Origin of the sequence: Catenulispora subtropica (assembly GCF_039531675.1) — a bacterium.
In the GTDB taxonomy this organism is placed as follows: Bacteria; Actinomycetota; Actinomycetes; order Streptomycetales; family Catenulisporaceae; genus Catenulispora; species Catenulispora subtropica.
The window spans coordinates 1-57,671 of the sequence record NZ_BAAAQM010000055.1; the positions used below are offsets into that span (position 1 = coordinate 1).

Here is a 57,671-nt window from a genome sequence, read left to right on the forward strand (position 1 = left end):
CCCCGCGGACTTTCACCACCATGGCCGAAGGTCGTATCAAGCCTTTCAACCACAGCCCAACCGCCACTGGAACAATGATTGAGGCCCCTGAGCGCGATCCCCAGGATTTTCAGGGGCCCCAATCAGCTCATGTGCCCTACTCGCAGTGGTCCGACGGCCAGCTCGGGTTGCGCGGGTCCACGACCCGGGGCAGGGCCTTGTCATGCGGCTTGATCAGGTACGCGATACCGCCGGAGCCGTATCCCGGGCTCCCGTTCGCCTTGGTGTAGGTGGTCCGCAGCCACACCGTCTCGAACATCCGTCGCGGGTACACCGTGTAGACGTTGGAGTCGCTGTTGCTCGCCGGGTCGTTCACGATCACGTCCCCGTTGGCGTCGAAGCCGATGACCGTCCACAGGTGGCCGTCGCTGGCGTAGTAGCCGTTCTCGGCCTTGGTGAACGACTGCGAGGTCACGACCGGGAAGCCGGCGGCGATGAGGACTTCGAGCTCGTGGAGCGAGTTGAGCCGGACGACCATCGCGTCCAGTCCGTAGGACGCGGCGTAGGCGCAGGTGAAGGGCCAGTTGCCGGTGCCCTCGTAGCCGTAGTCGTAGCTGTAGCGGGCGGCCTGGTCCACCGACGGGTCGGCGTACGCCGGGTCGACCCACGACAGCTGCTCGGTGGTCGGGCCCTTGCCCCAGAACTCGACGACCATCTCCGTCGACGTCGGGCTGCACCATGCCTCGCCGCCTCCGCCGTACTGCACGTACTGGCCCTTGTGGATGTTCTGCGCGTAGGGCTTGACGTCGAGGGTGATGCCGGTGGCCGGGCCGGGCGTCGTCGCCGGGACAGTCGTGCGGTTCGGCACCGCCGAGGCCGTGGCGCCGATCTGCCACACTCGCGGGCTGGCGTGGCTTCCGGAGCGGCGCAGCAGTGTCAGGCGCAGCTTGTAGGAGCGCATCGAGTGCCCGGTGCCGGCGTTCCAGGTGTCGGTGTCGATCTCGGCATAAGTGTTGGACTGTCCGTTGACCGACGTCCGATCGATGTCGTCGTCGCCCAGAGCCCAGACGCCCATCACCCATGTGTCCTGGTGGCCGTCCTCCATGGTCGCGAGCAGCTCGACCTTGATGAAGGTGCCCTTCGGGGTGTCGGCGTTCCAGTGCGCGGTCAGCTGCGTGGCGCCGAAGTCGAGGCGGCGGGACGGCGAGGTCCACGTGGCGTACTCGTACTCGGCGGTGGTGTTGAGATACGGGTCGGTGTACGACACCTTCCCCACCGGCTGTCCCATCACTATGCCCAGCCGGGGTCCGGGCAGCGGCAGTGCGCCCTCAGAGCGTCCCGACACGAAATCAGCCCACGTGGTCCAGCGGTCGAACCGCACCCGCGCGCCGTCCGACGCGCCTGGTGTCGTCACCGCTCCAGCCTCCTTCGCGGCCGCCGGCCCCGCGCCCGCGAATCCCGCGGCCACCGCCCCCGCGGCCGCGCCGCCGGCGAGGACCGCCCGCCGGCTCACTCCGCCGCCCGAAACCTGCCGATCCGCTGACATCAGTCCTCCCAGACCGCCCGTATCGCTGAAGACTCCATGTTGAATGCTGTTGAAGGTTAGCTCTGATCTGCCATGAGCGGAAGCAATCCCGCGCCACACAATGCCGGATCATGACTGATGTCGCGATGGCGGAAGGCTGAGATCCCTCAGGGCGATCCCGGGGGCCGGACCGGGGTGGCGCCACCCCGTCGTGGGTAAGCAGATGGCGGGGGACCAGCGGAAACGGCAAGGAGCGCCGGGTGACGTGGTACTAGAGCAGCTCTACTTCACCAGTAGCGAACGGGGACACGGCCCCGTCGCCGGCTATCGCTTCAACGCCCTGAGTCCCGGCGCCTCCGCCGAGGCTCAGCGCGACGTGCACGCGCTGGTCGGATACCGGCCGCCTCGCTCGCAGGCGTTCCCGGCCGGGCCCGACGAACTGCGGCAGTGCCCGGTGAACCTGTGTTTCCGGCCCGGGATCTCCGGATCGCCGGCGATCCTGGCCAACGTCGAGTACGTCGGCCGGGACTTCTCCGGCGGCTTCGGCAACTTCTTCGCGCACGCCTTCGCCGCCGGCACCGCCGCCGATCTGGCCGAAGGGCTCGGCGGACGGCTGCCCATCGAGACCTGGCGCTCGCCGGTGTGGGTGCGGAGCCAGTCCCCTGACTTGACGCTGCCGCCGTACTCCGGCCCGCTGCCGCGCGGCGGCGTCACCCCGGCCGCCGTCGAGGCCTTCCTCGCCGGGCATCCGCTGGCCGACCGGCTGCCGCTGCTCGTCACCGCCGTGGCCGCCGCGCAGGCCGGATGGGGACCGCCGGTGCTGCTCGTCGAGACCGACTCGGACCGGGTGGCGCTGTGGATCGGCGCGGTGTCCTACCTGCTGCCGCCCCGGGCGGCCGAGACCCTGGCGTTCGCGACCTACACCGCCGAGCCGCCGGCCCTGGCCGCCATGCACGTGATCGGCACGGTGCCGGAGACCGCGGCCGAGCTGCCGCTGGACCTCGTGCACGCCTTCGAGCTCTTCGACCTCCCGGCCGGCCGCGTCCCCGGCGGCCGCCCGCTCGCCGTGGCCGCCGTGGCCGCGCGGGTCGGGGTCGGCGCGGCCCGCGCGCTGTGGCAGACCGCTGCGACGCTCGCCGAGCCCGAGACGCCGTTCGACGCCTGGTACGGCCCGCTCTCCGCGGCCGCCGCCCTCAACGGCATCCAGCTCGCGCTGCCGGAGGACCGCGCCGTCGCCGAGTGGGCCGCGCGCAGCATCGAGCGGCTGGATCCGGCCGCGGCCGACGACCTCGCCCTGAAGCTGAACCAGCAACCGCAGTGGCGCGGCGAGGACTACCTGCCGATCCTGTTCAAGCTCGCCTGGCGCGGCCGCAACCAGGCCCTGTGCGACGAGATCCGGATCCGGCAGATCGACATCGAGCTCGCCCGGGTGCGGGACGGCGTGCCGGGGGCGAGCGCCGCGGCCCGGATCGAGTCGCCGCGGGTCCGCCTGCGCGTCGCATCCCGGATCCGCGACCTGCTGGAGTCCGCACCGGTGGGCTCCGCGCCCGGCGTGCTGCGGCTGCTGGACTGGGCCCGCCGGACCGGCCTGGAGCCGGAGCTGGAGACGGACTTCCTGGTCGAGCTCACCAGGTGGGTGTTCGTCCCGGAGGCCATGAGCGGCCGGTGGACCGACGACGCTGCCGATCCGCTGCGCGCGGCGCTGCGGAGCTGGCCCCCGGTGCGTCAGGGCTTTGTGATGTACCTGCGGGAGCTGGCCGAGCGGGGCGCCGCCGGCCTGGACGCGGCGCTCGACGGTCCGTTGGGGCCCTTCCTGCGCGGCACGGCCTCCTTCGAGGTCGAGCTGGCGGCGTATCCGGAGCTCCAGGAGGCGCTCTGGATCAGCCGGGCGCGGCAGGACCCGGCCCAGCAGGCGACGGTGCTGCACGCGGTGCTCCACCGGCGGGGTGTGCGGCTGCCGGACGCCGAGCTGCTCGGCCGTGTCTGGCCCCGCGGCTGGTCGGCTCAGGAGATGGCGCACGTGGCCACCGCGACGCCGTTGGAGGACCTCGACGACGACGCGGTCGCGGCCTGGTTCCTCGACACGCTCGCGACGGCCTCCACGCCCGAGGACATCCCCTGGTACGTCACGGTCGGCCGGCGTCTGCTGGCGTCGCCGTCCGCGCGCCGGCTCGAAGCACGCTGCGTGCCGTTGGCGAAGGCGGTCGAGCTGGACCGGCGGTGCCGCGCCGTGCGGGACTTCAAGGACCTGGAGTGGATCGCCCGGCAGGACAGCACCGCCACGACCATGATCGCGGTCATGGTGGCGGCCCTGCTGCCGGACCTGCTGACCGCGTCGAAGCTGGACCCGGACCAGGTCTGCTCGGTCCTGGAGCTGATGTATCCGGACGCGATGCGGGCGTTCCTGGCGAAGGTGCAGACGCCGCCGCTCGACGTGAGCGAGGCCGGACTCATGCGCATCGCCGGCGTGTACGTGCTCGCCGAGACCAGGTACCACCACGACTCGGTCCTGCGGGCCGAACTGATCGCCTGCGTCGACCAGGCCGCGGGCGAGATGACCGAGCAGGAGTGGGAGGAGTTGCGAGGGCTCATCCTGTCCAGCAGACGCCAGGTCGAGGACGAGTTCCTGACGTACGAGGAGAGCAGGCAGCCACCGCGGCCCCGGTTCCCGTTCGGGTTGCGCAAGCGGGGATGAGCCCCCGGATTGGGTCATCGATGCCGTCATATGTCTGATGCCACCGACGGGACCGGGTGGTGCGATGGCTCCATGACTCTCACCAGCACCGACACCCTGGCCTCCTTCGTCGGCACCTCCACCACCATCGACCTCGACCCCCGCCCCGAGAACACCGACCTCGAACGCGATCGCGCCAGGCGCTACGTCGCCGGCGCCGCCCACGACGCCGACGACGCCCTGGCGCTGCTGGCGGCGCTGGGGTTGGTGGAGGTGCCGAGGGTGCGGCGGCCGGGGCGGCATCGGCGATGAGCCATATGAACCTCGTCGATCAGCGTCTTGCAAACGGGTTACGAACGCTCCCACTCGATCATCGAGGCTTTCGACTCAACGCCGAAAGGATTTCCCTTAATACCGCCCCGGAGTGAGCCTGGAATCAGGGACGTCCGTTGGTGGCCCTGACGGCTACAGTCTTTGCGCGCCCCGGAGCCACCTCGCTTGACCGGGGCATAAGGAGGGAGCTCATGCCGATGGCCATGAGGAGATCCACGAGCTGGGGGATCGCCACGCTGCTCACCGCCGCCGGGCTGGCGGCCGGATGTTCGGGGGGCGGTAGTGCGAAGGCCGGATCCACCGGGAATCAGGGCACGGTCGCCACCGGCGGGCCGGCGTCCAGCGCGCCGGCTCCGACCACGAGTACTTCGACGGCGCCCCCGCCGTTGTCCGTCGACGACTTCAAGAAGCGGCTGGTCGACATCAACGGGGTGCTGGCGCCGGACTTCACCGCGGTCGGCAAGGCCAAGGGCGGCAAGGACATCTCGGCCGCCCTCGACAAGCTGGCGGACGACGCGAACAGCCAGCTGCAGCAGATACCGGACAACCCGCCGCGGAACGTGGCGTCGGCCAGCGGCGAGCTGTCCGACGCGCTGAAGGATCTGGGCAGCGCGGCTTCGGACGAGAAGGGGGACGCCGGGTCGAAGGTGTGCGCCGGGGGGTCGGCGGCCGCCGCGCTCAGCCGGTCGGACGGCGCCGGCAAAGTCCGCACCGCCGCGCAGCACCTGGCCGCGGCCGATCCGGCCTACGCCGACGTCCTGACCTTCCTGCCGGCGCCGATCCAGGACCAGAAGCGGCAGCTGGCCTCTGGGACCGTGCTGCGCAAGGGCTCCGGACCCGGCAAGCTGACGATCCACACCGCCGACGAGGACGCCGTCGTCACCCTCACGCGGGTCGGCAGCAAGACGCCGGTCGCCTCGGTCTACGTGCGGGCGAGCAGCACCACCGACCTGCACAACGTGCCCGGCGCCACCCTCGAGGCCTACATCTCGTACGGCACCGACTGGGACAACACCGCGAAGGCCTTCACCCGCGACTGCGCGTTCAGCAAGGCCGACTCGACGTTCGACTTCAGTGACTCCGACTGGGAGCTGACGCTCTACAAGGTGGCCAACGGGAACCTGACGGAGATCCCGGTGGACCCCAACAACGCGCCCCCGCCGTGATCGCCGCCGGGAACGACGGCTGAAGACGTCCTCACCGACCGCCGGCGCCCGCGGCCTCTAACGCGGGGTCGGCGTCATCGGAGTCCATCCCGTCGATCGGCAGGGTCAGCGCGACCTCGAACCCTCCGTCCGGTTTCCGCCCCGCGGACAGCTCCCCGCCGTACAACGCCGCGCGCTCGCGCATCCCCGTCAACCCCACCCCCGACCCGCTGTGCCGCGCCGCCTTCGTCACCGCCGCCGGGACGACCGGGCTCCGCGCCGCGAGCGCCCCGGTCAGCGAATGCGGACCGGTGTCGGCGACCGACACCCGCACCAGCTCGGCCTCGTACTCGAGCCGCACTTCGACCGACGAACCCGGCGCGTGTTTGAGCACGTTGGTCAGCGACTCCTGCACCACCCGGTACACGCACAGCTCGATACCCGCCGGCAACGGGCGCTGCCGCCCGGCCACCGTGTAGCGGGACGGCGTGCCCGACAGCCCGACCCGCTCGATCAGCACCGGCAGCTGGGCGACGCCGGGCGCCGGGGGATCGGTCTCGGGGGTGCCGACGGCCTCCTCGTCCTCGGGTCGCAGGAGGCTGATCAACCGCCGCAGTTCGGCGAGCCCCTCGCTGCCGACCTCCGAGATCGCCCGCAGCGCCTGGTCCGCGGTCTCCGGCTCCTTGTCCAGCACGAACCGCGCGACCCCCGCCTGCACCGCGATCACCGACAAGTGGTGCGCGGTGACGTCGTGCAGCTCCCGGGCGATGCGGATCCGCTCCATGAGCACCGCGCGCTGCTCCCGGTCCGCCTGTTTCCGTTGCAGATGCTCCTGGTACTCCGCCAGGAGCACGCGGCTCTCCCGCAACCTCCTCGCCCCGTCGCCGACGATCGCCACGGCGGCGACCCACACCGCGGAGCCGAGATATATCCAGAGCATCGAGCCGACCCATTCCTGGATTTCGCTGTAGACGAGTTCTGCGTAGACCACCGCGGCGAGGATGCCCGTCCGGAACCGGCCGTGCCGGATCGCGACCGTGAAGAGAGCCAGCAGCAGTCCGGCCTGATTCAGCTCCCACGGGTAGCCGTGGACGCCGCCCGCGGTGGCGACCGCCACCCAGGCCAGGGCGGCGCCGACGGCCAGATCGAGGGGATCGGCCGCCGGCGCTGAGCTCGACGCCCGGTCCAGCGCGGCGTCGCGTATGCGGAGCATCCCGCCAACCTAGGGAGCACATCCAGGCCTTGTCCCTGCTTGGCGCCCGTTTTCAGCCGAACGAGTGTAAACCTCCGCGGTAGGCGCCCTGCTGCGCTGGGTAGACCTCGGACCCTGATTGTCAACCTCAGGGGAACGCGGCGGACCGACCCCGCCTGGAACGCTGGACTCCGCGCGGACGCCGAGCGACGCGCCGGAACCGTGCGGAACAAAGCTGGGTGGCAATGGCGATGAGGTTCGTCCATCGGGACGCGGGCGTCGAACGCGACATGGAGCTGCGGCTCGGCCGCCCGGACGCGGTGGTCGCCGACCTGGCCTCCGCGCTCGGCTCCTACGGCGGCGGGCTGGTCGTGGACGGCCGCCCCACGCCTCCGGGCACCCCGCTGGACGGCTCCGGCCTGGTCATGGGCTCGGAGGTCGCCACCGTGGTGGCCGACGACTGGGATCCCGGCACCATGTCCACCGAGGGCTTCGTGCTGCGGGTCGTCGGCGGGCTGGACGCCGGCCTGTCCACCCCGCTGCCGCCCGGCCGCTTCCGCCTCGGCCGGGGCGACCAGGCCGACATCCGCGTCGAGTGCCCGGACATCTCCCGGCTGCACTGCGAGATCGACGTCACCCGCGACGGCCGGGTCACCGTCCGGGACCTCGGCTCGCGCAACGGCACCGACCTCAACGGCCGGCGGCTGAAGGGCCCGGCCGTCGTCGGCCCGGACGACGTGGTGTGCGCGGCCGGCCGGGTGCCGTTCCGGGTGCTGCCGGTCGCCGCGCTCGGCCCGGTGCAGTACGTGAACCCGGCGCGCGAGGCCGGACCCGGCGGCACCCTGCCGTTCAACCGGGCCCCGCGCCTGGCCCCGCCGCCCGAGCCGCCGCCGGTCCGGCTCCCGCAGCCGCCGCGCCGCGCCGAGGCCCAGCCGCTGCGGATCACCACCATCGTCGGCCCGATCGTCCTGGCCGGCGTCATGGTCGTGGTGCTCAAGAACTTCGCCTTCGCGTTGATCGCGCTGTTCAGCCCGCTGATCATGATCGGCACCCAGGTCGAGGACCGGGCCCGCGGCCGGGGCGGGATGCGCCGCGGCCGCCGCGACTACGCGGCCCGCCTGGACGAGGTCCGCGACGAGCTCCAGGACCGCCGCGCCGACCAGGAGGCCCGGCTGCACGCCGAGTACCCCGACCCGGCCGAAGTGCTCTACCGGGCCTGCGAGCCGGGCCTGCAGCTGTGGGAGCGGCGCAACGGCGCCGCCGACTTCCTCCGGCTCTCCGCCGGACTGGCCGACCAGCGCTGGTCCCCGCCGGTGGACGGCGGCCGCCGCCACGACCAGGAGCCGGACCAGGCGGTCGCCGACGCCGTCGCCGACGCGTCCCGGCTGAGCCAGGTGCCGGTGGCCGTGACGTTGGCCGACCGCGGCGTGCTCGGCCTGGAGGGCGACCGCGCGGCGGCGCTGGCCGCGGCCCGGTCGCTGCTGGGCCAGGCCGTCGCCGGGAGCGGACCGGCGGACCTCGCCGTCGCGGTGTTCGCCGACGAGGACCGGATCGCCGACTGGGACTGGACCAAGTGGCTGCCGCACGGCGCGGACCCCCGCACCGGCTCCTCGCGCTACGTCGCCGTCGGCGCGGAACGCTGCGAGACGCTCGCGCGCAGCCTGCTGACCGAGCTCGGCGAGGCCGGCGGCGCCCTCGGCGGACCCGGTGGATCCGGCGGGCTGGGCGGCACTCTCGCCGGCCGCCCCGGCGACTCCGCCGCCGGGATGCCCGCCCTGCTTGTCATCGTCGACGGCGCCACCCTGCTGGAGGGCCGCCCCTGCGCCCTGCGGGACCTGCTCGGCGGACAGGCCGGACCGGTCTCCGGCATCGTCCTGACCCGGCGGCTGCCCGCCCTGTGCACCGAGGTGCTGTCCGTGTCCTCCGACGGCTTCGGGCGCCTGCACCGGGTCGCCACCGGCGAGCGCGTCGACCGGGTCCTGATCGCCGGCGTCACCCGGCACCGCGCCCGCACCCTGGCCCGCGCGCTCGCCCGGTTCGAGGACCCGGAGGTGCGGGCCGTCGGCGCCGGCCTGCCGGACCACGTCGGGCTGCTGCCGCTGCTGCACCTGGCCGGTCCGCTCGACGCGGCGCTGGCCGGGCGCTGGCAGGCCTCGGTCGCGACGCTGCGGGCCCGGGCCGTGCTCGGCGTCACCGACCACGGCGCCTTCGAGATCGACCTCGACGACGACGGACCGCACGGCCTGATCGCCGGCACCACCGGCTCCGGCAAGAGCGAGCTGCTCAGGACCCTGATAGCGAGCCTGGCCGCCGGGGCCGACCCGGAGCACCTGACCTTCGCGCTCATCGACTACAAGGGCGGCGGCGCCCTCGACGAGTGCGCGCGGCTGCCGCACGTCGTCGGCCTGGTCACCGACCTCGACGAGCAGCTCGGGGAACGCGCCCTGCGCTGTCTGGAGGCCGAGCTGCGGCACCGCGAGCACGCGCTGCGCGGCGTCGGCCTCAGCCACGTCCGCGACTACCAGCGGCTGCGCGACTCCGGCCGGACCGGGCCCGGCGGCGGCGCCCTGGAGCCCATGCCCCGGCTCGTGGTGGTGATCGACGAGTTCGCCACCCTGGTCAAGGCGCTGCCGGAGTTCGTCGACGCCCTGGTCAGCATCGCCCAGCGCGGCCGCAGCCTGGGCATGCACCTGGTGATGGCCACCCAGCGCCCTTCCGGCTCGGTCAACGAGGCCATCAAGAACAACGTCAAACTGCGCCTCGCGCTGCGGCTGGAGAGCGTCGCCGACTCGCAGGACGTCATCGACTCCCCGGCCGCCGCCGCCATCGGCACCCGCCAGTGGGGCCGCGGCTTCTACCGGGTCGGCGCCGGGGAGGTGCTGCCCGTGCAGACCGCGCTGTCCACCGGCGTGACGCCGGTCGAGACCGCCGCCGGACCGCTGACGCTGCTGCCGTTCACGCTGGCGTCGGGGGAGCGGTCCGGCACCGTCGCGGGGACCGCCGCGGACCGGGGCTCCGCCGCCCCCGGCCAGCCGACCGACCTCGCCCGGCTGGTCGAGGCGGCGCAGCGCGCCGGCTACGCCGCCGGGTTCGCCCGCCCCCGGCGGCCGTGGCCGGACCCGCTGCCCGCGGTGGTGCCCCTGCACGAACTCGGCCCCGCCGCCCGCGGCCTCCAGACCGACGCCACCGGCCTCGCCGCGTACGCCCTCGCCGACGACCCCGACCGCCAGGCGCAGTACCCCGTGGGCTGGGACCCCGCCGTCGGCAACATGCTGATCTACGGCGTGGTCGGCTCGGGCACCACCACCGCGCTCGCCACCCTCGCCCTGTCGGTCGCCGCGACGAACCCGCCGGACCGCCAGCACCTGTACGTGCTCGACCTCGGCTCCGGCGACCTCGCCGGACTCGAGCGGCTCCCGCACACCGGCGCCTACATCGGCCCCGGCGACCGGGCCCGGCAGGTCCGGCTGATCAGAATGCTGCGAAGCGAGGTGAACGCGCGCAAGGCCGCAGGCGCCTCGCACGGCCCGCACCCCGCCGGCGCGCCGCGCGTCCTCGTGCTCGTCGACAACGTCGGCGCCCTCCGCTCCGAACTCGAGAAGGACTTCGCCGGGATGGGCGTCCTCGACGACCTGGAGCGGATCTTCGCCGACGGCCCCGCGGTCGGCCTGCACATCGCCGCCACCGGCGACCGCGCCGGCGCCATCCCGAGCGCCTGGAGCGCGCTCAGCCGGCAGAAGCTGCTGCTGCGCCTGGCCGACGCCGGCGACTACGCGAACTTCGACATCCCGCGCCGCGCCGTCCCCGCCGCCGTGCCGGGCCGCGCGGTCGTCGCGGCGACCCGGCAGGTGGTCCAGATCGGCCACCCCGGCCCCGATCTGGCCGCCTCCGCGGCCGCCGTCGCCCAGCGCTGGACCGGCGCGACGCGCACCGCGAACCCCGTCCGCCTGCTGCCCGAACGCATCCCCGTGGACCGCGTGAGCCGGGCCGGCGTCGTCGCGGCCACCGGCCCCGAACCCTGGTCCATCCCGATCGGCTTCACCGACAGCACGCTGGCCGCCGCGATGTTGCGCCTGCACGAACACGAACACGCCCTCATCGCCGGACCGCCCCGGTCCGGCCGCAGCAGTGCCCTGATGGCGGTCGCGCACTCCGTGCTCACCGGCATCGACCCGCCGGCCGTCGTCGCGTTCGCCCCCCGGCGCTCGCCGTTGCGCGACCTGCCCGCGCCCGTCCTGGGCTGTACCGAGTACGCCGATCTGGAACGCGTCCTGGAGTCCGCCGGCGAGCGGACTCTGCTCCTGGTTGACGACGCCGACACCGTCACCGACACCACGCAGGTCCTCGACCGCTTCATCGCCAAGGCCGGACCCGGCCGCCACGTCATCGCCGCCGGCCGCAACGACGGCGTCCGCCGCCAGTTCGGGCAGTGGACGCAGAAGGTGCGCGAAGCCCGCTGTGGCGTGCTGCTCGTCCCCGACCACGACCTCGACCACGATCTGCTCGGCACACCGCTGCCGCGGCAGCACCGGATGGGGGCCCTGCCCGGCCGCGGCTACCTCGTCGGGGACGGCCAGGCCGAGGGCGTACAACTGGTGTTGGCAACGTCCGCAGACTTCTACGACCTCTACAACGCACGCGGTAGCGCAGAGATACACCGCTCGTTAGACGACCGCCGGAGCCGCCCGGCATAGCGTTCTACCCGTAGCAGCCGCCGGACGACATCGGCGGGGGCGACCCCCACAAGCTCGCGGGCCCGCACAGGACGGCGGGCCCGCGGAACCACCCGAACCACCTCAACGAATACGGAGCACCATGATGAGCGACGGGACCGTCAAGGTCACTGCCGAGGCCCACCTGCACATCACGCAGCTGATGAACCTCCTCCAGGGCCCGCTGGGCGACGTGCTGTCCCAGGTGACCTCGCACGGCCTGGCCCTGACCGACCCCAACGTCTGGGCCGGCCCGGCGGCGTCCATCTTCAGCAACAGCGTGTGGCCGACCGCGCAGAACCAGCTGGACCAGGTCCGCGCCACCCTGACCGACCTGCAGCAGCAGGTCGCCGGGATACTCAGCAACATCACCTCGGCCGGCAGCGGCGGCCTCCCGGTCGTCGGCTCGCTGCCGGTGGTCGGCCCGCTGGTCGGCGGGCTCACCAGCGGTCTGTAGGGCCCCGCGAAGACGTGGGCGCCGTACGGAGCGATTGATCGGATCGAACTGAACAGCAAGCACCCACCCCCGGCGACGGCGGTGGCGTGGCGGCACGGAGCGGGCGTGCCGCCACGCCACCGCCTCGTCGTGTTTTGTCGTCGGAACGGACAGGAAACAAGCGATGACACGCCGTAGCGGATCGACGGACACCGCGCTCCCCGAAGCCGCGGCCCCGGGAACACCCCCCGGGCCGCCCGGACCGGCCCGGCCGCCCCGGAAACCGCCGAGGCCGCGCGGGGCCGCCCCGTCCGCCAACCCGGACGCCTTCCTGGCGGCGCCGGAACAAGTGCCCGGCTACCGGGACCTGGTGCAGATCGGCTACGGCGGCTTCAGCGTCGTCTACCGAGCCGTGCAGGAATCGGTCGACCGCGCCGTCGCCGTCAAGGTCCTGACGGTCGCCGGACCCGACGAGGACACTCGCCGCCGCTTCGACCGCGAAGTCCGGCTGGCCGGCAAGCTCAGCGGCCACCCGCACGTGGTCACCGTGCTCGACACCGGCACCACCGCCTCCGGACGGCCCTTCCTCGCCATGGACCTGTACGACGGCGGGTCGATGAAGGAGTGGCTCGGCCGGCGAGGCACACTCACCCCGGCCCAGGCGGCCGCCGTCGGAGCGAAGATCGCCGACGCGCTGGCCGCCGCGCACGAACTCGGGGTGCTGCACCGGGACGTGAAGCCGAACAACATCCTGGTGTCCCGCTACGGCGAACCGGCGCTCGCCGACTTCGGGGTGTCCTGCCTGCTGGACTCCAGCGCCTCCGGGTCCGTGCTCGACATCTTCTCGCCGCAGCACGCCGCCCCGGAACTGATGACACGCGGCGTGCCCAGCGTCGCGTCCGACATCTACGCGCTCGCCTCGTCGCTGTACGAACTGCTCATGGGCCGGCCCCCGTTCGGCGGCAACGGGCAGGACGTGCGGGCCACCATGTTCCGGACGGTCAGCGAGCCGGCGCCGCGCGCCGACTGCCCCGGGATACCCGGACTGGCCGACGCGATCGAGCGGGCCATGGCGAAGGAGCCGCACGACCGGTTCCCCGACGCCGCCGCGTTCGCGCGGGAACTGCGTGCCCTGATACCCGACGGCGGGTCGGCGGCACTGGCGATGGGCGACGTGCCGGGACCGCGCCGGGAAGGGACGACGCCCTCGGCGGGGCTTGGGGGACATCCCGCGGTGGTCGGGCCTTCGTCCGCCACGCACCGTTCGGCCGGGATGGCCGGGATGGCCGGGATAGCCGGGGCAGCCGGAACGGCCGGGGTAGCCGGTATCACCGACATAGCCGATGCGGCCGACATGACCGACGAGATGTACGTGTACTCGGCCTCCGAGCACTACCCGCCGCGACCTGACGACACGATGGTGCGCCCGGACCGGGAGGACAGTGCGGGGGCGGACCGGGCAGACCGGGCGGGCCGCGCGGCCGCAGGCGGCCGCCGCGGGGCGAACCGCAGCAGCAGTGGTGGCAACGGCGGCAGCGCCGGCGGCGGTGGCCGCGGCGAACGCGGCGCGCGCAGCGGCGAGTCACGAAGCCGGAAGCCGCTGATCATCGCGGCGGGGGTCGCCCTGGTCGCCGGCGCGGGATGGGCGGTGATCTCGTCCCAGGGTTCGGGCGCCCCGCGCGACGCCGCCGCCGCCAACCCGGCGCCGCCGACCAGCTCCGGCGCCGGCCCGGAGAGCACCTCGGCACCGCACGCCACGACCTCGACGTCGGCGACCCACGCGACGTCCAGCACCTCCTCGGCACACCACTCGTCCAGCTCCCCACCGTCGCACGCCCCGCTGTCCAGCACCAGCGCCCCCGCCAGCGTGTCGGCCCCACCACCCCCGGTCTCCACCGCGAGCTCCTCCGGGCCGCAGCTGCCGGGGACATACCATCGGTTCCGGAACGCCCAGAGCGGCGACTGCCTCGCGCAGCCGTCCGGCTCGGGCACGGCCGGCCACCAGAGCTGCGCCTCGGACCGCACGCAGGGATGGGAGTACACGGTGCCGCTGACCGGCATCCTCGGCGCCGTGACCGGCCAGTTCGAGCTCGTCAACGGCAGCACCGGCCAGTGCCTCACCGGCGGCGCGGGCGGCACCGTGAGCGTCCGCCCCTGCACCGGCTCCACCGCCCAGTTCTGGTCCAAGACCGGCGGCTCCGGCGCCTCCACCGAGTTTCAGAACGCCGCCGACGGGCAGTGCTTGAAGACGGCGGCGGGCACCGTCGGCGAAGGACCGTGCAGCTCCAGCGACAACACCACCCAGTGGACCGAGAACGGAACGGTCTGACCGGATTCAGACGCTTACCAACACCAGTACATGACAGTCCGGTAACGTGCGGACGGCGAGGCAGGCGGCGACACCGGTCGCCGAGGAACAGAAGGCGGCGGGACGCATGGTCAAGGTTCTGATCGTCGACGACCAGATACTCATCCGCGCCGGCATAGCGGCCATCCTCCGCGCCGCCCCCGGCTACGAGGTCGTCGGCGAAGCCGGCGACGGCGCCGAAGCCGTCGCCATGGCCGAACGCACCGAACCGGACGTCATCCTGATGGACATCCGCATGCCGGACATGGACGGCATAGCCGCCACCCGCCGCATCCTCGCCTCCGGCCGCGAGAAACCACCCCGCATCCTCATCCTGACGACCTTCGACCTGGACGAGTACGTGTACCAGGCCCTCCGCGCGGGAGCGGACGGATTCGTGCTGAAGGACACCCCACCTGAGCGCCTGCTGGCAGCGCTGAAGGCGGTCGCCGACGGCGACACCCTGTTCTCCCCGACGGTGACGCGGCGGCTGGTGCAGGCGTACGTCATGGGGATCGGCGCCGAGGCCGGCGCGGGGCGGGTGCCCGTGGGAGCCGGGGCCGGGGCCGGAGCAGGGGCGGGAGCCGGAGCGGCGGGGGCGCCGCTGGTGCCACGGTCGCGGCTGCCGGAAGGCGCGGCCGGCGCGCCGTCGTCTGCGGAGCGTGCGGCGCTCGCCGCGCTGACGGCTCGCGAGACCGACGTCCTGCGACTCGTCGCGGCGGGCCTGTCGAACGGCGAGATCGCCGAACGGCTGGTGGTCAGCGAGGGGACGGTGAAGACACACCTGAACCGGGCGATGGCGAAGCTGAACTTGTCGAGCCGGGCTCAGGCGGTGGTGCTGGCGTACGAGTCGGGGCTCGTCGTCGCCGGGCAGGCGCAGCCCCAGGGCTAGAAACGTCGAAATGGGGTCGCGCATCGCTGCGCGACCCCGAGGATCCCTTACGGGTACGTCACCACGTTCGCCGGCCCCCCGTTCCCGGAGTACACCGCCCCTCCGGTCCCGTTGACCACCGAGTCGATGCCTCCCGATCCGTTCAGGAACACGGTCAAGATGTCGTGGAGTTGCACCCCGGACGTGTTCGGCACCTGGAACGCCATCGCGTTATGGATGTCAATGCCCTGGTTGAAGTACGAGTAACTCCCCATCCCGTACCCCTGGAACGACGTCACCGAGTTCGGAATGTAGAAGCTCGGGTACCCCTTCTGCGTCGAGTCGGCCATCCACGCGGCCTGGCTCGGCACCTCGTACGGGTTCTCGTTCTGGAAGAACACCACTGTCCCGTGTCGCCCGTTCCACACGGTCTCGTCGCCCTGGAAGTGCTCCACGGCCAGGCCGTAAGCCGTCACGCGGTCGCCGTTGACGACCAGCCCGGTGGGGCTCTGGTCCGACGTCCACGAGCCGCCGCCGACGCCGTGGTCCGCGCGCCAGATCCACGTGTCGTCGAGGATGGTGTCGCTGCTGTCCACGATCAGCGGGGTCGTGACGGTGCCGGTGGTGGCGCCGCCGACGCGGAAGAAGACGTCGTCGATCGTCACGGGATCGGGCGCGTGGTTCGTCCCCGGGGTGGTGCCGACGTGGAGCAGTGACGGGGACGAAGTCGTGCCCGCGTCGAAGATCAGGCCGCTGACGGTCACGCCGTTCGTGTCGGCCACCGACATCGCCACGTTCCCGGCCGTCGGCACCAGCGTGGCGAAGCCGAGGCCGACGATCTGCGTGTCGGGCCGCGTCACCGTGATCGTCTTGTCGAGCTGGTACACACCCGGCGTGAACAGGAGGTTGTCGCCCGCGGCCAGGGCGGCGTCGATCGTGTCCACGCTCGACGACGGCTGCACCACGTAGAACGTGTCCAGCCCCAGCGACGAGCCTGGCGTCGCGCCGCTGGTCCACGTCGGCCCGCTGGAGTTCGTCCGAAGCGAGGGCACGAACACGCGGTAGTTCCCGCCGGAGTCCTGATACAGGTACGGCGCTTCCTTCGTCACCGGGCACGTCGCCAGCGTCGTGTACGGCGGCGGGCCGCCGCTGTGGCCGCTGTTCGTCGCGAAGCTCTGCGCGGGGGCGCCGGGGTCGCCGCAGAACACCTGGTTCCACACCCCGTTGCTCCAGCCGTCCAGGGCCGTGTCGCGGGTGAGGTACTGCTGCTGCGAGCCGTTGGTCACCGTGCCGCCGGTGAACTGGGAGTCGGCGATGAAGCCGCCGCTGGCGTAGCCGGGGCCGCCGACGCAGTAGTCCATCAGGCTGACGTCGCCGTTGAAGTGCACGCGGCGCATGGGGGCGGCCTGGGACGCGGCCCAGAAGTCGTTCCCGTTCTGGCAGCCGGACATGCCCATGACGTTGACCGTCAGGTTGGTCAGGGAGCGCCAGAAGTTGGTGGTGGCGTTGCAGGTGCCGCCGGAGCACTGGTTGTAGGTGTCGACGGTGCCGTTGATGACCACGTCGCCGGGGTTCTGGCCGAGGCCCGCGACCGCGGTGTAGAAGCCCACGGTGAAGATCAGCGGGTCGGCGGCCGAGCCGTAGGTACCCGGCTTGAACAGCAGCTCGTAGCGGCCGGTGCCGAACTCGCTCGGGACCTGCTGGTCGGAGATGGAGTTCAGGGTGGCCTGGATCGAGGACTGCGCCATCGTCGGGCTGAAGACGATCACGTTCGAGCCCAGGTCGCCGCCGGTGGGGGGCGGCGGCGGGCCGGTGGTGCCGCCGTAGACGGCGAACTCCCACAGGGAGTAGCCGTAGCCGGTGTTGCGGGCGGTGCCGTACATGCGGATGTAGCGGCCGCTGCCGGAGACGGCGAGGTTCTGGGTGCCGCCGGGGCCGGTGGTCGTGGAGTAGATGCTGGTCCAGGTGGCGGCGTCGTTCGAGATCTGGATCTGGAACGCCTTACCGGACGCGGTCTCCCAGGTGAGGACCACCTGGCAGATCGCTTGCGTGCTGCCCAGGTCGACCTGGATCCACTGCGGATCAGAGAACTGGGACGACCAGCGGGTGCCGGTGTCGCCGTCGACCGCCGCCGACGCCGGGAACGCGCCGCTCTCGGTGGAGGACGCCGTCGCCGGCCGGTTCGCGGCCAGGTTGGTGGTTCCGCACGTCGCCGCATGCGCCCGCGACGACATCGCGGGTGTCAGCAGCCCGGCCACCAATAGGACGAACGCGGCGAGCAACGCCGCGGGTCTTGTGCGGGGAACAGGAGTCATGGCTCTCCTAGCGAGGAATGTGGGGGTGGATCCATGCGCGGAGAGCGCTCTTCGGGGTGAACTGTTGCGCCCGCGTTGCCGCCTGTCAATACGGAACCGGTTCCGAAACCGGTCACGTCACCGGTTCCGGCGGGGGTCCCGGAGATCACCGCAGGTCAGGGCTCTGGCTTGTTCCGGAACCGGTTCCGAAACCAGTTCCGGAACCGGTTTCCCCTTGACACCGCATGTCACCGGTTCGACTATCGGGACTCGGAGAGCGCTCTCGACGCACAGACATGTCCGGGTAACCAGATGTTCGCGTCTTGTCTAGGAGAGCCATGGGTTCCGTCCGCCGTCGCAGTGCAACGGCTTTGTTAAGCGTTCTGGTCATACTGTTGGCCGGGTTGGTGGTACCAGGGGCGTCGTCGCGGGCCCGCGCGGCGGCCTGCGGCACGACGAACCTGGCGCTGGACAAGACCGCCACCGCGTCGTCGGTCGAGAGCGCGGCCTGGCCCGCCGCGTCCGCCGTGGACGGCGACGCCACGACGACCCGCTGGTCCTCGCAGTTCGCCGATCCGCAGTGGATCCAGATCGACCTCGGCAGCACGCAGTCGATCTGCCAGGTCGTCCTGACCTGGGAGACCGCCTCGGCCAAGGCCTACCAGATCCAGACGTCCGCGGACGCGAACACCTGGACCTCCGTCTACTCGACCACGACCGGCCCCGGCGGCACCGAGACCCTGAACGTCACCGGATCCGGTCGCTACGTCCGCATGTACGGCACCGCCCGCAACACCGGCTACGGCTACTCGCTCTTCGAGTTCGCCGTCTACGGCGGCACCGGCGGCGGAGGCGGCGGCAGTTGCGCCGATCCCGACATCGGCGCGTACCAGACCGTGACCGCCTCCTCCTACACCGGTGCCAACGCACCAGCGGCCGCCCTCGACCAGCGCACGACGACACGCTGGGAGAGCCAGTACAGCGACCCGCAGTGGCTCCAGGTCGACCTCGGCGGCGCGGGGACGATCTCGTGCATCGTCCTCAACTGGGAGACCGCCTCGGCCACCGCCTACCAGATCCAGACCTCGAACGATCTGGCCACCTGGACGACCATCTACAGCACCACCACCGGCAAGGGCGGCGTCGAGACCCTGAACGTCTCCGGCACCGGCCGCTACGTCCGGTTCTACGGCACGGCCCGCGCCACCGGCTACGGCTACTCCCTCTGGGAGTTCGAAGTCCACGGCTCGGTCGACACCTCCTCGAACACGCCGCCGCTGCTTTCCGGGCCCACCAAGCCGCCGGCGACGACGGGACAGTTCGCCCTGACCGCGCCGGGTGACAACGCGATGGTGACGTCCACCAAGCGCCCGACGTTCTCCTGGGCCGGGGTAGCGGGGACGAGCCGTTACCAGCTCTGGCTGAACGTCAGCCGCAACGACTACGACTACACCCAGTCCGGCAGCATGCTCGACCTTTACACGAAGGTCGCCGAGACCACTGCGACCAGCTACACGCCGACCTGGGACATCAGTGATCGCTGGACATACAAGTGGTATGTCACGGCGGTCTCCGGAACGGGCGCGATCACGACGTCCTCGATCAACACCTTCAGCGAGTACCTGCCGAACATCCAGCCGGCGAACGACGGCGTGGCGATCGTCAACGGCTCGCGCGACCTCAACAAGGACGGCGCGGTCGAGCCCTACGAGGACTGGCACAATCCCGTCGCCGTACGCGTCAACGATCTCCTCTCGCGGATGACTCCGCAGGAGAAGGCGTACCAGATGTTCTACAACGCCCAGGCCTACCCGCTGTCCGGATGGCTGTTCGGGCCGGCCTCGCCGTCGGATCTGAGCACCTTCCAGATCGCGGCCTCCAAGACCCGGCTGGGCATTCCGTTCATCGCCGCCGGCGACACCATCACCGGCTATCAGACCACGTATCCGAACCAGAGCGCGCTCGCCGCGGGACGCGACTACGCCCTGGACAACAAGCTCGGCGACATGCAGCGCAAGGAGGAACTCGGCGTCGGGGCCCGCGGCACGCTGGGGCCGCTGGCCGAGGTCGGGACCAAGGTGATCTATCCGCGGATCCAGGAGGGCGACGGCGAGAACGCGGACGTCGCGGCCGCCCAGGTCCGGGCCTTGGTGACCGGGCTGCAGGGCGGTCCGGAGCTCAATCCGTCCTCCGTGCTCGTGACCGTGAAGCACTGGCCGGGGGAGGGCGCCGGCGGCGAGGCCGGGATCGTGTACGACGGGACGACGATCAAGTACCACCTGATCCCGTGGTACGCGGCGCTGGACGCCGGCACCGGGCAGATCATGACCGGATACGCGGGAGCCACCTACCTGGACCCGACCGGGACCGGGGCGGGCAACAGCGCTCCGATCATCGACTATCTGCGCCAGAACCTCGGCTACAAGAACGTCGTCACGACCGACTGGCTGCCCTCCGGCGCCTGGATCAGCGCGGCGAACGCCGGAGCCGACGTCATGGGCGGCGCGGACCCGGGTGCGGCCGGCTTCTCGATGGACACCTTCATCGCGAGCGTGCCGTCCTCCCGGATCGACGACGCGGTCCGCAAGATCCTGACGGTGAAGTTCACGATGGGCCTGTTCGACACCCCGTACGGCGACTCCGTCAACGGCCCGTACCGGTTCCACCAGCCCTCGTACGCGGCGCTGGCGAACCAGGCCTCGCGCGAGTCCATGACGCTGCTGAAGAACGACGGCGTGCTGCCGATGAAGCTGAACGCCGGCGACGACATCGTCGTCACCGGGCCGCGCGCGACCGACGGCAACTCGTGCTGTGTGTGGACCAGCTACTTCCACCCCGAGTACGGATCCCTCGACTTCCTCGACGCGATCAAGGCGCGAGCCGCCGAGTCCGGAGTCAACGTGTACCAGGATTCCGGACCGAATCCGAAGCTGGCGGTGGTGGCCGTCGGTGAGCCCTCTTACACGCACGCCACGGCGTGGCCGAACACCCAGCCGTACCTGCCACCGGACGAGGTCTCGCTGATCCAGAACTTCCACAACCAGGGCATCCCGGTGGTGGTCCTGCTGGTGATGCCGCGGCCGTACGTGATCAGCGACTGGAGCGGCATCGCCGACGCGATCGTGGTCACGTACCGCGGCGGCGAGGAGATGGGCCCGGCGGCGGCGAGCCTGCTGTTCGGCGACTACGCGCCGCGCGGGAAGCTGCCGTGGCAGCTGCCGCGCAGCCTGGACCAGGTGCTGACGGCCGGCGGCGGGGACACCCAGGCCGCCGCGGTCGAGCACTGGGACCTGCCGTACGACCTCGGAGCCACCGCGGCCGAGGTCGACGACATCCGGGCGCACATCGCGGCCGGACAGACCGTGCCGACGACGTACGGGAACCCGCTGTATCCCTACGGCGCCGGCTTGCAGGGCTGGCGATAGGAAGGGAATGGAGTCATGACCAGAACGAGAAGAAGAACCGGAATCGGGCGCTTCCGGGTCGTGGTGATGCTGTTCGCCATGCTGGCGAGCGTGGTGGCCGCCGGGCCGTTGCGGGCGCCGCGGGCGCACGCCGCCACGGGTGTGCTGCTCTCGCAGGGCATGCCGGCCACGGCCTCGTCGGTGGAGAACACGACGTTCTCGGCGGGCGACGCCGTCGACGGGAACACCGGGACCCGGTGGTCGTCGCAGTTCTCCGATCCGCAGTGGATCCAGGTGGACCTCGGGGCTTCGGCCACCATCACCCAGGTGGTCCTGAACTGGGAGGCGGCGTCGGGCAAGGCGTACCAGGTCCAGACGTCGGCCGACGGCGCCACCTGGACGTCGATCTACTCCACGACGACCGGTCCCGGTGGTACGGAGACCCTGAACGTCTCCGGCACCGGCCGCTACGTCCGGATGTACGGGACCGCGAGGAACACCGCCTACGGCTACTCCCTGTGGGAGTTCCAGGTCTACGGCACCTCGGGCTCCGGCCCGGGTCCTTGTGCCAACAATGCCGCCCTGAACCGGCCTGCCACGGCCTCGTCGGTGGAGAACGGGACCCTGGCGGCGAGCGACGCGGTGGACGGGAACACCGCGACGCGGTGGTCGTCGCAGTTCTCCGACCCGCAGTGGATCCAGGTGGACCTGGGGACGTCGCAGGCGATCTGCGGCGTGCAGCTGAACTGGGAGGCCGCGTACGGCAAGGCGTACCAGATCCAGACCTCGGACGACGGCTCCACCTGGAGCACCGTCTACTCCACGACGACCGGGGCCGGCGGCGTCGAGAACCTGGCGGTGACCGGCACCGGGCGCTACGTCCGGATGTACGGCACCCAGCGCGCCACGGCCTACGGCTACTCGCTCTGGGAGTTCGGGGTCCTGACCGCGGGGTCCTCGCAGCCGCCGCCCGACACCTTCTGGGGCGACACCAGCTCCATCCCGCCGGCGCAGAACGTGCTGATGCTGAAGATCCTGAACCGGACCAACGGCAAGTACCCCGACAGTCAGGTCTACTGGAGCTTCAACGGCCAGACCCACTCGATCGCCGACCAGCCCTACTTCGACATGCCCGTCAACAGCTCCGGCCGCATGTACTTCTACCTGGGCTCGCCGAACAGCGCCTACTACGACTTCATCGAGTTCACGGTGGGCCCCAGCCAGTTCAACGGCAACACCACCCGCGTCGACGCCTTCGGCCTGAAGATCGCGATGCGTCTGCACACCCACGACGGCTACGACGTCCAGGTCGGCGAGACCCAGTCGGTCTTCGCCGAGGACCGCGCGACCACCTTCCAGCGCTTCATCGACGCGGTTCCGCAGCAGTTCAAGGTCCTGGCCCAGTCCCAGGCCCCGTACCGCATCATCGCGCCGGGCAGCGACCCCGGCTTCCAGGCCGGCGGTGCGAACGCGAACTACTTCACCGCCTACGCTAACTCGGCCGGGGTGAACGAGAGCACGCAGAACATCTTCGGCTGCGCGGGCTCCATGGCCGGCGACCCGACCATGTGCGCCGCCCTGAACCGGCACGTGGCGACGTTGCCCGCCTCGCAGCAGGCTGATCCGAACCAGTACTACCTGGCGGCTCCGGCGAACTACTACGCCAAGTTCTGGCACGACAACGCCATCAACGGGCTGGCTTACGGGTTCCCGTACGACGACGTGGACGGGCAGTCGTCGTACATCTCGCATGCCGACCCGCAGTATCTGCTGATCGCGGTGGGGTGGTGACAACCGAGTAGCGACCGTCCGCATACGAGCGACCGCCCGGCGATCTGAGAGCAGATCGCCGGGCGGTCGCCGGTTCTCACGGTGCTACCGAGTGCCGGGCACTCGGCGGCGAGCCGCTAGTTGACGTTCAGCGCGGTGTCGTCCACCACGAAGGACGTCTGCAGCGAGGAGTCCTCCGTGCCGGTGAACTTCACGCTGATGGTCTGGCCGATGTAGCTGTTCAGGTTGAAGGAGTGCGACACGTAGCCGCTGGCCGCGTTCAGGTTGCTGTACGTGGCCAGGGTCGCCAGGACCGTCCCGGAGGAGTTCAGCACCTGCACGTTGAGCTTGTCGTAGGCCACGGAGGTCGTGGTCTCCGACGTGTCGATGTGGTCGAAGAAGGAGAAGGTCGCCGACTTGCAGGAAGCCGGGATCGTCACCTGCTGCGCCAGGGTGTCGGTGTGCGTGGTGCCGTAGCCGTCCAGCCACGCCTTCCAGGAGCCCGAGTGGGCCGCCTCGGAGGAGCTGTTGTCGATGACGCCCGCGGTCGCGGTCCACGGCGCGGCGCTGCCGGTCTCGAAGCCGGCGTTGCCGAGCAGCTGGGCCGCGGTGCAGCCGCCGCTGACCGGGTTCACGGTCCAGCTGAACGTCGCGCTACCGGACGCGGTGCCCGAGGACGCCGTCACGGTGACGCTGGAGGTGCCGGTCCCGGTCGGGGTGCCGGAGATGACGCCCGCGCTGCTGATCGACAGGCCGGCCGGAAGGCCGGTGGCCGAGAAGGTCAGCGACTTGCCCGCGGAGTCGGTCGCGCTGATCGTCAGCGGCGTGATCGCCGTGTTCTGCGTCGAGGTCTGGTTGCCCGGATTGGTGACGTTCACCGTCTCGCTGCCGGTCGGGTTGACCGTCAGCGTGAACGTGGTGGTGTGCGTCGCCGAGGCGCCGGTGCCCTTGACGGTGACCGTCGAGCTGCCCGAAGGCGTGCTGCTGGTGGTGCTGATGGTCATCGTCGAGGAGCTGCCGGAGTTCACCGAGGACGGGCTGAACGACGCGGTGGCGCCGGTCGGCAGGCCGGAGGCGGTCAGGGCGATCGACTGGGCCGAGCCGCTGGTGAGGGTGGTGGACACGGTCGCGGTCAGCGAGCTGCCGGGGTTGACCGAGCCGGAGGTGGGCGAGACGGCCATCGAGAAGTCGTTGGTGCCCGCGGTGCAGGTCGGGTCACCGGACTGGGCCGGCACGCTCACGGCGTCCCAGGCGGCCTTCACCGTGTTGAACTCGGCGCAGGTGGAGTCGAGGTTCTTCGCGGCCGTCAGGGTCCACGTCCGGTACGCCAGGTAGGAGCTGGACGAGGTCTTCATCAGCATCGCGTTGTACATGATCTTCTCGGCGTTCTGCACGCCGATCCCGGTCACCGAGGAGCTGTTGCAGGTGGGGCTGGTCGGCTGGCCGTTGGTCGGGTTGCTGCCCTCGGCCACCAGGTAGAACCAGTGGTTGCCGGGTCCGGCCGAGGAGTGCACCTCACCGCCGGGGATGGAGCTGGAGTAGCAGTTCGGGTCGCCCAGCGCCGACGGGTTGTACATGTTGCGGATCGGGCCGCTGCCCACGAGGTTGATCTGCTCGCCGACGGTGAAGTCGGGAACGTCGTAGGGCGAGGGCTCGTTGGCGAACCACTCGGTGGCGGCACCGAAGGTGTCGGCCACGAACTCCTGGGTGCCGTTGCCGGATATGCCGCCGGGGGTGTGGTCGTCGACGCCGTGGCCCATCTCATGGGCGATCACGTCGATCGCGCCGATCCACTGGCCCTGCGAGTTGTAGCCGATCTGGACCTGGGAGCCGTCGTAGTAGGCGTTCTCCTCCTGGTCGCCCACGCGGATCGGCCAGGCACCGCCGGAGCCGTCCATGCCGTTGCGCCCGTCCCACTGCGCCAGCATCTTGAACTCGGTCTGCGCGCCGAACAGCGCGTCGACGCAACCGGTCTCCCGGCTGGTCTTGTCGCTGCTGCCCCAGGTGTCGGTGGACTTGGTGAACGTGGTGTTGTTCGCCGCGTCCTGACAGGGCATGTTGGTGATGTTCGGCGTGTTCATCGAGAACGAGCTGCCGGAGCCCGAGGTGTCGATGTGCACCGGGTTGGGCCCGTTCCACGCGCTGGTGCCGCTGCCGTGCATCACGTGTTCCTGCGTGTGCAGCACGGCGCCGGTCTTCGCGTCGACGTCGACGCTCAGCCGGCTCGGACCGTCGGCGTCGGTCCCGTCGACCGTGGTCTCCCAGGCCAGGGCGGCCGGGCCGGAGCCCAGCGCGTACACGACGAGCGTGCTGCCCTCGACCTTGGACACCGACTTCAGCTGCGCCTTGGCCACGGACGCGGCCTTGGCGCTGCTCAGGGTCGGCGTGGTCGACAGCGTGCCGATGGCGTGCTCCTGCGCCACCGAGTTCGCCACGACCTGCCCGGCGCTGTTGGTGACGATGACGAAGTCGCCGCCGACCACCGGCAGACCGGAGTAGGTGCGGGTGTACGGCACGTACTGGATGCCGTTGGACGAGACGGCCTGCTGCCGCACGAACGTGTCGTTCGGGCTGGCGAGCAGGAACCCCGGCCGGCCGGCGACCAGCGCGTCGGCGCTGGAGACGGCCAGGGACTGCGCCGAGGGGGTGGCCGTCTGCTGCGGCGCCGCCGCGGCCGGGACGGTGCTCGCCGCCAGCGCGGTGACGCTGGCGGCGACGGTGGTGCCGGTGGCGATGGTGGCGGCGAGCAGCCGCGGCATCCTCCGGCGCGGGGTGTGGGGATGTTGCGATCTCACGGGCTTCCTTTCGCGGGAGTGGTGCGGAAGGGTGCGAGAGCGCGTGCGCCAGTGCTTGGTGGCACGGCCCAGCGCAAGACGCCGGGGTTGTGCTTAGAAGGCCCTGAGAACCTACTAAGAACCCTGACGTCCGCTGGGGAAGGTAATAGCGGGTATGCCGGACGTCAACGGTGAACAAAGGACGAAATCTTCAAGTCCTGGCAAAGGTCACAGAGAGCTACCACTACGCGGCGTAGTAGACCCCTGATCTGGTCCCCGGTGGCCATAATCCGCGGAAATTCGCTTTAGTCGGCGGCCCGGACCGGCTGCCGCAGGATGGTCCGGAGTTTGTCCGGTTCGGTCTTGCGGAAGTCGCTGAGATAGATCTCGTGGTGCTTCCCGGTCATCGCGAGCCCCATTTCGGGGATGGCCGAGTGGTGCATCAGCTCCAGCGTCTCCGCCTCGTCGTCGAAGGACCCGACGTGCAGGGTCTGCACGCACTCGCCCTCGTCCAGAGTCTCCAGCCGCACCCGGTCCAGGGCCGCCGGCGGGTTCTTCACCCCGGCCTTCGCGACGGCGGCCTCGACCATCGCGGGCGTGACCCAGTCGGGCACCATCGACATGACGGTCCAGTCCCACCGCGACTTGTCCCGGGCACCGGTGAACGTCTCCATGTCCTGCGACCACCACAGGCCCTCCAACGGCATGACGACATAGTCGCGGCCGAGCTCCTGCTTGCTCGCGAACTTCACCTTGTACGCCACCGGATAGAGGGCTTCGAGCGCGTCGGTGAACTCCTGCGAGGTGTTCGGATCCCCGTGTCCGTCGACCATGAGGTACTGCATAGGCGGCACATCGAGGATCTGGAAGACGTCTTTCTGGGCCTTATAGGAGGCGAGGGTCTTCTTGAAGTCGGACTTCGTCATGCGGTGTCGTCACCCTTCCCCGCCTGGTCGAGCCAGGCCTTTTCGGCTCGCATGAGATGGAGCGAGTAGTCGAAGACCGCCTCCGCGTGCGGCGGAAGCGGCTGTTGCGCGGCGCGCGCGCCCTGAACGGCCGCGATCTGCGCGGCCAGCGCGTCCCGGCGCTGCCGCACCGCGGCGGTGAACTCCCGCTCGCCGACCAGCGGCCGGTACGCGAGCGCGGTCAGGAACGGGGAGAAGGACGGGCGCGTGCTGGACAGCAGCGCGAGCGTCGCGTCCCGGGCCTCGGCCACGCCGGCACCGGTGGCCCGGAAGACGCGGCGCGCCTTCGGGCCGGCCGCCGGGCCGGCGGAGGGCTCCGCCGTGACCAGGCCGCGCTTCTCGAGGCGTCCCAGCAGGTAGTAGATCGAGGAGAAGCCGAGGTCGGTCCACTCCCGGATGCCGCGGCGCTCGATCACCTGCTCCAGCTCGTAGCCGTGGCTGGGCTTCTCGATCACCAGGCCGAGGATGGTCAGCTCGGCGGGGGTCAGGCTCACGGGCTCATTCTAGTACTAGAATAAGGGTGCAGAGCTTCGGCCGATGGGAACTCACGTTGACCGCAGCGCTGAACGCCTGCGTCGGTCCGACAGCGAGGCGCTGCCGGACCGACGCAGGTGTTCTTTCGATGTTTGATATCGATTTGTCGAAGCACGGAGTTGCCCGGGCTTCGGAACTTCGGTTACCGGATTGTCAGCAATCCCGCGATCCACGGCTCGGCCGAGGTGCCGTCCGCCTGGTAGGTACCGACGGCAGTCAGGGAACGCCAGCCGATGTCCACGTGTGCTGGACCGACGGTCAGCGGGGCCAGCTTGGTGTACCCGTTCAGGGCCACAGTCCCGCCGGGGTCGGCCAGGGCCGCCACAGCCAGCTCCTCTGCCGCGGAGGTCTTGGCGGTGCGTCCGGTGCTCGCTGCGGTGCCGGTGCCGGTGGCGGCCACGACCTGGTCGACCGTGGAGCCTGCCGCGAAGTCGTCGACCGCGACGGCATGCGCCGCCGAGGCAGGGTAGGCGACGGAGACCGTGTCGGTGGCGGCCAGCGCCCTGATACCGGTCGCGGTGAACACCAGCAGCGTGTCACCGGTTCCGTCGGCCTGGTTGACTTGCAGCTGGTAGGTGTTGCCGACGGTGTCGGTCACCTGCGGCGTCCCCGACGTGTTGCCGAGAAGCAGGACTGTAGCCACCAGTGTCGTCCCAGCGCGGGCCGGGGTGATGCCGATCGTGTCGACCGCCGATGGGGATGTGCTGGTCGACATGCCGATGCGACCCACGTAAGGCGAGGCGGGCGGGGGCGGTGATGTTTTGTTCCCGTTTGCGAGCGCCGGACCGGGGCTGGGGCTGTCCGCGGCCGCCGGGCCGGCGTCGGGAGCCGCGGCTGCGGCGCTCGGTGGGCTGGTGGCCGCGGTAGTGGTGACGGCGGCGGCGGTCGTGGAACGTGTGCCGGCGGTGCCAGTGCCGGGGGTGCCGGCTTCCGGCCGGTTCGAGCCCGGCCCCGTCCCCGCGACCGCGTAAGCGGCCGCGGCGACGACGAGTGCGGTCGTGCAGGCTCCGATGGGGACGAGCGCGCGCTTGGCTCGGGCCGAGAGCGTGGTCATGGTTGCTCCTGAGGGCTGCCGTGGGATGCCGGTTTGCGGGCTGTACCTCATCGGGCGGTGGGCTGGAGGAGAAGGGTGTCGATACCGGCGTTGTAGCGGTTGCCGGTGCTGGCGGTGTTGGTCCCGGTGACGGTGAAGGTGAAGCTGTGGGCTCCCGGGGTGAGGTTGACGGTTCCGAAGTCGGCTTGGGCGGTGGTGATTCCGCCGGCGTAGTAGCCGTCGAAGGTGTTGGCCAGGGCGACGCCGTCGACGCTGGCCTTGACGGTGCCGTAGTCGGCGGCCTTCGTCATCTGCGGCGTGATCGCGTACCGCCCGGCGTTGGCCACGTACATGTTCAGCGTGATCGTTGAGCCGGCGACGGTGTTGCTGAAGAACTGCTGGCCGCCGTTGGCGTACTCGGGGCCGGTTTGTATGGACATGGTGCCGCCGCTGACGGTTCCCCACAGCGATTCGCCTTCGGCCTTCTGCCGCATTCCGGAGGTGGTCGGCGGGATGAAGTCCTGGTTGGAGTTGTCCAGGCAGGCGTAAAGCTGGATCTGGTTGCCGTCGTTGGTGTTTCCGAAAGGGTTGTCCAGGCACATGTTCGTGGCCGGGTTCCTCAAGCTGATCAGTCCGGGGTAGTTGGTGGAGGGCACGATGTTCCACTGCTGGTTGGTGTTGCCGTTCTGGCAGTCGAAGAGCGTGACCTTGGAGCCGGAGGTGTTGACGCCGCCGGTGTCCAGGCACTTGTTCGGCGGGGCGGCGGGGTTGGAGCCCATGATGCGCACCGTGCCGTCGGTGCCGAACTTCCAGGCCTGCGGCCAGGTGCCGTTGCAGCCGTAGACCTGGATCACGGTGGTGCTGTTGGCCAGGCTGCCGTTGGCGTCGTCGACGCAGATCTGGCGGGGGCTGCCGGCGGTGGTGTTGTTCGAGATCAGGGTGCCGGCGATGTTCGGGACCTGCGGGCTGGTGAAACCGGTGCTGCGGTAGATGGATCCCGCGGACTGGGCGTCGACGGCCTGCTGATAGGCGCGGACGTCGGCCATCATGCCCTTGAACCGGTTGTTCACCACGCCGCCGGCGAAGCCGCGGCCCATGGCGAAGATGCCGTTGCTGGCGATGGAGTTCGCCACGGTGCCGGTGGCGTTCAGCACGCCGTTGACATAGAGCTTCATGGTCCCGGTCCCGGCGTCGTAAGTGCCGAGCAGGTGGGTCCACACCCCGACCGCGGCGGGCGCCGTGGAGGTGATGCGGGTGACCGGCGGGGCGTTGACGTCGGCGGCCGGGATGGCGAACTGCCAGGTGGAGCCGTTGTATTCGAGGTAGAACGCGGAGTTGGTGGTGCCTTGCTGGACCAGCATGGTCTGGGTGCCGCCGGTCACCGCCAGGTTCACCCAGGCCGCCACGGTGAAGCTCTTGGTGGTGTCCAGGACCGGCCCGGCCGTGGCCGCGCGGTTGGATCCGGCGAAGGCGGCGTAGGTGGTGGTGGGCCAGGACACTCCGACGGTGTCCAGGGTCGCCGGCGCGCCTCCGGGGGAGCCGGTGTCCTTGGCGCTCAGGCCCTGTCCGTCGGTCAGCGGCCACCGGTGGGTGGCGATCGGCGCGTTCCACTGCACCGCCGAACCGTTGCGCAGGGTCAGCGATCCGTCCGTGGCCAGCAGCAGCGCGGTGTCTCCGAGCCCGGAGATCGCGGCACCCCACAGCGCCGTCCCGCTGACCCATCCGACGCTGTCGACGGTGGGCTGGGAGGAGTAGACCACCAGGTTGCCGTCGTTCTGCAGCGCCAGGACGTTGCCCGCCCCGGAGGTGCCCGAGGCCCACAGCACCGCGCTGTCGCTGTTACGGGTCAACGCGAGGTTGCCGTTGGCCCAGGCGAGCGTGGTGACCGGACCGGCCCAGGTCTGCGCGCTGGACGCCGGGTAGAACGTGTTGTCGAGTGGCAGGCTGACGGCACCGGTCGGGGCGGCTTGCCCGCCGCTCGTGACGGCCCAGAAGTAACAGGTTCCCGACACCGGCGAGATGTTCCCGTCGACATCCACCGATCGCGCCGCGAAGGCGTACTCGTGTCCGTTGACGAGGTTCGGAGTCGTCAGCTGCGAGCTGGGCCCGGTCGAGCCGACGGAGCCCGCGCCGCCGATGGCGATCGGAGGACCGGCCGAAGGATCGGTCACGTCGCGCAGTTCGAACTGCGCCGACAGGTTCGGGCTGACGGTGGCCGCCAGAATCGGGGTCAGCGAGGCCACGGTCGTCGCGGTCGCCGAGGTGGTGGCACAGGCCGCCGTGTTCGTGTCGTCGCTGGTCGTCAGACCGCTCGGGGGAGCGCTGACATAGACGAGGTGGCTGGTGGTGGCCGAGACGCCGAGGGAGTCGGTGACGGTCACCGAGGCGGTGTAAACGCCGTTCGCGGTGTAGGTGTGAGTCGCGGTGGCCGCGGACCCGGCGGCCACGGTGGTGCCGTCGCCGAAGTCGAACGCGTACGCGTTGGCCGCCAATTGGGAGACGCCGGGGTAGGACTTGCTCGCGTCCAACATGATGCTCGCCGGAGCCAGGACCGGGACGGCCGGAGTGCCGGCGGACGCGGAGAGTGCGGCGTGTGGCCCGGTGCCGTGGTCGGGTCCTGCGGACAGGGTGTCCAGACCGATGGCGTAACCGGATGAAGCGGCGTTCTTGCCGACGACGCCGAAAGTGAAGCTGTGCATGCCGGCGGTCAGGTTGACGTCACCGAACAGGTACTGGTTCGAGCCGGCGCCGGCGGTGTAGGTGTCGTAGGACATCGGCAGCTGGGTTCCGCCGCCCTGGGCCTGGTCCACGGTGACCTGTACCTGGCCGTTGCCGGGGCCGGTGGCAAGGGTGGCCCAGACGGCGTAGGTGCCGCTGGAGGGGACGTACCAGTCGACGCCGTAGTGGTCGCCGACCTTGGTGGCGGCGAGCAGGTAGTCCGTCCCGCTGGGCGTGGACTGGCCGGTAGGCGTGGAGGTGGGAGCGGTCGCCGGCTCACCGGTGATGCTCGCCAGGCCCACGCCCAGGGCCTGTAGCCAGGTGCCCTGGGCCGCAGGGGTCTGCCACTGCTGGCAGGTGACGTCCGCCGGCCAGTACAGCGAGAGCTGGACGCCGCCGCCGTGATCGCACCCGGTGTTGTCGAGGTTCATGCCGGAAGCCGGGTTGTACACGGTGAACCAGCCGTGGCCGTTGAGGGCCTGGGTCGCGGTGGTCGACGTGCGGAACGCCCAGACCTGGGTTCCTTGCGGCGCGGCGCCCGGTGCGGGGCAGTGGTCGATGACGACGGGGGACCGGGCCCAGTTGCCGGCGTTGGAGCCGTAGTTGCCGGCGGCCGACGGCAGACCGTGCTGGGCCGGTGCCGGGAGGATGGAAACGGTCAGGCAGGAGGTGGACGATGCCGAGCCGTAGCGGATGGTGGCGTCCGATGCGATGGTCCACACCTGTGGCGCGGTGCCGTTGCACTCCCAGCCCTGGACATAGTTGCCCGGGGTGGTGTCGCCGTGGAACAGGTCCATGCACAGATAGGCGCCGTTGCCCTGGTTCACGCCGAACTGGATCGGGCCGGTGCTGGAGGCCACCGTCCCGCCGTTGACCGAGGTCGCCCCGGTCGAAGTGGTCCAGGAGGTGCCGGACGTGGGCCAGGTGCCCGCTTGTGCGTACGTGTCGACCTTGGGGCCGGCGGACGATCCGGCCAGCATGGTCAGCTGGCCGCCGGGCTGGGTGACGGCCCACAGTGACGGATAGACGGAAGTCTGCGCCCCGGTCATCGTCGGATTGCCCGCCGAGACCAGGACCGACTTGTCGTCGGCCGAGTACTGGCCTGCGGTGCCGATGACCGTCGCGTTCTTCTCATCGCCCAGGCTGGTCGGGTCCTCGACGCCGGCGGCGTTGCGCTTGTTGAGGATCTGGTACAACGTGCCCGACTTCCGGTCCCGGACCCACAGGTCCGGCAACCCCGACGACGTGGTCGGGCCCGGCGCGATCAGGTCGGCGTCGGCCCAGTTGAACGGGGAGACCTGGTAGGACAGGAGGATCGGGGTGGTCAGCTGGCCCGCCGCGGCGGGCGAGAACATCCACACGTGCGCGCTGTGGTTGTTGTCGGTCTCCACCGTGATCAGGTTGGTGCGGCCCGCGAAGGTGCCGGGTTTGCCGCCGGCGGCGTTGCCCAGCGCCAGGATCTGGGTGACGTTGCCCCAGTCCGGCGCGTAGCCCGCGCAGTTGTAGTTGTCCGGGGCCGGGACGCAGGCCGGCCGGGTCACCACGACGCGGTGCGCCCCGCCGGTCGGTGTGCCGCCGGTGAACGCGTCCACCGGGACCGGACTGCCGAATACGGCGGAGTTCAGGTAGTAGTACATCGCGTGGGTGTTGGTGTTGAAGGCGAACAAGTCGTCCACCGGCACGCCGCGCTCCGCGCCGCGGTGCGTGATCAAGGTGTCGGCCCACGACTGGCCGTCGGGGGCCGCGGCAGCCGGGGCGACCTCGACACCGTAGGACTTGACGTCGGGGTCGACGTTGCCGGGGTAGGCGACCAGGTTCTCGACGCCGGAGTGGTTCGGGTCCGGCGCGGCGACCACGATCGAGGGATAGCCGTTGCCGGTCACGTCACCCGGGACGGCCACGGCGTTCGGGTTGCCCGGCAGGTAGAAGTGGTACTGGAAGACCCCGGACCGGTTGCCCGCCTTGTCGACGGCCTGCGCCCAGAGGCTGTTCTTGCCTAGGGTGGTGATGCCGGCCGGGACCGGGATGGTCACTGTCGCGGTGTATCCCGCCGGCTCGTTGTTGGTGCCGATGTAGGTGTTCGGCCCCGCCGGGACGCAGCCGTTGCCGGGGCCGCAGCCGGGCCCGTTCTTGGGAATCCTCGACGAGTCGCCGTCGAAGACGTAGTCGAAGTGGTCGATCTGCACGCCGCCGGTCGCGCCCTTGATGGTGATGCCGGTCGGGTCAGCCTCGCCGGCCACGCGCTGGATCACAGGGGCGGTGGTGGAGCCGAGGGGAGGCAGGTCGGGCGCGCTGACGATCGTCGGGGTGTCCGGGGCCTTGAAGGCGATGGTGAACAGGCAGGCGGTCGAGAACCCGTAGGCGGACGAGTCGAGTTCCGAGTTGCGGCTGTCGACGGCGCGCGGGAAGAACTTGTAGGTGTGGCCTTCCCTGAGCAGACCTGACGCGGCCGTGATCGTCTGCGGCGGGAAGTCGGTCTCGCCGCCCTGGGAGGAGTCGATCGTGGCGAAGTAGTTGTCGAATCCAGGGCCGGGGTAGTACTGGTCGGTACCGCCGTTGAGATCCTGGAAGCGGTACTGGGTCTGGATGTGCTCGCCGCCGTCCCTGTCGAAGAACCGGGCGTTGAGGGTGACCGAGTCGGAGATGTTCTTGGGGATGTAGGAGCCCGGGCCGGTGTTCGCCAGCGCGGCCTGCTGGTCGCAGTTGGTGCTGATCGCGGTCCCGCCGTTGCCGGGGGTGAGCGTCGGGGACTGGTTGATGACCGGTGCCGGAACGTAAGTGATGACCAGGGCGGCGGGGATGTTGCCACCGTTGTACCCGCCGACTTCCCAGGACCCGTATTGGGGACCGGGCGCCTCGGTTGTCCACTTGATACCGAACGTGGCGGTGCCGTCTCCGGTGCACGGGCACCAGCCGTCGCCGTTGTGGCCCGACCAGTTGCGCCAGACGTTGGTGACCATGTTCGTCAGCCTGCCGCCGGTGCTGTCCTTGACATCGATGGTGTTGCCCGCGCCGGGGCAGCCTGAGGGAGTGCCGGAGAAGAGGTTGACAGGTCCGTTCCAGACCGGCGCGTAGTAAGTGGCGCCGACGTAGTGTCCGCTGCCGCCGGGCCCGTCCTGGCTCCATGTCGGTGGGTGGTCGGTATCCATACGATTGACCCCGTCGACGTCGACGGCGATCGTATTGGTGCCGTTGGTGTTGCAGGGATTGTTGTTCGAGGTCAGTTTCAGCTCGGCGTCGGTGATGGTGGAGCCGTCCTCGGGCAGGCCACCCCCGTTGGGGTTGGCCATGTCGCTCTCCTCGCCCATCATCGCGTCGCCGACGTCGAAGGAGAAGATGCCGCGGACGTACCCGCCGCCGTTCTCGGAGTCGTAGCCGGCACGGACGATGGGTCCGTGCGCGCCGTTCGGCGTGGGAAGGTCGAAGTTGACGGAGTCGGTCAGCCCGGCGTTCGAGTAGACCTCCGCATAGTGGTACGTGGTGCCGAGGGTGACCGGCGGATCGATGAACAGCGGGTAGGTCGTGTGCGCGTCGCCGATCATCGCCTGGCTCGGGGTGACGATCGCGGTCTTGCCCTGCAGGCGCACAGGCATCGTGGCGATGTGTGCTTCGCGTCCCGGGGCGTCGGCGGGGTCCTGCCGGTCCTGGTCCGCCGCGGATGTCGTCAGCGAGTCGGCCTTCGCCGCCGAGTGGGTGGAGTCCCACATGATCGGTGCCGGGCTCGTGAAGACTGCGCGTCCGGTGACCGCGTCGGTCGCACTCACCCCGTCACCGGACTGGCTCAGCTTGACGCCGGTCGCCTCCAGCCCGAAGGCCAGCGACGCCAGCGCGGGGTTCGCGGCGGCCTTGCGGTCGGCGACGACGAGGACTTCGCGGATGCCCTCGGCGTCGGCGCTGACCCGCAGGTCGACGCCGGGCAGCACCTGCGGGTAGGTGGCGTGGTCGCCGGCGGTCTTCGGCGCCGGGAGCGCGCCGAGCGGCCAGCTCATCGCGATCGTCTTGGCGCCGATGCGGAGCGTGGCCAGGGGGCCGGTGCCGCCGCCGGACAAAGTGATTCCGGCGACCGTGGCCTTCGGCGTCCAGGAGCCGTCGGCGTTCTCGGCCAGTGTGGTGTCGATGGGCGTCCACGCGCCGTCCACCTTGGCACGCTGCGGGAAGAAGGTGGTCGAGGCGGTGAACGTTCCGTCGGGGTTGGCCTTGGTCGTCGACCGCTCCGTCGTCAGTTCCGGAACGTCGACCGCCTTGCCGGTCGCCTTCGCCTTCGTGCTCGCCGCGAGCTGGGCCGCGTTCTTCGCCGCGTAGGGGTCCTCAGCCGTCTTCGCCTTCTGCGACGGACCGGCCACCGCGGTCGGATCGGGGTCCTTCGTCTCCTGCCCGGGGGCAAGGTGCGGCGTCCCCGGTGGGCGCGGTGCCTGCGCCGGAGCGTTGGTCAGCATCTTGACCGTCGGCTTGGGCGGGGTCGGCTTCCCGTCGGAGTGCGCGGTCGCGTCCGCTGGAACGGTGGCCACCATGGTGAATCCAAGGGCTGCGACCGCTGTGACGGCTGCTGTGCGGACCAGGCGTTGCGAACGTGCGCGAGCGCGTCCCCCCATGTGCTGTCCCCTCCCGGGCATTCGGTCGCGTCGTGCATTGCCGCGGACCATGACGAGTGCGCGGGGAGGCTATCGCCGGAAACACATCCGTGTAAATGCCGAAGTGAATTCGAGGCCACTTGTAAGAGTTATGACACGGTGCGCCGTTGCGTATGATACGGCCGACTCGTTCCGATCGTGATCAGCGCGTCGAGCTGCGATGTCACCGGATGTAAGGAATGTCCCTGCTCTGATTTCAAGTCCTTGACATAAAACCTCATCGCGACCCTTGGCGAAACTCCGGGAAGTGACTAGAGTGCGCCGCGATTATTTCTTTCACGAACCGCGAACTAATTGCTTCGGTGCGCGGCCGCGGGTGAGCTCGGTTGGGGGTTTCGGGGTGGGATCGCGTAGTTCCTCGCGTCGTTCCGGACGGCACGGACGGCAGCGTCCTGCGACGCGCCGGCTCGCCGCCGTCCTGACGGCGGCGGCGCTCGCCGTCGGCGTGCTGTCCGGCCCTCAGAGCTCCGGCGCGCAGGCGACGGGGCGTCCGAAGCCGGCGGGCAAGCTCAACGGCAAGATGTCCCAGGCTGAGCATTCGGTGCCGGGCGCGCCGGTGAGGGCGGTGCCGGTCTCGGTCCCCGCGCACGCCCCGGGAGCGACTTACCAGGCCCCGATCTACCCGAACCCCGCGACGGTGGACGTTGTGGTGCCGGCCCCCACCGGCCCGGCTGCCGGGGCGCCGAAGGCCGGGGCCGCCGGGCCGGACTCGGCGTCCGGGCTGACCGCGGCCGGCGCCACCGGCGTCTCGGTCGGCCCGGCACGGGTGACGGATCTGGCCGCGGTGCTCGGCGGGCGTCAGGCCGCCTCGCCGGGGCCGGTGTCCAGCGGTTCGGTCCCGGTGACGGTGTCCGTGGCCGCGCATTCGGCGGCGGCCGCGGCCGGTGTCGACGGCACCCTGGTGTCGGTGGCCCGCTCCGACGGGCAGACGGCATCGGCCAGCGTGCAGGTCGCCGTGGACTACTCCTCGTTCGCGCAGGCCTTCGGCGGCGACTTCGGCGGCCGGCTGAAGCTGGTGGCGATGCCGGCGTGCGCGCTCACCACTCCCCAGCTGGCGCAGTGCCGCCAGCAGAGCCCGGTGGCGTTCACCAACGACAGCGGCGGCCGGCGGCTGGTGTCGACGGTGGTCATCCCGGGCGCCGCGACGGCCTCGCCCCAGGAACTCGGTGCCGCCGCCGTGACGGACGGCAAGGCGGCCGGCGGCGGCACCAAGACGGCTTCGGCTCCGAAGCTGGTGCTGGCCGCCACCTCGTCGACGACGAGCTCGTCGGGGACCGGTTCGTACGCGGCGACGAGCCTTTCAGCGTCGAACAACTGGGGTACGGGCGGCAACAGCGGTTCGTTCACGTACTCGTACCCGATCGCGATGCCGGCCGCCCTGGGCGGCGCGGCGCCCTCGGTGGCGCTGGCGTATGACTCCGGGTCGATCGACGGCAAGACGGCGGTGGAGAACTCCCAGCCGTCGTGGGTCGGCGACGGCTGGGACTACAACCCCGGGTTCATCGAGCGGGCGACGGTCCCGTGTTCCAAGGCCAAGCCGACGGCGTTCGCGAACTCCACGGACAACTGCTTCGCCCGCGACGCCTCCGGAAAGCTGCTGCCGGCGTTCTCGATCTCGTTCAACGGCCACGGCAACGTGTTGATCGCCGACGACAGCGACAGCTCCGGCACCACGTTCAAGACGCAGCACGACGACGGCACCCGGGTCATGCTGCTGACCGGTTCGCCGTCGGCGACGGCGGACCCGGTGTGGCGCGGCGAGTACTTCCGGGTGCAGACACCGGACGGCTCGGTGGCCTACTTCGGCGCGGACCAGCTCCCGGCCGAGCTCAACGGAGGGACGTGGGGGACCGACACCCCGACCCAGAGCGAAGACCTCGAGCCGATCTTCAACAACCCGAACAACTCCGCCTGCGGTGACCCCAACACGATCAGCACCGCGGCCGGCATCACGGCGTGCCGCACCACGTATCGCTGGCAACTGGACTATGTCGTCGATCCGCACGGCGACGTGACCAAGTACCTGTACTCGCGGGAGGGCGACACCAGCTACCAGCACTGGTACACCAACGCGTCCACATACCTGCCGGCGAACTACACGCGCGCGACCACGCTGAAGGAGATCGACTACAGCTGGCAGACCGCTGATGTGGTCGCAGGACACATTCCGGGCGCGAAGGCGGTGTTCAACCCGCTGTCGCGGTGTGTGGACCCGGTGCTGCCGAACGGCCAGACGACTCCGTACTCCACGAACGCGGGGGCCGGAGCGCCGAACTGCTCGACGTCGTCGTCGTACCTGACCGGCTTCAACGACACGCCGACCGACTTGTCCTCGGTCTCGAACACGACGAACCCGGCGTTCTGGACGCGCTACCGCCTGGGATCGATCGACACCTACACTACCGTCGGCAGCACGCCGAACAAGGTGGACCACTATGACCTCTTCTATCAGTTCCATGATCTGAAAGACAACGCCACCACGGTGAAGTCGCCGTTGTGGCTGCAGGCGATCCGGCACTGCGCGGCGTCGGCGGCCACCACGGCCACCGGCGGCATCTGTCCGGCGAACACCGGCGCCGCGGGCCAGTTGTCCACACCGGATGTGCAGTTCACCGGTACCAGTGTCGGCATGGTGAACCGGGTACCGGGGGTGAAGGACGCCAACGGCACCGTGATCACGTCGCTGAGCACGTACCCCCGCGAGCGGATCGGCGACATCTACACCGAGCTCGGCGCGCAGATCGCGATCACCTACGACGACCCGGCGAACTTCGCGTCCCTGGGCTGCACGATGCCGCCGACGTCGCAGACGCCCGCGGTGCCGGCGGACTGGCACAACCATCAGCTGTGCTTCCCGGAGTACTGGACGCCGCCGACCTTCACCGCGCCGATCACCGACTGGTTCCACAAGTACGTGGTCACCTCGGTCAAGGTCACCGATGAGTCGTCCTCGGCCCACAGCCATGTGCTGACCTCGTACAACTACGACGCAAGCGGTGCGGCATGGCACTCGAACGACTCCGAGCTGGTCGCCGACAACCACTACCGGGTCTACGACCAGTACCAGGGCTTCGGGACGATCACCACGACCAACGGTGAGCCGTACTCTCTGACGCAGGACAAGGGCCACCCGCAGACCCAGACCGTGAGCACCTATCTGCGCGGCATGGACCAGGACATGGACTTGGTCGCGTTCAACTCCGGCGGGGCCGGGGGCTGCAACGGCACCGGGGTCGATCCGGCCGTCGACTGCCCGAACATCTCCATAAGCGACGGTCAGGGCGGCTCGACGCAGGACGACGTGATCTTCGCGGGGACCCTGCTGGAGACCAAGACGTTCCAGATGCCCGACAACTCGGTGACCACCCCGACGCTGTACAGCGACAGCGTGAGCCGGCCGTGGAAGTCGGACCCGATCGCCAGCCACACGCGGACCGCGCCGCTGCCGACGTATCGCTCCCGGCAGACGGGCACCGCAATCACGGTCGCGTCCGTGCCGTTGGCGGCGGGCGGCGGGGCGCAGCGGGTGACGACGACCGAGTACTTCCACGATCAGGCCAACGGTGGGCGGATCGCCTACGTCGACACGCTGGCCCCGACTCCGGCGGACTCCAACGATCCGGAACTGTGCACCAGCACCGGGTACGCGCAGGGAACGCCATCGCAGCTGCGGATCTACCTGGAGTACGCCGACTCCTCCACGGTGACCACGGGTCCCTGCTTGTCCACGGCAGGTCCGGTGTACTCGGGGGCGTTCCCGGCCGGCACGGCCGGCGGCGGGACTGTGGTGTCAGGAACGTTGTCCTGGTACGACGCCAACTACACCGTGGGGTCGACGCACACGGATGCGGTCGGCGTCGGTGACGTGGTCGAGACTGATGCGCTGGTCGGGGCGGCAGGAACGCCCGGCACGATGACCAAGCAGGGGAGCGCCACCTTCGACCGATACGGCCGCGTCCTGACCGCGACCGACGCGCTGGGGAACGTGACCAGCACCGCGTACAACCCGGTCAACGGCACGCAGCCGACGTCGACCACGGTCACCGGGCCCGGTGTCACCGATACTTTCGGCACTGCGACGCGGATCACGAAGGCAGTGCCCGGTTTCACCTCGACCACGGCGTACAACCTGCGGGGCGAGGCGACCGACGTCACTGACGCCAACAACCGGGTCACTCACATCGAGTACGACGATCTGGGGCGCACGCTCGCCGGGTGGGCGCCGGACCACCCCAAGAGCGTCTACAACAGCACCTACAACGGCGCTGCGACCTACCTGAACCAGCCGTCGGCAAAGTACTCCTACACGGTCAGCGGCCAGCCGGCCGGGCTGTCCACTAACACGATCAACCCATCGGTGGTCGAGACCGACAAGCTGCGTGAGGATGGAACGTACGCTCCTTCGCTCACCCTGCTGGATTCTCTCGGCCGGACACGACAGGCGCAGACCGTGCCGATTTCCGGAGACTCCGGTCGGGTCGTCACCGATACGGTTTATGACACTCTCGGCCGGGTCGACACGGTCTCCGGACCGCAGTACGACTCCGCGACCGTGCCGACCGGTCAGTACTACGTGCCGACGGCCAACGCGCAGACTGTGTGGTATCAGCAGGCACAGACCTTGTACGACGGGCTCGGCCGGACCACCGACGCGGTGTCGCTGTCGCAGGCGGCTGTCCTGTGGAAGACGCACACCGACTACCACGGCGCCGACCGGATTGATGTGACCCCGCCGGCCGGCGGCACGGCGACCTCGACGATCACCGATGCGCGCGGGCACGCCGAGCAGCTGTACACGTACCACGCCACGGCGTCGGTGCCGTTCGGGACCACTGACCCGCTCCAGGTCGACATCGTCAAGTACGGCTACGACGCGGCCGGGCGGCAGAACCTGGTCACCGACGCCGCCAACCACCAGTGGAGCACTGTCTACGACCTGCTCGGCCGCAAGACCAGCTTCACGGATCCGGACTCCGGCACCAGTACATTCCTGTACGACGCCGACGGCCGGGTGACGGACACCCAGGACGCCCGCGGAGCCGCCGGCGCGCTGCACACCGTCTATGACTCGCTCGGACGGAAGACGGGGGAGTACAACCAGTACAACCCCGCAAGCCTGGACCCGACGAAGCTGCAGAGCACGTTCACCTACGACTCCCTCGACAACGGCACCACGTTCGGCGTCAAGGGACAGGCCACGTCCTCGACCCGGTACAGCAACGGACAGGCGGGGCCGGCCTACACTGAGGCCACCACCTCCGTCGACCTGGCGTACCGGCCGCTGACCTCGCAGGTGAGTATCCCGAACGGCGATGGCAACGGCGCTCTGGCAGGGACGTACAAGAGCACGAACGTGTACACGCCGCTCACCGGCCTGTTGGACCACACAGTCCTGCCGGCGGTCGGCAACGCGGCCACCGGCGGCCTCGCCGCCGACACCGTGACCAACGGCTACAGCCCCAACGGCCTGCTCACCATGGCCGGCGACAACTTCGGCGACCTGCTCTCCGACTCCGGATACACCCCCTTCGGCGAGATCCAGCGCCGGATCATGGGCGACTACCCGAGCCAGGTCGTCTCGGACACCGTCTACGACGCCGCCACCCGCCGCATCGCCAACACCACCCTTTCCCAGCTGGCTTGGAACCGGCCCGTCGACACCACGGCCTACCTCTACGACCAGGCCGGCAAGATCACCGCGGCCATCGACGAACAGGCCACCGCGACGTCGACCGGCGGCAACGGCATCGTCAGCACCAGCCTAGCCATCGACACCCAGTGCTATGCCTACGACTACGCCGCCCGCCTGCTCTCCGCCCGCACCGACTCCACCGTCCCGGACCACTCCCTCTTCGGCCACGTCACCCTGGGCACTGTCGGGGGCTCCAACACGGCCGTCCCCCCGGACGCACCCCTCAACGGAGACCTCGGCTCCTGCACCACCGCCACGCCCAATTCGAACAACCGCGCCGCGGCCACCGCCGAGGTCAACTCGGGCCCGGCGCCGTACTGGCAGACCTTCAGCTATGACAACGCCACCGGCAACCGGCAGGTTGAGAACGACTATGACCCGGCTGGCACCACATCCAAAGACACCACAACCAACTTCAAGTACGAAAACGCCGCACAGCCCTACACCCTGACCTCACGCCAGGTGAACAGCGCACCCGCGACCACCTACGGCTACGACCCGGCGGGCAACACCACTTCGCGCCCGTCTCCCTCAGGCACCGACGGCCTGAACTGGAACGCCGAGGGACGCCTCGACAACGAGACCACCGCCCCGGGCGGCGGAACGGTCAAGACGTCGTTCGTCTACGACGCGTCCGGCGCCCAGCTCATCCGCCGCGACCCGGCCACGAACACGACGAGCCTGTACCTCGGCACAGCCGAGATCCATCTCAACACCCAGAACAACACCATCACCGGCAACCGCTACTTCAGCTTCAGCGGCGCCCCGACCGTGATCGAAAGCGGCGGCACCAACCCGACTCTCACATACGAGGCTGGCAACCTGCAGGGAACCAGCAGCGTCACCATCGCCGCCAGCCCCAATGGCGCGGCCAGCGCCGTGACTGCGCGGCGGGCGTACACGCCGTTCAACACACCCCGGACGGCCGCGGCAACCGGGACCCCGTGGAACCAGGCCTTCCCTGACGACCACACCTTCCTCGGCAAGACCACCGACACTTCCACCGGCCTCGTCGATGTCGGGGCACGCAAATACGACCCGATCGCAGGACGGTTCATTTCTGCGGATCCGATTTTCCAGCCCAACGATCCGCAAGCCATCGGGGGCTACTCGTATGCCAGCAATGACCCGACTAACAAGGTCGATCCGAGTGGTCTAAGCGGCATGAAGGCTCCCATATATGGTGACGGTGGAGGCAGCGAAGGAAACGGTTCGGGATGTCCGTTCGCGACCAATGGTGACGGATCCTGCAAAGAGGACCCGACTCCCAAAAAGCCCATGACGGCAAAGAGCCTCGGCAAGAGGATGGGGCTCGACATAACGACTTACTCGAACGATGATGGGTCGTCTCGCGGAGTAATGATTGTTCAGCACAAATCATCTTGGAGCCAGTTCTGGGATGGAGTCGGCAACGCGCTATTCGAATCTGTCGGCGGACCTGATTGTCAACACGCAGGCGATGGGGATTGGCCGGAAAGCTGTCGACAGAGCCTTGCGATGGCAGTGGGTACCCTCGGCCTCGGAAGCCGGGTGCCCAAGCAAGAGCTTAGTTTTGATGCGTCGCTCCCTTGGATTGAGGATGCGACATGGGGCGGCCGTGTCCAATATGGACCGTTGGATGAATGGGGCAGGGCTACCGGCGTAGCCGGGATGATCAACAAGGATATGTTAAAGAAGGGAACGGAAGCCAACTCGAACGTCAACCCCGTTGGATTCTTGGGTGGCCAGAACGGCGACGCCCGAGGGCACCTCCTGGCGGGACTGCTGGGAGGCTCTGGTGATATCGAAGAAAATCTGGTTCCACTTATACAGAATCCAGTCAATTCTCCTGTTATGCGTGACCTTGAAGGGCAGATCAGAGATGCTGTAGAATCTCGAAACGAGAATGTTCAGTACACGGTGAAGCCGATCTATCAAGATTTGACTGGAATCGCGAATCCTACGGTTCAACAGCTGCGCCCTATTGGCATCACAATGGAGGCCTATGGGGATGGTGGATTCCAGCTGGCAGTTTCGGTCATCAACAAGTAGAAGTCTGAGGTTTGTGGTGAGTATTGACGAGTTGGGTGCCACCGTTTCGCCTCCCGAGGGGCAGCGCCCCGCTGTCCCGTGGGATGAGGTGGAGGCTATGCTGGGTAGCGCACTCCCTCGAGACTATAAAGAGTTGGTTGAGACCTACGGGCCAGGCTCGTTCTGGGGGTTCATCCATGTATTCCAGGTCGATGGTCAGTACCCAGCCCTCGATCTTGTCGGACAGGTTTCCGTCAACCTTGATGCTCTGAAGTATTTGCGAGATCGTGGAGAAGTTGTCCCGTATGATATAGAGGGCGATGCTTCGCTGCTCTCGTGCGGTCGAACGGATAACGGCGATATCATTTACTGGGTGCGCGAAAGGTCGATAGACCCTGATGATTGGGTAATTGCCGTCAACGCTGCTCGCGATGATCGATGGTTCGAGTATTCCGGTGGAATCACTAGCTTCCTCTCGAAAGTAATGACGAGGGCGTTGACTGTGCCTGTTTTTCCTGAGGCGCTTAGCGGGCGCCGTCCGAGCTTTCAGCCATACTAGCCGGTGTGATTATTTGCCAAGTATGGGGCCCTAAATTTGACTGCATATGCGAAGGTGTCACACTGGGGCTAATTGTTTAGTGATGGATGCAGCTTCTCATCGCAAGAAGTGAAAGGTGTACGAAAATTGGCGCCCCGAAAGAATGGAGAGCCAAGATGATCGACGGCAATGGTGATGGCAATATCAGCGAGTATCGGGCGGATCTGAGGCACCGTCGCTGCGCTCGCGGTGGTCGGTCTTGGAAGTCTGGTGTAGGGGCTCGGGCGACCATGCTTGCTATCAGCGCTGTAACGCGATCCACGGGGCCAGCCAGACCCGGACGGCGCGGATGAGGAGGCGCTTCAACCGTCGGGCCGAAGCGATGGGGGACAGTCGATCATTGACCATGTAGCAGTTCGGCTGGCTGGGGAAGATGGCATCCCTGGGTAACTCGTCAGGCAATGTCTGTCCTGGTCGATGGCCGTCGTTCGGGGCGCGCAGCGCGAGCCCATGGCCTTGGCGACCGCGGGCGGTTCAGTAGGGCTCAGTGATTTTTCGCAGGTTTCGATGAAGGGAGCAGCGGGACGCACTTGCAGTGGGTGCCGATGTCTCGACGTGGTCGAACGCGATCCCCCGATGGCTACCGTGTAGTAGGTGACGTCCCTCGCTACCGTCGTGGACGAGCATGCTGTGATGGCGAACGTCAGCGAGGATTTGGCTTACCCTCGCACAGACCCGGCGCCCACCTCGGTGCCGGCCCCGACCTCGCCATGCAGCAGCTTCCCGAACTCCTCCGCACTCAACGCCGCGGCGAACAGGTGCCCCTGCGCGAAGTCGCATCCCAGATCCCGCAGCCGCTCTTGCTGCTGCTTGCTTCCGACGCCTTCGGCGATCACGTGCATCCCCAGCGCGTGGGCCAGGGTGATGACCGCGACCACGATCGCCTCGTCGCCGCGGTCGCGCATCAGACCGTCGACGAAGGTGCGGTCGATCTTCAGCGCGTCGACCGGGATGTCGCGCAGGTGGCCGAGGGACGAGTAGCCCGTCCCGTAGTCGTCCAGGGCGATCATGATGCCGGCGGCGGAGAACGCGGCCAAGGCCGAGCGGGCCGATACGGAGGCCTCGTGGACCGCCGTCTCGGTGACCTCCAGGCAGATCTGGCCCGGGGGGACGCCGTGCCGGGCCAGGGTCTTCGTGATCGCGGGGACCAGGTCCGGGTCGTGGGACAGCTGGCGGTTGGACAGGTTCACCGCGAGGGTCAGCAGGTCGGCGCCGTCGCCGGCGGGGTGGGCGGCGTTCCAGGCGGCGAGCTGGCGGCAGGCCTCGGCCAGGACCCAGCGGCCGATCGGGACGATCAGGTGGGTCTCCTCGGCCACTTCGAGGAACTCGGCCGGGGTCAGCAGGCCGCGCTCGGGGTGGCGCCAGCGGATCAGGGCCTCGGCGCCGACCAGCTGGCCGTCGCTGAGGTCGACGATCGGCTGGTAGACGAGCACGAACTCGTTCTCGTCCACCGCGCGGCGCAGGTCCTGCTCCAGGTTCATGCGCTGGACGGCGGCCTCGTGCGTCGCCGGCTCGAAGAAGCGGTAGCCGCCGGCCACCGCGCCGCCGGCCTTGGCCTTGGCCTGGTACATCGCCGCGTCCGCGTCGCGCAGCAGGGCGTCCACGGTCGTCGCCGGGCCGTCGGCCAGGGCGATGCCCACGCTCGCGCGGACGTGCATCGCCTGGCCGGCGCAGCGGAAGGGCCGCACCAGGGACTCGATGAGGCGTTCGGCGATCGCGGCGGCCTCGGCGTAGCCCTGGACCTCCTCGCACAGCACCACGAACTCGTCGCCGCCGAACCGGGCCACCAGGTCGCCGCGCCGCACCGCCAGCCGCAGCCGGTCGGCCACCGCCACCAGCAGCTCGTCGCCGGCGGCGTGGCCCAGGCTGTCGTTGACCAGCTTGAACCGGTCCAGGTCCAGGAACAGCACGGCCAGCCCGCCGCGCTCCGCGCCGCCCAGCTCGATCGCCTGCGCGATCCGGCTCACCAGCAGCGTGCGGTTGGCCAGGCCGGTCAGCGGGTCGCGGACGGCCTGCTCGGCCAGCGCCTCCTCGATCCGGCGGCGCTCGGTCAGGTCGCGGCTGACCGCCAGGATGCTCGTCACCGAGCCGTCGGCGTCGAGTTCGGGGACGAAGCGGGTGTGCAGGTAGCGGAACTCCTTGTTGACCGTGACGCCGAACTCGCGCTCCGTGCACTGCCCGGTCGCCAGGACCTCGCGCAGGGTCTCCTCCCAGCCGCCGAGGAACTCCTCGGCGTAGCCGCGCTCACGGGTGGTGCGGCCCAGCATGTCGGCCTCGGTGAGGCCGGCGATGGCCCGGGCCGCGGGGTTCGCGTACGTGCACCGGAGCTGCCGGTCGTAGCGGGTCATCAGGTCCGGGCTGGTGTCGATCAGCGTCTTGAGCTCGCGGCCCAGCCGGTCGAGCTCGGCCGTACGGGTGATCAGCTGGCGCTCGGCGACCTTCCGCGCGGTGATGTCGCGGCTGATGCCGAAGGTGCCGATGATGCGGCCGTCGAAGTCCCGCAGCGGCTGCTTGCTGGCGCTGAGCGTCTCGTCGGCGTCGGTGTGGAAGCGCAGGTGCGGCTCCTCGACGTCGTGAACCGCCCGGCCGGTGGCCATGATCTCCCGCTCGGTGGCGAAGGCCGCGGCGGCGTGCTCGGACGTGAAGTAGTCGCGGACCGTCTTGCCGATCATGGCGGACGGTTCGGTGCCGGTGAAGGCCGCGGCGCTGTCGCTGACGCGCAGGAAGCGGGAGCGGCGGTCTTTGAAGTAGATCATGTCGGCGCAGGCCGAGAGCAGGTTGTGCAGGCAGATGCGGTCGAGCTCGGCCTCGTCGATCGGCCGGTCGGCGACATCGTCCGGGTCGGCGGCGGGACCGGTGACGGAGTCGGCGGCCGGCTCCGCCTCGGAGTCGGCGGCGACGGCGTCGGGCCCCGGCTCCTCCGCTCGCGCCGGGCGTTCGCCGGTCTGCGGCCCTCCACGGTGGTCCGCGCCGGCCTGGTGCCGTGCCGCACTCGTCATCGAATGTGCCTGCTCCCTGCGTCCGGGTCATACACGGTGTGAGCGGTCCTTTAGAACCGTAGTGGGGCCCCAAGATGCGATCTTCATCATATCCGAGCAAACCGGCGTCGCCGGGGGGAACGGGCTCACTCGCCCTGGATCCCCGCGACGTGGCCGTCCGGACGGATCAGGAGCGAGCCCGCCGCGCCCCAGCCCTCCCGCAGCGCCCACTCCGGACCGGTGACGCGCGGGGCGCGCACCCGCGCGAACTGTCCGGCTCCGGCCTCCCGCAGCAGGTCGTAGAGCTGGCGGGACGTCCCGTCGGCGCTTTCCAGGACCAGGTCGGGGACGCGCCGTCCCAGCCGTCCGTCGTCGCCCGAGGCCGTCGGATACCGCACGTCGATCCCCGACAGGCGGCGCGCGTACTGCAGGTTGACCTGCGGATGCTCGCCCAGCACCGCCTCGAAGCGGGACCGCAGCGCGACCCCGTCCGCCCCGGTCGCCGCGACCAGCCCCATCTGCGCGCGCACGTCCTCCAGCACGCGCTCCCCGGCCGGCCGCCGCTCCGCCTCGTAGCCGTCCAGCAGCGCGTCGGCGGTCTCGAACGCCCCGGCCCCCTCGAACCCCTCGAAGCCGTCGAACCCCTCGAAGCCGGTCGCCCCGCCCCGCTCGGCCCGCACCGCCCCCGCCAGCCGCCATGCCAGGTTGTGCGCGTCCTGGATGCCCAGGTTCATGCCCTGGCCGCCCATCGGGAAGTGCACGTGCGCCGCGTCGCCCGCGAGCAGCACCCGGCCGTCGCGGTACCGCTCCGCCTGCTTCGCCGAGTTGCCGATCGACGACACCCGTTCGGCCGCACCCATCCCGAAGTCGCTCCCGGCGACCCGCAGCAGCGAGGCCCGCACCGTGTCGGCCGTCCACACGGCCGACACGTCGTGCATCACCGCGTGGTCCACCGTCGAGACGACGAACCGCCCGTCGGGCAGCGGGATGGCGAAGAACACGCCCCGCTCGCCGGTCTGCACGTACCGCTCCGGCGGCGGGGGATCGGCCAGCTCGACCAGCGCCGTCGGGCAGACCATGGTGTCCGGGTCGCCGGTGAACCCGATGCCCGCGGCCTCCCGCACGGTGCTGTGCGCCCCGTCGCAGCCCACGACGAAGCGGGCGCTGACCGTGCGCTCCCCGCCGTCTCCGCGCACCTGCGCCGTCACCCGGTCGGCGTGCTGCTCCAGCCCGACCACGCGCTGCCCGCGCGCCACGGTGCCGCCGAGCCGGTTCAGGTGCTCCTCCAGCAGGTGCTCTGTGTGGGCCTGCGGCTGGAGCAGGACGAAGGGGAACGAGGTGGGCAGCGCGGTGAAGTCCAGCCGGCTCGCGCCCATGGCGAAGTGCCAGGTCGGCACGCGGCGGCCGGTCGCCAGCAGGGGTGCGGCGGCGCCCCGCGAGGCGAAGATCTCCAGGGTCCGGGGGTGCACCACGAAGCCCCGCGACCAGGCGGCCCGGCTCCGGCGCGCCTCGGTCACCAGGACGCGCACCCCGGCCGCGCACAGCTCGGCGGCCAGCCAGCAGCCGACCGGCCCCGCGCCCACGACCAGCACCTCGGCGTCGAGGACCGGCTCGGGTGGCGACACCATGGGATCCTCCCGGGGTTCCTCCTGGTCGAGCGCGAGTACGAACGATGATAGCCCTCGGGCGCGCTCGTCATGCATGACCTCGGCAGGCTCGGGTAGCGTGGTTGATCATTCGGATCGCGACCCGGACGGCGGAGGAAATCCATGCAGAAGCTCTCGCTCGACGCCCTCGCCCGCCAGCACCTGGAGCGCGCCGCGGCGGCCTCCACCGGCCGCAGCTCGGAGACCGTCTACGGCGGCCATGAGCACGTGCTGCGCCAGACCCTGATCGCCCTGCGCGCCGGGACCGAGCTCGCCGAGCACGACAACCCGGGCGAGGCGACGCTGGTGGTCCTGCAGGGCCGGATCCGGCTGCACGCCGGCGACGCCTCCTGGGACGGCATGCCCGGCGACCTGCTCATCGCGCCGTCCGCCCGGCACCGCGTCGAAGCCCTCGACGACGCCGTCTTCGTCCTCACCGTCGCCAAGGCGGCGTGAGGCTCACTTCCTGGCCGGCTCGCCGCCGGCCGTCTTGATGACGGCGTCGCCCTTTCCGACGGACTTCCAGAAGTCGCCGCCGACCCGGACCCGCTTCGTCGAGCCGTCCGGGAGCCGGATCTCCAGGTGGTGGTCCATGGCCGGGCCGTCCGTCATCCCGCGGGACTTGTCGACGACGACGCCTTCCCAGGCTTCGGTCCGGTGGTTTCCGCGCATTGGGCACATGTCGCCATCGTAGGCACATTTCACCGGCGCACGGCCTTCGAAGAGTTCGACGACACGCCCGGGGACCGCCGTCGGCCCGCGGAATTTTCGGTGACCGGACGAAACCGGACGTGTAAGGGGTGCTCGCAGTTCGAGACGCGCTCATTATCAAGCAACTGATATAACTCCATATCAGCTGCCGCGCCGCACGTCCAGCCGTTGCCGTGCGTTCTTCTCGTTGCTAGACAGGAAATGTCCCTAAGTCAGACTCCTAACAAGGCCGCGATCCGGCCGGAGGGGAGCACCATGACCGCACTGCTGGAGCTGGAGCCGCGCGAGGCGGACGTCGAGGAGATCGAGCTCGACGTCGACTTCGAGGCCGGCCTCGACGACAAGCTGGCTCTGACCCGTTGCTGGGGCTGCTGCGTCAACAACAGCTATAGCGACATCGCCACCCGCTCGGTTACCGGCTGAGGCCCAGCTCAAACCCGGTATTTCCCAGTGTGACAGATGATTGAGTCCCGGCGTTCCGTACGGCAGAGAGGTGATCGGCATGGCTGGTGAAGAGATTCCGGAGCTGGTCGAGCGTCTCGTCCGAGGGAGCGCCGGGACGGTCTTCCGCACCGCGACCGACGCGACATGGCTGCGCGTCGCCCCCGAGGGGGCGCGGCTGCAGCAGCACGGTTGGAAGCTGCATGTCTCGTCGCGAGCGGCGACCCTTACGGATCTGATCGGTAAACTGGTGCCGGTGCTGCTCGCCGAGGGCTGCACGTTCAAACTGGCGAAGTCCGTGGCGGTGCTGGAACGGCTGAACGACGGCGTCCACAGCCCGGCGACCGTCGGCAAGGCCTTCACCATCTACCCCGCCGCCGACCAGGTCCGCGACCTCGGCGTCCGCCTGGCCGAGCTGCTCGCCGGGCACGAGGGCCCGCGGGTGCTCAGCGACCGGCGCGTCCGGCCCGGATCGCCGGTCTACTACCGCTACGGGCCCTTCACCAAGCCCTGGACCACCGACGCCTACGGCCGTCTGATCGCCAACATCCCGGGGCCCGGGGGCGAGGAGTTCGGCGCCCTGGCCACGTTGCGCTACCGCCAGCCCGATTGGGTCGTCGACCCGTTCACCGGCGAGCGGGGCGGCGCCGCGAACGCCGCGACCGGCGGCCCGAAGGTGATCGGCGGCCACTACGAGATCGTGGCGGGCGTCTACGAATCCGGCCGCGGCGACACCTACCGCGCCGTGGACCGCCGGGACGGCCGCCGGGTCGTCGTCAAGCAGGCGCGGGCGCTCGTCGACGAGCACGGCGCGGGCGACGTGCGGATGCGGCTGCGCAACGAGCGGCGGGTGCTCCAGGCGCTGGACGGCGTCGACGGCGTCGCCGGGTTCGTCGACCACTTCCGCTACGGAGCCGACGAGTATCTGGTCACCGAGGACGCGGGGCCCGCGAACCTCGACGACGACGTGATGCTCGGCGGACGGTACGGGCTCGAGGCCGGCGCCGACCGGAGTCTGGCGGGCCTGGGCGGACGGCTCGCGCGGATCCTGCACGCCGTGCACGCCCGCGGCGTCGTCGCCCGCGACCTGAGCCCGAAGAACGTGATCGTCGACGGCGACCGCGTCACACTCGTCGACTTCGGGCTGTCCTGGTACGACGGCCTCCACCTGCCCGGTGCCACCATCGGCTACTCCCCGGCCCGGCAGTTGCGCGGCGAGGACCCGCGCCCGGCCGACGACTTCGCCGCTCTGGGCATGACCCTGATGTTCGCGGCCTACGGCCTGGCCCCCGTGTCGGTGGGCGAGGACTGGGAGGCGCCGCGGGAACGGGCCCTGCAGACCATCCGCCGGGACTTCGGCGACGCGCCGACCGGGATGATCGGGGTGATCGCCGATCTGCTGGACGCGGACGAGGACACGGTGCTGCGGGCCGCCCGGCGGTTGGCGTCCGGTCAGGACCACGCGGCCGTCCCGCGCGTGTCGGCCGCACCGCTTCCGCGACAGCCGGAGGTCACCGACACCCTGGCCGCCGAGATCGCCGACAACCTGCTCGGAGACCTGCTCGACCAGTCCCGTCGCGTGCTGAAGTCCTCGTCCGGCCAGTCGGTCGCGCACGACGCCGGCGTCTACTCCGGCGCGGCGGGGATCGGGCTGGAGCTGCTCGAACACCTGGACGCGCCGGGCGTCGCGGACGTTCTCGCCGAACTCGTGCCGTTCACGGTGCGCGCCGTGGACTCGGTGGACCTGTCGCCGGGCTTGATGGTCGGGCGGACCGGTGTCGACGTGTTCCTCGCGCGAGCGGCCGCCGAGGGGTTCCGCGACCCGGCTTATCAGGGGGCGTTCATCCCCGCCGCCGACTGGGCCCCGACCCTCGACGACCTGATCGTCGGCGCGTCGGGCGTCGCGATGGGGCACCTGCTGCTGGAGGAGTTCGAACCGGGTCGCGGTCACCTGGACGCCGTCCGCCGCGGCGCCGGGTTCGTCCTCGGCGCGCCGCTGCCGAACGCGGAGTCGGTGCCGACGAACCTGCCGGCGACCGCCGGCGTGGACCCCTCCGTGGGCCGCGCCCACGGGCTCGCGGGAACCGTCGAGATGCTCCACATCGTCGGCGGCCGGCTCGCGGACCCGGCGCTGCTGACCGCGGCCGAGGAACGGACCGCGGTCCTGCGGACCCGCGCCGAGGAGATGATCCCGCGAGCCCTCACGCGCTTCGCCGCCCCGTTGGCCGTGTCGTGGTGCCAAGGGCTGGCCGGTGTCGCGCAGACCCTCTTCATGGTCGGCGCGCGGGAAGAGGCCCACCGAGTCGCCGACGCCTGCCTGGAGTCCCTGCCCCGCGTCAGCGTCGCGACCCAGTGCTGCGGCGGAGCGGGCATCGGCAACATGCTGATCGACCTCGGCCGCTGGGACGACGCCCGGGCCGTCGCGGTCCACATGCTGCTGCGCTCCGAGGGCCCGGCCCGGCATCCGGTGTTCGTGAAGGACGAACCGGAGAACAACAGCGCCTCGTGGGCGTTCGGCGTGGCGGGCGTGCTCGGCTTCTTCCGCCGCCTGGCCCGCGGCGGCGGCCACAGCGGCCTGCCGGTGCCGGAGGCGGCGTTGAGTATGCGTACCCCCGGCTGACAGGGGTCTCGTAGAGTCTGCGCATGGCGAACGTAGAGATGATCCGCGCCTTCGTGGCGCGGGTCCTGGAGGACGGCGGCCTGGTGGACGGCCGCGCCGAGCCGGACTCGGACGGCGACTTCCAGGTACGGCAGGGCAGCGCCCTGTATTGGGTCTCCTCCGGTCAGGCCGGGGACGACTCGGGGCTGGTGCAGGTGTTCGGCGTGGTGCTGGAGGACGTGCCGCTGTCGAGGAAGCTGCTCACGGCGGTCAACGAGATCAACCGCGACTACCTGTGGATCCGCTGCTTCTGGCACGAGGGCCGGCTGGTCGTGGCCCGCGACCTCGCCGCCGACACGCTCACCGCGGAGGCGCTGGTCGGGGCCTGCGCGCAGATCGGTCGGATCTCCGACGAACAGGACGACAAGTTCAAGGAGCTGATAGGCGCCGGGCACACCTTCTTCGAGGGCGACCCCGACGACGAAGACTCCGTGGAGGTCTGAGGCGATGACCGCCGTATCCGCGATGGCCGCGTTCAGCGGCGGCCTGGCCGACCTGATCGAGCGGGTGATGCCGAGCGTCGTCGCCATCCGCGGCGAGAAGGGCGCGGGCACCTGGACCGCCGGCTCCGGCTTCGTCCTGGACGACGCCTGCCACGTCGTGACCAACAACCACGTCGTGGACCAGGAGGACGGGTTCACCTGGACCGCCGCCATCCACGGCTACCCGACGCAGCCGATCAGGATCCTGGGCCGGGACCCGCTCACCGACCTGGCCGTGGTCGAGCTGTCCGAGCCCCACGAGACCCGCCTGGTGCTGCGCGAGAAGCCGGTCCGGCTCGGGGAGTTCGTGCTCGCGATGGGCAACCCGCTCGGCGACTACCCGGAGTCGGTGTCGGTCGGGATCGTCAGCGGCCTGTCCCGCCAGCTGCAGTCGCCGCAGCACGCCCGCCCCCTGCAGCGCCTCATCCAGACCGACGCCGCGGTGAACCCCGGCAACTCCGGCGGCCCGCTGGTCGACCTGGACGGCGAGGTGGTCGGCGTCAACACCATGATCCGCGACGACGCCCAGGGCATGGCGTTCGCGGTGCCGGCGGCCACCGTGGCGCGCATCGTCCCGCAGCTGATCGCCGACGGCCGCGTCACCCGCGCCGCGCTCGGGATCGCGGTGCACGCGCGGGACGTCGAGGTGGACGGCCGCACGGCCAAGCGCGAGATCGTGACGAAGGTGGGAGCCCAGGACAGCCCGTTCCTCCCCGGCGACGTCGTCCTGAGCCTGGCCGGGCAGGAGATCGACGGTCACGCCGCGCTGTTCGACCTGCTCGACGCCGCGTTGATCGGCAAGCCGACGCCGGTCGAGGTGCAGCGGGAGGGCCGGCGGGTGACGTTCGACGTGGTGCCGGCCCGGCTGGGGGAGCGGACGTAGCGACCGGCCGGCGCCTCGGCCCGGTCACACGGTGACCGCGTCCCCGACCGGCAGGATGGTCAGCGGGACCGCGACGCCGAACCGGCCGCCGGCCGCGACCCGGGTGACCTGGCCGCGCCGTGCGCTCCAGCGGCGGAGGCCGCGGCCGTGGTCACCGCGGCCGATGCGGCGGGTGCCGGCTCAGGCCCTGGACCTCGTCGACCGGATCGGCGAGGCTATGGCGTCATGATCCGTTCGTTCCAGGTCGGCGACGGCCCGCGGCTGGCCGCGGCGTGGACGGCTGCCGCGCCGGCCGATCCGATGACATACCGGCGATTCCGGGACCTGTTCCTGCTCGACCGCAACTTCGATCCCGCCGGGTTGCAGGTCGCGGTGGTCGACGGGGAAGTGGCCGGGGCGGCTTACGCCGTGCGGCGGCTGATCGCGGCGCAGGGGGATGACCTGCAGCCCGCGTCCGGGTGGATCCCGTTCTTCTTCGTCCGGCCGGGGTTCCGGGGGCGCGGGCTGGGCCGTGAGCTGGTAGCCGCGGCGATGGAGTGGCTCCGGGCGCTGGGACGGTCCGAGGTGTTCTTCTCGTCGTATACGCCGAACTACTTCTTGCCGGGACTTGACGTTGCCCGCTATCCCCACGCGCTGCGGCTGCTGACCGGGCTGGGGTTCGCGAAGCAGTACGACGCGGTCGCGATGGACCGCAGCCTGGTCGGCTACGCGGTGCCGGCCGAGGTGCGCGAGCGGATCGAGGCACTGGAGGGCGGGGGATACCGGTTCGGCACGCCGGCCGACGACGAGCTGACCACGCTGATCTCGATCGCGGGCGCCGACTTCAACCCGGACTGGGCGCGGGCGATCCGGGAGGCCGTGGTGGCCGGGATGCCGCTGGACCGCATCGTGGTGGCGCGCGAACCCGGCGGCGCGATGCTGGGGTGGGCGATGCACGGGACGTACGAGGGCGTGATCGACCGGTTCGGGCCCTTCGGCGTCCTGCCGGCCGCGCGGGGGACAGGGCTCGGGAAAGTGCTGCTGCACCTGACGCTGGAACGGATGGCCGGGTCGGGTGCGCACGGCGCGTGGTTCCTGTGGACGGGCGAGAAGTCGGCGGCGGGCGAGCTGTATCTGAAGACGGACTTCGAGATCACCCGGAGGTTCACCGTCCTGCGGGCACCGCTGCCGGCCGGGGCAGATCGGTGACGAGCGCGACCGGCGGACTCGCCGTCGTCGGCCTGGAGGCGGCGACGGTCCCCGGCAAGCCCGAGGACGTCCGCCGGCACGCCGGGTTCCGGCGGCCGCCCGCGCGGTGACGCGGGCGGCCGCCGGAGGTGAATCGGCGATGAATCAGCTCACTGTCACATCGTCATACGTCGTGTCGGTGGCGTCGCCTGGGTTGTTCTCATCGTGCGAGATCAGCGTGAGCGTGTAGGAGTGGCCGGCGGTGATGCTCTTGGTCACCTGCTTCCATCCGGCGCCCACGGTGCAGGTCTTGGCCAGGACCGTGCTGGTGGTCCCGGTGGTGTTGTCCTTGAGCTTGGCCGTGGCCCAGTCGTACTGGACGTCGTCCGGGCAGTTCAGGTTGTACCAGAACGACACCTTGCTCGACCCGGCCGGCGCGGTGAAGGTCTGGGCGACCTTGGAGTCGCCGTTGGTGGGCTTGGACGATCCCAGCAGCACCGCGTGGGTGCCGGAGTGGACCGGCGAGCCGACGACGGCTGTCGTCCCGGAGCGGGTCCAGCCGGTGAAGTCGCCGGTCTCGAAGCCGCCGTTGACGATCGCCGAGCCGCCTCCGGTGGGAGCGATCGTCCACGAGAAGGTCGCGGACCCGCTGGCGTCGGTCGTGTCGGTCGCGGTCACCGTGACGCTGAAGGTGCCGGCGGCCGAGGGCGTGCCGGAGATCGAACCGGTCGCCGCGTCGATCGCCAGGCCGGTCGGAAGTCCCGTCGCCGCGTAGGTGAGGGTCTGACCCGCGGCCGAGTCGGTGGCGGAGATCTGGAGTGAAGCGGCGGTACCGACGGTGCCGCTCTGTGCGCCCGGGTTGGTCACGGTGACGGAGTTCTGGTTCCCCGTGGTGAAGGCGTCGGTGATCGGCGTGGCCGAGGCGCTGGCGCCGGCGTAGGAGAGCCCGTAGAAGTCCTCGAGCGTGCGCAGCACGTTGTAGTGGTTGATGTGCTCGCTGTAGGCGCCGCTCTTGACGTTGGCGCCGACCATGACCGTCGCGATCCGGTTGTTCCCGCCGCTGTCCTCGTCCTCGTCCCAGGTGAGGATCAGCTCGCTGTTGTGAGTCTTGGCCCACTGCGCGTAGGCGTCCATGTGGTTCTTCAACCACGTGTCGCCCTGCTGAACCGTTCCGTCGTGCATGTCGTCGTCCAGGTTGGGCACGACGATCGAGACCGGGGGCAGCGTGCTGAAGTCCGTGGGGAACGAGCTGAACGTGAGGTTGTCGGCGGCCGGGACGTTGCTGAACATGACCCACGGGTTGTGCTTGCGCGCGTAGGTCCCGGAGTCGCAGCCGGTGTACCCGTTCGACGGCATCGACTCGGAGTACCCCTTGAACCCCAGCCCCGCCGCGATCAGCTCAGAGCCCAGATTCGCCCCCGAGAAGTTGTTCGGGCAGCTGTCGTCGGTGACGCCCTGCGTCGACCCGGAGAAGAACGCCAGGTAGTTCGGCTCGCTGGGGTGCGTCTCGGCGAACGACTGGGTGAACGAGGCGCCCTGGGAGGCGAGCCCGTTGATGTAGGGGGCTGATGAGCTCCCGATGATCTCGGAGTAACCGTGGTTCTCCTCGATGACCACGACGACGTGGTCCGGGCGGGGGAGTCCCGCCGCGGACGGCGTGGCGGCGGGTGCGGCCGACGCGGCGGGGGCCGATCTCCCCGGCGCGGCGAACAGCAACGCCGACAGCAGGGCCAGGCAGAGGGCGGGGCGGATGGTGGCAGCGGACACGGCGGCTCCCGAAAACGGTTCGTCGATGTCGCGGCCGGGTCAGAGAGGTTCACGCTGAGCGCGTCACGTCTGCCGAGTCTCGGCAGGACGCCGCGCCAAGCCGCCTTGATGCTACGTTCGCGCAGGGTGGCGACACCCGTCAAGAACTTATAAGGAAGCTTTACTAGAACTGAGTTCTGGAGTTCCACCGCCATGGATGTGAACGCGGCGCCCGACCCCGGCGAAGCGCGCGACCTGCCGGAGTTCATCAGTGCCCTGGTCCGCTTGCGGCTCTGGGCCGGCGGACCGTCCTACCGGACCCTGGCCAAGCGGGTCGGGCCGCTCATGCGGCCGCCGCAGGTTCTGCCGCACACCACCATCGGGGACGTGTTCCAGGACCGGCGCCGCTGGCTCGACATCGACCTCGTGACCGGCGTCGTGCGCGCGCTGGGGCTGAGCGAGGCGGACGTCGCGCGCTGGCGGGCCGCGTGCGTCCGCGTCCACGCCGAGGCCAAGAGCGGTCCGGCGGCCGGCGTCCTGCGGCAGCTGCCCGCCGGGGTCGCCACGTTCACCGGCCGGGAGCGCGAGCTGGCCGGTCTGACGGCCGCGGTCGACGCCGCCCGGCGCACCGGGACCACCGTCGTGATCTCCGCGATCGAGGGCATGGGCGGCGTCGGCAAGACCCAGCTGGCGCTGCACGCCGTCGGCCGGCTCGCCGACGAGGGACGGTTCCGGGACGCGCAGCTCTACGTGAACCTGCACAGCTTCGATCCCGAACGGCCGCCCGCCGATCCGGCCCAGGTGCTGGACGGGCTGCTGCGGGCGCTCCAGGTGCCGGCGCGGCAGATCCCGGCCGGGCTCGACGAGCGGGCGGCGATGTTCCGCGACCGGCTGCACGGCCGGGACGCCGTGCTGATCCTCGACGACGCGGCCGGGGCCGAGCAGATCAGGGACCTGATTCCAGCGTCGCCGTCCTGTGCCGTGGTGGTCACCAGCCGGCGCTCGCTGGCCGAGCTCGACGGCGCGCGGCTGTTCGCCCTGGACGTCTTCAGCCGCGAGGAGGCGCTGGAGCTGCTCGTCAAGGTGGTCGGACGGGAACGGATCGCCGCCGAGCCGGAGGCGGCCGACGAGATCCTCGCGGCCGTCGGCGGGCTGCCGCTGGCGGTGGCGCTGATCGCGGCCCGGCTGCGGGCCCGTCCGGCCTGGGGCCTCGCGGAAGCGGCCGGCGTGCTGCGCGCGCGGGGGCTGGACGCGATCCGCGCGGGCGACCGGTCGCTGCGTTCGGTGCTGGACCTGTCCTTCCACGGCCTGTCCGACGGTG

General features: G+C 70.3%; 30 protein-coding genes (1 of these 30 running past the window's edge). 18 read left to right on the plus strand and 12 right to left on the minus strand.

What is annotated here, in order from left to right:
- Positions 1–136: 136 nt before the first annotated feature.
- Positions 137–1,525, minus strand: a complete 1,389-nt coding sequence (locus ABD466_RS34795; protein ID WP_344661497.1) for a C39 family peptidase — start codon at positions 1,523–1,525, stop codon at positions 137–139.
- Between the two features lie 244 nt (positions 1,526–1,769).
- Between ABD466_RS34795 and ABD466_RS34800 the strand changes: the two genes are divergently transcribed.
- From ABD466_RS34800 to ABD466_RS34810, 3 genes are all read left to right on the plus strand, one after another.
- Entirely contained in the window at positions 1,770–4,199 is a 2,430-nt protein-coding gene (locus tag ABD466_RS34800) for a GTPase-associated protein 1-related protein (RefSeq protein WP_344661498.1), read from the plus strand.
- Between the two features lie 72 nt (positions 4,200–4,271).
- Positions 4,272–4,490 carry a hypothetical protein gene (locus tag ABD466_RS34805; protein WP_344661499.1) on the plus strand — a complete coding sequence of 73 codons (219 nt, stop codon included), beginning with the start codon at positions 4,272–4,274 and terminating at the stop codon, positions 4,488–4,490.
- A gap of 212 nt (positions 4,491–4,702) precedes the next feature.
- Positions 4,703–5,677: a hypothetical protein gene (locus tag ABD466_RS34810; RefSeq protein ID WP_344661500.1), complete on the plus strand. Its 975-nt coding sequence runs from the start codon at positions 4,703–4,705 to the stop codon at positions 5,675–5,677.
- A 31-nt stretch (positions 5,678–5,708) separates the two neighbouring features.
- On the opposite strand, the gene ABD466_RS34815 is transcribed toward ABD466_RS34810, so the two are convergent.
- Positions 5,709–6,869, minus strand: coding sequence for a sensor histidine kinase (locus ABD466_RS34815; protein ID WP_344661501.1), 1,161 nt, complete (start codon positions 6,867–6,869; stop codon positions 5,709–5,711).
- Between the two features lie 230 nt (positions 6,870–7,099).
- Between ABD466_RS34815 and ABD466_RS34820 the strand changes: the two genes are divergently transcribed.
- The 4 genes from ABD466_RS34820 (at position 7,100) to ABD466_RS34835 (ending at position 15,235) form a co-directional block, all read left to right on the plus strand.
- Positions 7,100–11,542, plus strand: a complete 4,443-nt coding sequence (locus ABD466_RS34820; protein ID WP_344661502.1) for a type VII secretion EssC family protein — start codon at positions 7,100–7,102, stop codon at positions 11,540–11,542.
- Positions 11,543–11,666: 124 nt separating this feature from the next.
- Complete coding sequence (locus ABD466_RS34825; protein ID WP_344661503.1) at positions 11,667–12,017, plus strand: hypothetical protein; 351 nt, start codon at positions 11,667–11,669, stop codon at positions 12,015–12,017.
- A gap of 163 nt (positions 12,018–12,180) precedes the next feature.
- Positions 12,181–14,325, plus strand: coding sequence for a serine/threonine-protein kinase (locus ABD466_RS34830; RefSeq protein WP_344661504.1), 2,145 nt, complete (start codon positions 12,181–12,183; stop codon positions 14,323–14,325).
- 106 nt (positions 14,326–14,431) lie between these two features.
- Positions 14,432–15,235: a response regulator gene (locus ABD466_RS34835; RefSeq protein WP_344661534.1), complete on the plus strand. Its 804-nt coding sequence runs from the start codon at positions 14,432–14,434 to the stop codon at positions 15,233–15,235.
- Between the two features lie 47 nt (positions 15,236–15,282).
- Here ABD466_RS34835 and ABD466_RS34840 read toward each other — a convergent pair whose 3' ends face one another.
- Positions 15,283–17,529 (minus strand): discoidin domain-containing protein, encoded by a 2,247-nt coding sequence (locus ABD466_RS34840; protein ID WP_344661505.1) that lies wholly within the window; start codon positions 17,527–17,529, stop codon positions 15,283–15,285.
- Between the two features lie 317 nt (positions 17,530–17,846).
- Here ABD466_RS34840 and ABD466_RS34845 point away from each other — a divergent pair, with 317 nt between their 5' ends.
- Together ABD466_RS34845 and ABD466_RS34850 are read left to right on the plus strand one after the other, a co-directional pair.
- A complete protein-coding gene (locus tag ABD466_RS34845; RefSeq protein WP_425558822.1) occupies positions 17,847–20,933 on the plus strand; it encodes a discoidin domain-containing protein in 3,087 nt (1,028 codons plus the stop codon).
- Positions 20,934–20,948: 15 nt separating this feature from the next.
- Positions 20,949–22,703 (plus strand): galactose-binding domain-containing protein, encoded by a 1,755-nt coding sequence (locus tag ABD466_RS34850; protein ID WP_344661506.1) that lies wholly within the window; start codon positions 20,949–20,951, stop codon positions 22,701–22,703.
- Between the two features lie 116 nt (positions 22,704–22,819).
- Here the strand turns inward: ABD466_RS34850 and ABD466_RS34855 are convergent, their stop codons facing one another.
- The 5 genes from ABD466_RS34855 to ABD466_RS34875 all read right to left on the minus strand — a co-directional run bounded on the left by ABD466_RS34855 (position 22,820) and on the right by ABD466_RS34875 (position 35,217).
- Positions 22,820–25,441, minus strand: a complete 2,622-nt coding sequence (locus ABD466_RS34855; protein WP_344661536.1) for a M4 family metallopeptidase — start codon at positions 25,439–25,441, stop codon at positions 22,820–22,822.
- Positions 25,442–25,761: 320 nt separating this feature from the next.
- The gene (locus ABD466_RS34860; protein WP_344661507.1) at positions 25,762–26,382 is read right to left on the minus strand and encodes a GyrI-like domain-containing protein; all 621 of its coding nucleotides are present in this window, start codon (positions 26,380–26,382) and stop codon (positions 25,762–25,764) included.
- The gene (locus tag ABD466_RS34865) at positions 26,379–26,915 is read right to left on the minus strand and encodes a helix-turn-helix transcriptional regulator (protein ID WP_344661508.1); all 537 of its coding nucleotides are present in this window, start codon (positions 26,913–26,915) and stop codon (positions 26,379–26,381) included. The genes ABD466_RS34860 and ABD466_RS34865 overlap by 4 nt, the downstream gene beginning before the upstream one ends.
- Positions 26,916–27,097: 182 nt before the next feature.
- Complete coding sequence (locus ABD466_RS34870; protein WP_344661509.1) at positions 27,098–28,009, minus strand: hypothetical protein; 912 nt, start codon at positions 28,007–28,009, stop codon at positions 27,098–27,100.
- A 47-nt stretch (positions 28,010–28,056) separates the two neighbouring features.
- Positions 28,057–35,217, minus strand: coding sequence for a ricin-type beta-trefoil lectin domain protein (locus ABD466_RS34875; protein WP_344661510.1), 7,161 nt, complete (start codon positions 35,215–35,217; stop codon positions 28,057–28,059).
- Positions 35,218–35,677: 460 nt separating this feature from the next.
- On the opposite strand from ABD466_RS34875, the gene ABD466_RS34880 reads away from it, so the two are divergent.
- Entirely contained in the window at positions 35,678–43,060 is a 7,383-nt protein-coding gene (locus ABD466_RS34880) for a DNA/RNA non-specific endonuclease (protein WP_344661511.1), read from the plus strand.
- Positions 43,061–43,076: 16 nt separating this feature from the next.
- Positions 43,077–43,598, plus strand: coding sequence for an SMI1/KNR4 family protein (locus ABD466_RS34885; RefSeq protein ID WP_344661512.1), 522 nt, complete (start codon positions 43,077–43,079; stop codon positions 43,596–43,598).
- Positions 43,599–44,296: 698 nt separating this feature from the next.
- Here the strand turns inward: ABD466_RS34885 and ABD466_RS34890 are convergent.
- Both ABD466_RS34890 and ABD466_RS34895 read right to left on the minus strand, forming a co-directional pair.
- A complete protein-coding gene (locus ABD466_RS34890; RefSeq protein WP_344661513.1) occupies positions 44,297–46,636 on the minus strand; it encodes a putative bifunctional diguanylate cyclase/phosphodiesterase in 2,340 nt (779 codons plus the stop codon).
- Positions 46,637–46,761: 125 nt separating this feature from the next.
- Positions 46,762–48,243 (minus strand): FAD-dependent monooxygenase, encoded by a 1,482-nt coding sequence (locus tag ABD466_RS34895; RefSeq protein WP_344661514.1) that lies wholly within the window; start codon positions 48,241–48,243, stop codon positions 46,762–46,764.
- Positions 48,244–48,384: 141 nt separating this feature from the next.
- On the opposite strand from ABD466_RS34895, the gene ABD466_RS34900 reads away from it, so the two are divergent.
- Positions 48,385–48,717, plus strand: coding sequence for a cupin domain-containing protein (locus ABD466_RS34900; protein WP_344661515.1), 333 nt, complete (start codon positions 48,385–48,387; stop codon positions 48,715–48,717).
- 3 nt (positions 48,718–48,720) lie between these two features.
- Here ABD466_RS34900 and ABD466_RS34905 read toward each other — a convergent pair whose 3' ends face one another.
- Positions 48,721–48,942: a DUF7489 domain-containing protein gene (locus tag ABD466_RS34905; protein WP_344661516.1), complete on the minus strand. Its 222-nt coding sequence runs from the start codon at positions 48,940–48,942 to the stop codon at positions 48,721–48,723.
- A 285-nt stretch (positions 48,943–49,227) separates the two neighbouring features.
- Between ABD466_RS34905 and ABD466_RS34910 the strand changes: the two genes are divergently transcribed.
- From ABD466_RS34910 to ABD466_RS34930, 5 genes are all read left to right on the plus strand, one after another.
- Positions 49,228–49,395 carry a hypothetical protein gene (locus ABD466_RS34910; RefSeq protein ID WP_344661517.1) on the plus strand — a complete coding sequence of 56 codons (168 nt, stop codon included), beginning with the start codon at positions 49,228–49,230 and terminating at the stop codon, positions 49,393–49,395.
- 79 nt (positions 49,396–49,474) lie between these two features.
- The gene (locus ABD466_RS34915; RefSeq protein ID WP_344661518.1) at positions 49,475–52,033 is read left to right on the plus strand and encodes a class III lanthionine synthetase LanKC N-terminal domain-containing protein; all 2,559 of its coding nucleotides are present in this window, start codon (positions 49,475–49,477) and stop codon (positions 52,031–52,033) included.
- Positions 52,034–52,056: 23 nt separating this feature from the next.
- On the plus strand, positions 52,057–52,515 hold the full coding sequence (locus ABD466_RS34920) for a T3SS (YopN, CesT) and YbjN peptide-binding chaperone 1 (RefSeq protein WP_344661519.1): 459 nt from the start codon (positions 52,057–52,059) through the stop codon (positions 52,513–52,515).
- A 4-nt stretch (positions 52,516–52,519) separates the two neighbouring features.
- Positions 52,520–53,437, plus strand: a complete 918-nt coding sequence (locus ABD466_RS34925) for a S1C family serine protease (protein WP_344661520.1) — start codon at positions 52,520–52,522, stop codon at positions 53,435–53,437.
- Between the two features lie 225 nt (positions 53,438–53,662).
- Positions 53,663–54,625: a GNAT family N-acetyltransferase gene (locus ABD466_RS34930; protein ID WP_344661521.1), complete on the plus strand. Its 963-nt coding sequence runs from the start codon at positions 53,663–53,665 to the stop codon at positions 54,623–54,625.
- A 144-nt stretch (positions 54,626–54,769) separates the two neighbouring features.
- Here the strand turns inward: ABD466_RS34930 and ABD466_RS34935 are convergent, their stop codons facing one another.
- On the minus strand, positions 54,770–56,371 hold the full coding sequence (locus tag ABD466_RS34935) for an alkaline phosphatase family protein (protein ID WP_344661522.1): 1,602 nt from the start codon (positions 56,369–56,371) through the stop codon (positions 54,770–54,772).
- Between the two features lie 192 nt (positions 56,372–56,563).
- On the opposite strand from ABD466_RS34935, the gene ABD466_RS34940 reads away from it, so the two are divergent.
- On the plus strand, positions 56,564–57,671 hold the start of the coding sequence (locus ABD466_RS34940; protein WP_344661523.1) for an ATP-binding protein. Its footprint extends 1,220 nt past the window's final position; only the first 1,108 of its 2,328 coding nucleotides appear in the window; it begins with the start codon at positions 56,564–56,566; its stop codon lies beyond the right edge, outside the window.

Excerpts from the sequence above, each read along its gene's own strand:
- ABD466_RS34795 (WP_344661497.1), bottom strand. The coding sequence starts at position 1,525 with ATGTCAGCGGATCGGCAGGTTTCGGGCGGCGGAGTGAGCCGGCGGGCG.
- ABD466_RS34805 (WP_344661499.1), top strand. The coding sequence starts at position 4,272 with ATGACTCTCACCAGCACCGACACCCTGGCCTCCTTCGTCGGCACCTCC.
- ABD466_RS34810 (WP_344661500.1), top strand. The coding sequence starts at position 4,703 with ATGCCGATGGCCATGAGGAGATCCACGAGCTGGGGGATCGCCACGCTG.
- ABD466_RS34815 (WP_344661501.1), bottom strand. The coding sequence starts at position 6,869 with ATGCTCCGCATACGCGACGCCGCGCTGGACCGGGCGTCGAGCTCAGCG.
- ABD466_RS34820 (WP_344661502.1), top strand. The coding sequence starts at position 7,100 with ATGAGGTTCGTCCATCGGGACGCGGGCGTCGAACGCGACATGGAGCTG.
- ABD466_RS34825 (WP_344661503.1), top strand. The coding sequence starts at position 11,667 with ATGAGCGACGGGACCGTCAAGGTCACTGCCGAGGCCCACCTGCACATC.
- ABD466_RS34830 (WP_344661504.1), top strand. The coding sequence starts at position 12,181 with ATGACACGCCGTAGCGGATCGACGGACACCGCGCTCCCCGAAGCCGCG.
- ABD466_RS34835 (WP_344661534.1), top strand. The coding sequence starts at position 14,432 with ATGGTCAAGGTTCTGATCGTCGACGACCAGATACTCATCCGCGCCGGC.
- ABD466_RS34840 (WP_344661505.1), bottom strand. The coding sequence starts at position 17,529 with ATGACTCCTGTTCCCCGCACAAGACCCGCGGCGTTGCTCGCCGCGTTC.
- ABD466_RS34845 (WP_425558822.1), top strand. The coding sequence starts at position 17,847 with ATGGGTTCCGTCCGCCGTCGCAGTGCAACGGCTTTGTTAAGCGTTCTG.
- ABD466_RS34850 (WP_344661506.1), top strand. The coding sequence starts at position 20,949 with ATGACCAGAACGAGAAGAAGAACCGGAATCGGGCGCTTCCGGGTCGTG.
- ABD466_RS34855 (WP_344661536.1), bottom strand. The coding sequence starts at position 25,441 with ATGCCGCGGCTGCTCGCCGCCACCATCGCCACCGGCACCACCGTCGCC.
- ABD466_RS34860 (WP_344661507.1), bottom strand. The coding sequence starts at position 26,382 with ATGACGAAGTCCGACTTCAAGAAGACCCTCGCCTCCTATAAGGCCCAG.
- ABD466_RS34870 (WP_344661509.1), bottom strand. The coding sequence starts at position 28,009 with ATGACCACGCTCTCGGCCCGAGCCAAGCGCGCGCTCGTCCCCATCGGA.
- ABD466_RS34875 (WP_344661510.1), bottom strand. The coding sequence starts at position 35,217 with ATGGTGGCCACCGTTCCAGCGGACGCGACCGCGCACTCCGACGGGAAG.
- ABD466_RS34890 (WP_344661513.1), bottom strand. The coding sequence starts at position 46,636 with ATGACGAGTGCGGCACGGCACCAGGCCGGCGCGGACCACCGTGGAGGG.
- ABD466_RS34895 (WP_344661514.1), bottom strand. The coding sequence starts at position 48,243 with ATGGTGTCGCCACCCGAGCCGGTCCTCGACGCCGAGGTGCTGGTCGTG.
- ABD466_RS34900 (WP_344661515.1), top strand. The coding sequence starts at position 48,385 with ATGCAGAAGCTCTCGCTCGACGCCCTCGCCCGCCAGCACCTGGAGCGC.
- ABD466_RS34905 (WP_344661516.1), bottom strand. The coding sequence starts at position 48,942 with ATGTGCCCAATGCGCGGAAACCACCGGACCGAAGCCTGGGAAGGCGTC.
- ABD466_RS34910 (WP_344661517.1), top strand. The coding sequence starts at position 49,228 with ATGACCGCACTGCTGGAGCTGGAGCCGCGCGAGGCGGACGTCGAGGAG.
- ABD466_RS34915 (WP_344661518.1), top strand. The coding sequence starts at position 49,475 with ATGGCTGGTGAAGAGATTCCGGAGCTGGTCGAGCGTCTCGTCCGAGGG.
- ABD466_RS34920 (WP_344661519.1), top strand. The coding sequence starts at position 52,057 with ATGGCGAACGTAGAGATGATCCGCGCCTTCGTGGCGCGGGTCCTGGAG.
- ABD466_RS34925 (WP_344661520.1), top strand. The coding sequence starts at position 52,520 with ATGACCGCCGTATCCGCGATGGCCGCGTTCAGCGGCGGCCTGGCCGAC.
- ABD466_RS34930 (WP_344661521.1), top strand. The coding sequence starts at position 53,663 with ATGATCCGTTCGTTCCAGGTCGGCGACGGCCCGCGGCTGGCCGCGGCG.